Source organism: Aeromonas sp. ASNIH1 (assembly GCF_002934285.1).
In the GTDB taxonomy this organism is placed as follows: domain Bacteria; phylum Pseudomonadota; class Gammaproteobacteria; order Enterobacterales; family Aeromonadaceae; genus Aeromonas; species Aeromonas caviae.
In genome coordinates, this window is record NZ_CP026228.1 from 4,282,381 (window position 1) to 4,340,051 (window position 57,671).

General features: G+C 63.8%; 40 protein-coding genes, 1 tRNA gene and 2 pseudogenes (1 of these 43 running past the window's edge). 26 read left to right on the plus strand and 17 right to left on the minus strand.

The features are described from left to right. The 3 genes from C2U37_RS20750 to uvrB all read right to left on the minus strand — a co-directional run. Positions 1–205: the 5' end (the start) of a DedA family protein gene (locus C2U37_RS20750; RefSeq protein WP_010674909.1), read on the minus strand. 458 nt of this gene lie to the left of the window's left edge; only the first 205 of its 663 coding nucleotides appear in the window; it begins with the start codon at positions 203–205; the stop codon falls past the left edge of the window. Positions 206–352: 147 nt separating this feature from the next. Beyond that, the gene (locus C2U37_RS20755; RefSeq protein WP_041215068.1) at positions 353–610 is read right to left on the minus strand and encodes a DUF1232 domain-containing protein; all 258 of its coding nucleotides are present in this window, start codon (positions 608–610) and stop codon (positions 353–355) included. Continuing rightward, positions 607–2,619, minus strand: coding sequence for an excinuclease ABC subunit UvrB (gene uvrB / locus C2U37_RS20760; protein WP_052814371.1), 2,013 nt, complete (start codon positions 2,617–2,619; stop codon positions 607–609). The genes C2U37_RS20755 and uvrB overlap by 4 nt, the downstream gene beginning before the upstream one ends. Before the next feature lie 132 nt (positions 2,620–2,751). Here uvrB and C2U37_RS20765 point away from each other — a divergent pair. From C2U37_RS20765 to C2U37_RS20795, 6 genes and pseudogenes are all read left to right on the plus strand, one after another. Continuing rightward, positions 2,752–2,827 (plus strand) — tRNA-Asn (locus C2U37_RS20765). A gap of 772 nt (positions 2,828–3,599) precedes the next feature. Beyond that, positions 3,600–5,285, plus strand: coding sequence for an aspartate:alanine antiporter (locus C2U37_RS20775; protein WP_104452981.1), 1,686 nt, complete (start codon positions 3,600–3,602; stop codon positions 5,283–5,285). Between the two features lie 177 nt (positions 5,286–5,462). Then, the gene (locus C2U37_RS20780; RefSeq protein WP_104452982.1) at positions 5,463–6,995 is read left to right on the plus strand and encodes a lytic transglycosylase F; all 1,533 of its coding nucleotides are present in this window, start codon (positions 5,463–5,465) and stop codon (positions 6,993–6,995) included. Positions 6,996–7,165: 170 nt separating this feature from the next. Continuing rightward, positions 7,166–8,131 carry a tripartite tricarboxylate transporter substrate binding protein gene (locus C2U37_RS20785; protein ID WP_104452983.1) on the plus strand — a complete coding sequence of 322 codons (966 nt, stop codon included), beginning with the start codon at positions 7,166–7,168 and terminating at the stop codon, positions 8,129–8,131. A 42-nt stretch (positions 8,132–8,173) separates the two neighbouring features. Next, on the plus strand, positions 8,174–8,635 hold the full coding sequence (locus C2U37_RS20790; protein WP_039041030.1) for a tripartite tricarboxylate transporter TctB family protein: 462 nt from the start codon (positions 8,174–8,176) through the stop codon (positions 8,633–8,635). A gap of 9 nt (positions 8,636–8,644) precedes the next feature. Next, positions 8,645–10,145, plus strand: a pseudogene (locus C2U37_RS20795) (tripartite tricarboxylate transporter permease). A gap of 61 nt (positions 10,146–10,206) precedes the next feature. Here C2U37_RS20795 and C2U37_RS20800 read toward each other — a convergent pair. The 4 genes and pseudogenes from C2U37_RS20800 to C2U37_RS20815 all read right to left on the minus strand — a co-directional run bounded on the left by C2U37_RS20800 (position 10,207) and on the right by C2U37_RS20815 (position 15,435). After that, positions 10,207–10,872, minus strand: a complete 666-nt coding sequence (locus C2U37_RS20800) for a response regulator (protein WP_042016544.1) — start codon at positions 10,870–10,872, stop codon at positions 10,207–10,209. Continuing rightward, positions 10,873–12,455, minus strand: a pseudogene (locus C2U37_RS20805) (ATP-binding protein). Then, entirely contained in the window at positions 12,452–13,663 is a 1,212-nt protein-coding gene (locus C2U37_RS20810; RefSeq protein WP_103260240.1) for an ROK family transcriptional regulator, read from the minus strand. Before C2U37_RS20810 ends, C2U37_RS20805 begins: the two are co-directional and overlap by 4 nt. 104 nt (positions 13,664–13,767) lie before the next feature. After that, complete coding sequence (locus tag C2U37_RS20815; RefSeq protein ID WP_104452984.1) at positions 13,768–15,435, minus strand: methyl-accepting chemotaxis protein; 1,668 nt, start codon at positions 15,433–15,435, stop codon at positions 13,768–13,770. Between the two features lie 128 nt (positions 15,436–15,563). On the opposite strand from C2U37_RS20815, the gene C2U37_RS20820 reads away from it, so the two are divergent. The 4 genes from C2U37_RS20820 (at position 15,564) to glpC (ending at position 20,580) form a co-directional block, all read left to right on the plus strand. Continuing rightward, on the plus strand, positions 15,564–16,019 hold the full coding sequence (locus C2U37_RS20820) for a YchJ family protein (RefSeq protein WP_080989954.1): 456 nt from the start codon (positions 15,564–15,566) through the stop codon (positions 16,017–16,019). Positions 16,020–16,240: 221 nt separating this feature from the next. Further along, the gene (glpA, locus tag C2U37_RS20825; protein ID WP_104452985.1) at positions 16,241–17,920 is read left to right on the plus strand and encodes an anaerobic glycerol-3-phosphate dehydrogenase subunit A; all 1,680 of its coding nucleotides are present in this window, start codon (positions 16,241–16,243) and stop codon (positions 17,918–17,920) included. Continuing rightward, entirely contained in the window at positions 17,910–19,187 is a 1,278-nt protein-coding gene (gene glpB, locus C2U37_RS20830) for a glycerol-3-phosphate dehydrogenase subunit GlpB (RefSeq protein WP_104452986.1), read from the plus strand. The genes glpA and glpB overlap by 11 nt, the downstream gene beginning before the upstream one ends. Positions 19,188–19,377: 190 nt before the next feature. Next, entirely contained in the window at positions 19,378–20,580 is a 1,203-nt protein-coding gene (gene glpC / locus C2U37_RS20835; RefSeq protein ID WP_010674925.1) for an anaerobic glycerol-3-phosphate dehydrogenase subunit GlpC, read from the plus strand. Between the two features lie 318 nt (positions 20,581–20,898). On the opposite strand, the gene C2U37_RS25395 is transcribed toward glpC, so the two are convergent. Genes C2U37_RS25395 through C2U37_RS20850 form a run of 3 tightly spaced genes read right to left on the minus strand, consistent with a single transcriptional unit; the run spans position 20,899 to position 27,385 of the window. Next, complete coding sequence (locus C2U37_RS25395; RefSeq protein ID WP_406568516.1) at positions 20,899–22,824, minus strand: type I secretion C-terminal target domain-containing protein; 1,926 nt, start codon at positions 22,822–22,824, stop codon at positions 20,899–20,901. Next, entirely contained in the window at positions 22,716–26,051 is a 3,336-nt protein-coding gene (locus tag C2U37_RS25400) for a hypothetical protein (RefSeq protein WP_442778408.1), read from the minus strand. The genes C2U37_RS25395 and C2U37_RS25400 overlap by 109 nt, the downstream gene beginning before the upstream one ends. Next, positions 26,048–27,385 (minus strand): IS4-like element ISAeme15 family transposase, encoded by a 1,338-nt coding sequence (locus C2U37_RS20850; RefSeq protein ID WP_104452987.1) that lies wholly within the window; start codon positions 27,383–27,385, stop codon positions 26,048–26,050. Before C2U37_RS20850 ends, C2U37_RS25400 begins: the two co-directional genes overlap by 4 nt. Before the next feature lie 761 nt (positions 27,386–28,146). On the opposite strand from C2U37_RS20850, the gene nrfA reads away from it, so the two are divergent. From nrfA to C2U37_RS20905, 11 genes are all read left to right on the plus strand, one after another. Then, positions 28,147–29,592: an ammonia-forming nitrite reductase cytochrome c552 subunit gene (gene nrfA, locus C2U37_RS20855; protein WP_104453292.1), complete on the plus strand. Its 1,446-nt coding sequence runs from the start codon at positions 28,147–28,149 to the stop codon at positions 29,590–29,592. A 51-nt stretch (positions 29,593–29,643) separates the two neighbouring features. Continuing rightward, positions 29,644–30,237: a cytochrome c nitrite reductase pentaheme subunit gene (gene nrfB, locus C2U37_RS20860; protein ID WP_041211523.1), complete on the plus strand. Its 594-nt coding sequence runs from the start codon at positions 29,644–29,646 to the stop codon at positions 30,235–30,237. Then, a complete protein-coding gene (locus C2U37_RS20865) occupies positions 30,234–30,914 on the plus strand; it encodes a 4Fe-4S dicluster domain-containing protein (protein ID WP_039041283.1) in 681 nt (226 codons plus the stop codon). The genes nrfB and C2U37_RS20865 overlap by 4 nt, the downstream gene beginning before the upstream one ends. Positions 30,915–31,001: 87 nt before the next feature. Beyond that, entirely contained in the window at positions 31,002–31,955 is a 954-nt protein-coding gene (gene nrfD, locus C2U37_RS20870; protein WP_123059448.1) for a cytochrome c nitrite reductase subunit NrfD, read from the plus strand. Between the two features lie 162 nt (positions 31,956–32,117). After that, positions 32,118–34,079, plus strand: coding sequence for a heme lyase NrfEFG subunit NrfE (gene nrfE / locus C2U37_RS20875; RefSeq protein WP_104452989.1), 1,962 nt, complete (start codon positions 32,118–32,120; stop codon positions 34,077–34,079). Then, complete coding sequence (locus C2U37_RS20880; RefSeq protein ID WP_104452990.1) at positions 34,076–34,675, plus strand: DsbE family thiol:disulfide interchange protein; 600 nt, start codon at positions 34,076–34,078, stop codon at positions 34,673–34,675. The genes nrfE and C2U37_RS20880 overlap by 4 nt, the downstream gene beginning before the upstream one ends. After that, positions 34,672–35,862 carry a heme lyase NrfEFG subunit NrfF gene (nrfF, locus tag C2U37_RS20885; protein WP_104452991.1) on the plus strand — a complete coding sequence of 397 codons (1,191 nt, stop codon included), beginning with the start codon at positions 34,672–34,674 and terminating at the stop codon, positions 35,860–35,862. Before C2U37_RS20880 ends, nrfF begins: the two co-directional genes overlap by 4 nt. A 350-nt stretch (positions 35,863–36,212) precedes the next feature. Continuing rightward, complete coding sequence (locus C2U37_RS20890) at positions 36,213–37,133, plus strand: serine hydrolase (RefSeq protein WP_029314613.1); 921 nt, start codon at positions 36,213–36,215, stop codon at positions 37,131–37,133. A 161-nt stretch (positions 37,134–37,294) separates the two neighbouring features. Next, positions 37,295–37,435, plus strand: a complete 141-nt coding sequence (locus C2U37_RS20895) for a DUF2256 domain-containing protein (RefSeq protein WP_080770115.1) — start codon at positions 37,295–37,297, stop codon at positions 37,433–37,435. Next, entirely contained in the window at positions 37,435–38,955 is a 1,521-nt protein-coding gene (locus C2U37_RS20900) for a cryptochrome/photolyase family protein (protein WP_104452992.1), read from the plus strand. Before C2U37_RS20895 ends, C2U37_RS20900 begins: the two co-directional genes overlap by 1 nt. A gap of 153 nt (positions 38,956–39,108) precedes the next feature. After that, entirely contained in the window at positions 39,109–40,362 is a 1,254-nt protein-coding gene (locus tag C2U37_RS20905) for a D-amino acid dehydrogenase (RefSeq protein WP_104452993.1), read from the plus strand. A 62-nt stretch (positions 40,363–40,424) separates the two neighbouring features. Here the strand turns inward: C2U37_RS20905 and C2U37_RS20910 are convergent, their stop codons facing one another. Continuing rightward, on the minus strand, positions 40,425–41,123 hold the full coding sequence (locus tag C2U37_RS20910) for a TetR/AcrR family transcriptional regulator (RefSeq protein ID WP_185975438.1): 699 nt from the start codon (positions 41,121–41,123) through the stop codon (positions 40,425–40,427). A gap of 183 nt (positions 41,124–41,306) precedes the next feature. Here C2U37_RS20910 and C2U37_RS20915 point away from each other — a divergent pair, with 183 nt between their 5' ends. Then, positions 41,307–43,238: an amidohydrolase gene (locus C2U37_RS20915; protein WP_104452994.1), complete on the plus strand. Its 1,932-nt coding sequence runs from the start codon at positions 41,307–41,309 to the stop codon at positions 43,236–43,238. A gap of 30 nt (positions 43,239–43,268) precedes the next feature. Here C2U37_RS20915 and C2U37_RS20920 read toward each other — a convergent pair whose 3' ends face one another. Further along, positions 43,269–44,402 (minus strand): HPP family protein, encoded by a 1,134-nt coding sequence (locus C2U37_RS20920; RefSeq protein WP_104452995.1) that lies wholly within the window; start codon positions 44,400–44,402, stop codon positions 43,269–43,271. 177 nt (positions 44,403–44,579) lie between these two features. Here C2U37_RS20920 and C2U37_RS20925 point away from each other — a divergent pair, with 177 nt between their 5' ends. Further along, a complete protein-coding gene (locus C2U37_RS20925; RefSeq protein ID WP_104452996.1) occupies positions 44,580–45,692 on the plus strand; it encodes a glycosyltransferase family 9 protein in 1,113 nt (370 codons plus the stop codon). A gap of 93 nt (positions 45,693–45,785) precedes the next feature. Here the strand turns inward: C2U37_RS20925 and metE are convergent, their stop codons facing one another. Next, on the minus strand, positions 45,786–48,050 hold the full coding sequence (gene metE, locus C2U37_RS20930) for a 5-methyltetrahydropteroyltriglutamate--homocysteine S-methyltransferase (RefSeq protein ID WP_185975439.1): 2,265 nt from the start codon (positions 48,048–48,050) through the stop codon (positions 45,786–45,788). 161 nt (positions 48,051–48,211) lie between these two features. Between metE and C2U37_RS20935 the strand changes: the two genes are divergently transcribed. Further along, positions 48,212–49,147, plus strand: coding sequence for a LysR substrate-binding domain-containing protein (locus C2U37_RS20935; RefSeq protein ID WP_104452998.1), 936 nt, complete (start codon positions 48,212–48,214; stop codon positions 49,145–49,147). Between the two features lie 73 nt (positions 49,148–49,220). Here C2U37_RS20935 and C2U37_RS20940 read toward each other — a convergent pair whose 3' ends face one another. Next, positions 49,221–50,033 carry a siderophore ferric iron reductase gene (locus tag C2U37_RS20940; RefSeq protein WP_199770476.1) on the minus strand — a complete coding sequence of 271 codons (813 nt, stop codon included), beginning with the start codon at positions 50,031–50,033 and terminating at the stop codon, positions 49,221–49,223. Between the two features lie 38 nt (positions 50,034–50,071). Beyond that, on the minus strand, positions 50,072–52,216 hold the full coding sequence (locus C2U37_RS20945) for a TonB-dependent siderophore receptor (protein WP_104453000.1): 2,145 nt from the start codon (positions 52,214–52,216) through the stop codon (positions 50,072–50,074). A gap of 425 nt (positions 52,217–52,641) precedes the next feature. On the opposite strand from C2U37_RS20945, the gene C2U37_RS20950 reads away from it, so the two are divergent. Beyond that, complete coding sequence (locus C2U37_RS20950; RefSeq protein ID WP_104453001.1) at positions 52,642–54,165, plus strand: GGDEF domain-containing protein; 1,524 nt, start codon at positions 52,642–52,644, stop codon at positions 54,163–54,165. Further along, positions 54,155–55,723 carry an EAL domain-containing protein gene (locus C2U37_RS20955; RefSeq protein WP_158656293.1) on the plus strand — a complete coding sequence of 523 codons (1,569 nt, stop codon included), beginning with the start codon at positions 54,155–54,157 and terminating at the stop codon, positions 55,721–55,723. Before C2U37_RS20950 ends, C2U37_RS20955 begins: the two co-directional genes overlap by 11 nt. On the opposite strand, the gene C2U37_RS20960 is transcribed toward C2U37_RS20955, so the two are convergent. Beyond that, positions 55,720–56,619 carry an AraC family transcriptional regulator gene (locus tag C2U37_RS20960; protein WP_104453294.1) on the minus strand — a complete coding sequence of 300 codons (900 nt, stop codon included), beginning with the start codon at positions 56,617–56,619 and terminating at the stop codon, positions 55,720–55,722. The two genes, C2U37_RS20955 and C2U37_RS20960, sit on opposite strands and share 4 nt — an antisense overlap. Positions 56,620–56,735: 116 nt before the next feature. Beyond that, positions 56,736–57,635 carry a LysR family transcriptional regulator gene (locus tag C2U37_RS20965; protein WP_042016607.1) on the minus strand — a complete coding sequence of 300 codons (900 nt, stop codon included), beginning with the start codon at positions 57,633–57,635 and terminating at the stop codon, positions 56,736–56,738. Positions 57,636–57,671: the final 36 nt, after the last annotated feature.

Genomic DNA, 57,671 nt, shown 5'->3' on the forward strand with positions numbered 1-57,671 from the left:
CGTCCAACACGCTGCCCACGGTGAGGGCACCTGCAGCAAACAACAGGGAGTCCCCCGGCAGGAAGGGAGTCACCACCAGCCCGGTTTCACAGAAGATGATGAGAAACAGGATGGCGTATACCCAGACGCCATAGTTCTCGAACAGCTCTTTCAGATGCACGTCAACGTGCAGAATAAAGTCGATGGCAAAGAGGATCAGATCCATTTTTTGGTACCCATGAAGTGAACGGCGTGGAGTCTACGCCAATGAGACCTGGCTCACAATCTCCCCATGGTCCCCTTTTTCGAATCCCATGAAGGGAGTCATTCAGTCCCCCCTTCTTTTCCCCTCTCCCTGAACGTAGGCTTCTGCTCACTCGGCCTTGTCCAGAGCGGCCAGCACCTCGCCGGGCAAGCATTTCTCCCAGCCCCACAAGAGGAGCAGCAACAAGGTAGCGTCGTCGAGCCAGCCAAGGAGAGGCACCACATCGGGGACAACGTCCACCGGGCTGATGCCATAGAGCAGAATAAGGATCACCAGCCCCTTCGCCCACCAGGGCGTGCCTGGGTGGCGAAAGCCTTGATAGAGGCGGCGCAAACGCCGCCAGATGAGCCAGCGTCTGGTGCTCATGACTCGATCAGCTCGCCGCGCAGCCGCTGGATCTGATCCCGCAGCGCCGCCGCCTGTTCGAACTCCAGATCCCGCGCATGCTGGAACATCTGCTCTTCCATCCGCTTGATCTCCTTGCTGATCTCGCTGGCAGAGCGGGCATGGTACTCCCCTTGCGGTTCGGCAGCCTTGCGACTCCCCTTGCCCGCCTTGCCCGCCGTGCGGCTGCCCCCCATGTCCATCACATCGCCGATGGCCTTGTTGAGCCCCTTCGGCACGATGCCGTGTTCCAGGTTGTGGGCGTGTTGCAGGGCGCGGCGCCGCTCGGTCTCTTCGATCGCAACCTTCATGGAGTTGGTGATGGTATCCCCGTAAAGGATCACCTTGCCGTTGAGGTTGCGCGCTGCCCGGCCGATGGTCTGGATGAGGGAGCGGGTGGAACGCAGGAAGCCCTCTTTATCCGCATCCAGAATGGCCACCAGGGAGACTTCCGGCATGTCGAGTCCTTCGCGCAGCAGGTTGATGCCCACCAAGACGTCGAACTTGCCAAGGCGCAGGTCGCGGATGATTTCCACCCGCTCCACGGTATCAATATCCGAGTGCAGATAGCGCACCCGTACCTCGTGATCTGCCAGGTATTCGGTCAAGTCCTCCGCCATCCGCTTGGTCAGTGTCGTGACCAGCACCCGCTCCTCCACCGCCACCCGCTTGCGGATCTCGGAGAGCAGATCGTCCACCTGGGTGCTGACCGGCCGCACTTCCACCTCAGGATCGAGCAGGCCGGTGGGACGCACCACCTGCTGCACCACGTCACCGCCTGACTTCTCCAGCTCGTAGGGGCCGGGGGTCGCCGAGACGAACACCGTCTGGGGCATCAGCGCCTCGAACTCGTCGAACTTGAGGGGCCGGTTGTCCAGCGCCGAGGGAAGGCGGAAGCCGTACTCCACCAGGGTCTCCTTGCGGGATCTGTCCCCTTTGAACATGGCGCCGATCTGCGGCACCGTGACGTGGGATTCGTCGATGATGAGCAGGCCGTCCCCCGGCAGGTAGTCAAACAGGGTGGGCGGCGGCTCACCCGGTGCGCGGCCGGAGAGGTAGCGGCTGTAGTTCTCTATACCGGAGCAGTAACCCAGCTCCTGCATCATCTCCATGTCGAACTGGGTGCGTTGGCTGATGCGCTGCTCCTCCACCAGCTTGTTGAGGTTCATCAGCTGCTCGCGCCGCCCCTTGAGCTCCTCCTTGATGTGCTCGATGGCACCCAGAATGGTCTCCCGCGGGGTGGCGTAGTGGGTCTTGGGGTAGATGGTGTAACGCACCACCGTCTGCTCGATGGCGCCGGTCAAGGGATCGAACAGGGAGAGGCGTTCTACCTCTTCATCAAACAGCTCCACCCGCAGGGCCAGCTTGTCCGATTCGGCGGGGTAGATGTCGATCACCTCCCCCCGCACCCGGAAGGTGCCGCGCTGGAAGGCCATGTCGTTGCGGGTGTACTGCAGTTCGGCGAGGCGGCGCAGGATATCCCGCTGATTGATCACGTCCCCCACTTTGAGGTGCAGCATCATGCTGAGGTAGGCCTGGGGATCCCCCAGACCATAGATGGCCGATACCGAGGCGACGATCACCACGTCGCGCCGCTCCAGCAGCGCCTTGGTGGCTGACAGCCGCATCTGCTCGATGTGATCGTTGATGGAGGCATCCTTCTCGATGAAGGTGTCCGTGGTCGGCACATAGGCTTCGGGCTGGTAGTAATCGTAATAAGAGACGAAATACTCCACCGCGTTGTCGGGGAAGAACTCCTTCATCTCCCCATAGAGCTGGGCCGCCAGGGTCTTGTTGGGGGCCAGGATCATGGTGGGCCGATTAAGAGTCGCGATGACGTTGGCCATGGTAAAGGTCTTGCCCGAACCGGTCACCCCGAGCAGGGTCTGGTGGGCCAGTCCCGACTCGATGCCATCGAGCAGCTGGGCGATGGCCCTCGGCTGATCCCCGGCGGGTTGAAACTGGCTGGCCAACTGGAATAACTTGCTCATGACGACTCCCGGCAAAAAACGGCAAGGGAGCAGTGTACCCCGAGTTGAAGGAGCTGGGTATCCGCTCACCCTCCCTGATGGCTATTGACCCTGAAATACGACCTCTGTATGATGCACCTCCTTGCCTGATGTTCCCCCGTAGTTCAGTCGGTAGAACGGCGGACTGTTAATCCGTATGTCACTGGTTCAAGTCCAGTCGGGGGAGCCAATTCCTCACCATCTCGGTGCAAGTTATCCACTTTAGTGCTTTCCTCTTCCAATTTTAATGCACAAGCCCTCCCCTGCGGCCTGACTCCCTTTTGATCTCCCGTTACTGACCAGCAGCGTTTTGTTCTGCTGCGTATAACTATTTGATTTTTATAGAAACAATTTATTGCAGGTATTTTTTGAACAGTCCTTGCAGCCCAGTATTGGCGCGGCTTTCAGCCTGATCGCCAAGTTTCATAAACAGGGTTATCCACAGTTTCTGTGGGTAACTTGACCAAAGCCACGGTTCATCTGGGCTGGCAGCCATTGTCCCCGGTTTGCGATGGCTGCCCCCGCTCTTCCCCATTTTCTGCTGTTTTTCCCTTCCCCCCTAAATGGGATGAATCGACTCGCGGTGCTGCCTGTGGGGGATTTTTTTTCGCTATGCCGCGTCCTGCGGGTCAGCCCTCGCCGGATGAGTCATGAGTCTCTTTTGTTACCCTTCAATTTCCTCAGTGGAAAATGCTGAAAAACATGCCCGTTTGCTCCCCATGCAGCAGGTAATAAATTGTCCACAGGAGCGTCATCCCCTCTCTGCTCGACAGCATATTTCACTCATTGACAGCGGGCCTTGCAGCGTAAAATAGAGGTGTTTTCCCCAGCCCCCCCCTCGCATCCCTATCTTCATCGAAGAGACCAGCACTTAACTGGCTGTTAATCCGCTTTGGCGCTTCTTTCTTGATACAGGATCCGGCACAATATCGGCCTCACTTTTATCCTCGGTTTTTCCGGGCATGACCATAGATTTCGTGACACTGCTACATCAAAGCGACTCCCTGCTGCTGTTCGTGGTACTAGCCTTCGGGCTGCTGCTGGGCAAGGTACGCATCGGCAACTTCCAGATAGGCAACACCATAGGCGTGCTCTTCACCGCCCTGCTGTTTGGCCAGATGGGATTCCAGTTTTCCACCTCCACTGAAAACGTCGGCTTCATGCTGTTCATCTTCTGTGTGGGAATTGAAGCGGGGCCGCACTTTTTCAGCGTCTTCCTTCGCGACGGCATCCACTACATCACCCTGACCCTGGTGATCCTGCTGTCGGCCCTGCTGCTGACCGTGGGGCTCGCCAAGTTCTTTAATCTGGGGCCCGGCATGGCCGCCGGCATTCTGGCAGGTTCCCTCACCTCCACGCCGGCCCTGGTGGGGGCGCAGGACGCCCTGCGAAGCGGATTGCTCAACCTGCCCCACCAGACCGACATGCAGTCGGTGCTGGACAACATGGGCATCGGCTACGCCCTGACCTACCTGGTGGGGCTGGTGGGGCTGATGCTGGTGGTGCGCTACCTCCCCTCCCTGGCCAGGCTGGATCTCAATACCGAAGCGCAGAAGATTGCGCGCGAGCGGGGGCTGTCCGACAGCGAGAGCCGCAAGACCTATCTGCCCATCATCCGCGCCTATCGGGTCGGCCCAGAGCTCGCCGCCTGGATCGGGGGGCGTACCCTGCGGGAGACCGGCATCTATCCCCACACCGGCTGCTATGTGGAGCGCATTCGCCGCAACGGCATCCTGGCGAGCCCCGACGGTGATGCCGTCATTCAGGAAGGGGACGAGATAGCTCTGGTGGGCTACCCCGAGAACCACGAGAAGCTCGACGTCAACTACCGCAACGGCAAAGAGGTGTTCGATCGCAACCTGCTTGACCTCCAGATCGTCACCGAAGAGATCGTGGTGAAGAACGATGCCGTGGTGGGTCGCCACCTGGTGGAGCTCAACCTCACCGAGAAGGGGTGCTTCCTGAACCGGGTGGTGCGCTCCCAGATCGAGATGCCGTTCGATCGCAATATCATGCTGCAAAAGGGTGACGTGCTGCAGATCAGCGGCGAGAAGCAGCGGGTCAAGCTGCTGGCCAACAAGATCGGCTTCATCAGCATCCACAGCCAGACCACGGATCTGGTGGCCTTTGCCACCTTCTTCGTGCTGGGGCTGCTCATCGGCTCCGTCTCCCTGGTGTTCGGCCAGATAGAGTTCGGCCTCGGCAATGCCGTCGGCCTGCTGCTGGCGGGGATCCTGATGGGCTACCTGCGGGCCAACCACCCCACGGTGGGCTATGTGCCGCCGGGGGCCCTGCGCCTTGCCAAGGATCTCGGGCTCGCTGTCTTCATGGTGAGTACCGGCCTCAAGGCGGGGGGCGGCATCCTTGATCACCTGAGCGAAGTGGGGATGGTGGTGCTCTTCTCCGGCATGCTGGTGACCACCTTGCCGGTGCTGGTAGGCTACCTGTTCGGTGTCTGGGTGCTCAAAATGAACCCAGCCCTGCTGCTCGGCGCCATCACGGGCGCACGTACCTGCGCCCCGGCCATGGACGTGGTGAACGAAGCGGCCAACAGCTCCATCCCGGCGCTCGGCTATGCCGGCACCTATGCGGTGGCCAACGTCATGCTGACCCTGGCGGGCTCCTTCATCATCGGCTTCTGGTTCTAGCCAAACGGGCCCGCAACACGCAGAAAAAGAGGAGCCTCGGGGCTCCTTTTTTCATGGGCGGGCACTCCTGGATGGAATAGTGGAAATCGTGCTATGGGGCCATCTCTATCAAACCCAATAAGCTAAATCACCCACAAGGCGCCACTTACACTCAATAAAACGAGCGAGGTGTAAGTGATGAAACGCGCATGGATGGTCGTGATCTGGTGGTTCTGCTCCCTGACGCCAGCCTGGGGGGCCGAATCCGGCAAGCAGGTGGCCCCCGAGGCAGAGACGGAGAAAAGCGCCCTGAGCTTTGAGGGGGACGAGCTTGCCAGACCCAGGCTGGGGGATCTCGACGTCATGCTGGAGCAGCGCACCATCCGAGTGCTCACCACCTACAACAAGACGGGATTTTTCATCACCAAGGGCGTGCAGCGGGGCGTCACCTACGATGCCTTCATGCAGGTGGAGCAGCGCCTCAACGAACAGTTGCGCAAGCAAAAGGCGATCAAACGCCACCTCAAGGTGCACTTCGTCTTCATTCCCGTGGCCCGGGAAGCCCTGCTGACCTCCCTCATCGAAGGCAAAGGCGACATCGCCGCCGCCAATCTCACCATCACGGACAAGCGCAAGAAGCAGGGTATCGCCTTCACCGATCCCCTGCTTGAAAACGTGCGGGAGCTGCTCGTCTCCGGCCCCCTCTCCCCCAAGGTGGAAAGCGCCGCCGATCTCGGGGGCCAGCGCGTCTTCGTGCGCCCCTCCTCCAGCTACTACGAGAGCCTGCTCGCCTACAACCAGGCCCGCAAGTCGGCAGGAGAGCCCCTCATCGACCTCCAGCCCGCCTCGGAGGTGCTCGAAGATGAAGATCTGGTGGAGATGGTCAATGCGGGCCTGCTCCCCTTCATCGTCATGGACGAGCACAAGGCCCGCTTCTGGCAAAAGATTTTCCCCGGGATCACCATTCACGACGCCCCCGTGTTCCGGGAAGGGGGCGTCATCGCCTGGGCGGTGCGCAAGGAGAGCCCCCAGTTGCTCGCCATGCTCAACGAGCAGATCAAGGCGCTGCGTGGCAAGGCGACGGGGGACGAGATCCTGGCCCGTTATCTCAAGCAGAACAAGTTCGTCAAAAGCGCCGCCGCCGAGGCGGAGCGCAAGAAATTCCTGCAGGTGGTCGAGCTGTTCCGTGAATATGGCGAACGCTATGACATGGACTGGCTGCTGATGGCGGCCCAGGGCTACCAGGAGTCCGCCCTCAACCACCAGGCCCGCAGCCATGTGGGCGCCATCGGCATCATGCAGATCATGCCCGCCACCGGCAAGGGGCTGAAAGTCGGCGACATCCGCAAGCTCGAGCCCAATATTCACGGCGGCGTCAAATACATGCGCTGGATGATCGATCACTACTATGCGGACGAGCCCATGACCGCCCTCGACAAGGCCCTCTTCTCGTTCGCCTCCTACAATGCCGGCCCCGCCCGGGTGGCGCGGCTCCGCGCCGAGGCCAGAAAACGGGGGCTGGATCCCAACGTCTGGTTTCACAACGTCGAGTACGTGGCAGCAGAGAAAATCGGCCCCGAGACGGTCACCTATGTGGGCAACATCTACAAGTACTACATCGCCTACAAGCTGGTGATGGAGCAGGTTGTCCTGCGCCAGCAGGCGAGCGATGCCCTGAAACAGGAGGCGAAGGAGGACGTCAGCACATCGGCGGCGAAACCGACCCAGTGATCCTTGCCGGACGAGGCGCCCATGGCGCCTCGTCTCTGTGCACATCCTCTTCGGCCCATGACCAGAATGAACACAATGGTCACAACAGCCTTAATAGCCATTACGGTCAGATTGTTTTCCAGCCAGACATGATTAATTAACCTTCTTGCAACAATCACAAGGAGAGCACCATGTTGCAAGGAACCCTCAAACGCACCCTGATCGGTAGCCTGCTCGCACTGAGCGTCGGCGCCCACGCCCAGATCAACGAAGTCCATTTCCTGATCCCGGGCGGCGCCGGCGGCGGCTGGGACAACACGGCCCGTGGCACCGGCGAGGCTCTGACCAAGTCCGGCCTCATCAACACCGCTTCCTACCAGAACATCTCGGCCGGCGGCGGCGCCAAGGCCATCGCCCACCTGATCGAGACCTCGGCACAGTCCGACAAGACGCTGCTGGTCAACTCCACCCCCATCATCGTCAAGTCCCTCTCCAAGGAGCTGCCGCAATCCTTCCGGGATCTCACCCCGGTCGCCGCCATCATCGCCGACTATCAGGCGCTGGCGGTCCCCCTGGACTCCCCCTATCAGAACTGGGCCCAGTTGCTGGCCGCCTATGAAGCCAATCCCGCCAAGGTGAAGATTGCCGGCGGCTCCGCCCGCGGCAGTCTGGATCACCTGGTGGCCGCCATGACCTTCAAGAATGCGGGGGCCGATGCCGGCAAGCTGCGCTACGTGGCCTATGACGCCGGCGGCAGCGCCATGGCGGCGGTGCTGGCGGGGGAAACCCAGGTGCTCTCCACCGGCTTTGGCGAGGCGATGGAGGCGGTCAAGTCCGGCCAGATGCGGATCCTCGGCGTCACCGCCCCCGAGCGGATGCCGGACGCCAGCCAGGTGCCCACCTTCTCCGAGCAGGGCAACCCCACCGTGTTTGCGAACTGGCGCGGCTACTTCGCCTCCCCCGACGTCAGCCCCGAGCAGTCCGCCGAGTTCGCCGCTCTGCTCAAGCAGATGTACGACAAGCCGGAGTGGGAAGCGGTGCGCGCGCGCAACAGCTGGATCAACCAGTATCAGGCCGGTCCCGAGTTCACTGCCTTCCTCAACAGCCAGGAGCAGCAGATCGGCGGCCTGATGCGCGAGCTCGGCTTCATCAAATAACCCTCAGCCTGTGGCGGGCCAGACCCGCCCATCGGAGTCATCATGCCACTGACCAAGGAAAGGTTCGGGGGGCTGCTGTTTTTGCTGCTCTCCCTCGCCTACGGCTATCACGCCACCCAGATCCCCGGCTACCCGGGGGACGAATATGAACCCTTTACCGCCAGCACCCTGCCCTATGCCCTGGCAGGTGTCGGGGTCCTGCTCTCCCTGATCCTGATCTGTTCCCCGGGAGGAGAGCGACTGGGCAAGGAGTCCGGCAACTGGCGGCTGGTGTTCGCCCTGCTGGGGCTGATGCTGGTTTATGGCCTAGCCCTTGGCTGGCTCGGCTTCCTCGTCGCCACCATCTTGTTCCTCATCGGCGGCATCCGGCTGATGGGCGAGCAGAGCCTCGCCTTCGCCTGCAAGGTGAGCATACCTTTCACCCTCATGTTCTGGGCCCTGCTGACCAAGGGGCTCAATGTCTATCTCGAGCCGGGTCGGCTGTTCACCCAGTTGCTGGGATAAGGAGAACCCATGTTAGACGGAATCCTGCAAGGGCTCGGCACCGCCATGATGCCCATCAACCTCTTCATGGTGGTGGTCGGCTGCTTCGTCGGCACCTTCATCGGCATGCTGCCGGGGCTGGGCCCGGTCACCGCCATCGCCCTGATGATCCCCATCACCTACGGGCTGGATCCGGCTTCCGGCATCATCCTGATGGCCGGGGTCTATTACGGCTCCATGTTCGGCGGCTCCACCGCCTCCATCCTGATCAACACCCCGGGCTGCTCCGCCAGCATGATCACCGCCATCGACGGCTATCCGCTGGCCTGCAAGGGGCAGGCGGGCAAGGCGCTGGCCATCGCCGCCTACGCCTCCTTCGTCGGCGGCGCCCCTGCTCGCCAAGGTCTCCCTCGCCTTCCAGTCGGCGGACTACTTCGCCCTCATGGTGCTCGGGCTCTCCGCGGTGACGGCTTTCGCCGGCAAGGGCCAAGTGCTCAAGGCGCTGATCATGGCGCTGTTTGGCATCATGATCTCCACCGTCGGCATCGACCGCAGCGTCGGGGTGGACAGATTCACCTTCGGTCTCCCGGACTTGCGCGATGGTTTCTCCTTCCTGCTGCTGGCCATGGCCACCTTCGCCCTGGCAGAGATCCTGATGACGGTGCTGCGCCCGGGCAAGGACACCAGCCAGGAGGAGGCGAGCAAGATGCAGCAGCTCGGCTCCCTCAAGCTGAGCCGGGACGAGGTAAAGGAGATAGCGCCCCCCATAGCCCGCTCCTCTGTGCTGGGCTTTCTCATCGGCGTGCTGCCGGGGGCCGGTGCCACCATCGCCTCCTTCATGGCCTATGGGGCCGAGCGCAACTTCGCCCGCAAGGGCAAACGGGACGAGTTTGGCAAGGGCAGTCTGACCGGCATAGCCGCGCCGGAAGCGGCCAACAACGCCGCCTCCAGCGGGGCCTTCGTGCCGCTGCTGACCCTGGGGATCCCGGGCTCCGGCACCACGGCCCTGATGCTGGGGGCCCTCATCGCCTACGGCATCCAGCCCGGCCCGCGCCTCTTCATGGAGCACCCTGACGTCTTCTGGTCGGTGATCATCTCCATGTATCTGGGCAACGTGGTGCTGCTGATCCTCAACCTGCCGCTCATTCCCTACCTGGCCAAGATCCTGCAAGTGCCGCGCCCCGTGCTCATCCCCATGGTGCTGCTGTTCTCGCTGATCGGGGTCTATCTGGTCTCCTTCAACACCATGGACATCTATGTGATGGTGCTGGTGGCCCTGGTGGCCATCGGGCTGCGCCTGCTTGACTTCCCCATGGCCCCCATGCTGCTCGGCTTCATCCTGGGGGGAATGCTGGAGGACAACCTGCGCCGGGCCCTGGTGATCAACGACGGCTCCCTGAGTTTCCTGTGGGAGCGCCCCATCACCCTGGGCTTCACCCTGGTCACCCTGGTGATGCTGCTGCTGCCGCTCTGGCAGTGGTGGCAGGCCCGTCGCACGCCGGTAGCGACCCTGCAATCCGACCCGACCTGATCCCAGCCATCACGAAAAGAGCGCCAAAAGGCGCTCTTTTTCTTGAGTTGGAACCGGCCACTCAGCGCTGACGGTAGCGCCGCTCCGGCCGCCCGACGGTGCCATATTCGAGCTCGGGGCTCGCCAGTTGCTGCCCCACCAGAAATTCCAGATAGCGGCGCGCCGTGGTCCGGCTCACCCCGACCCGGCTGCCTATCTCCTCGGCGCTGGCCCCCTCCTGATGGAGGGCCGCCAGCACCCTTTGCAGGGTGAGGGCGTCTATCCCCTTGGGCAGGCCGCCCGCCGCCACCTGTTGCAACGGGGAGCCAAGGAGCGCATCCACCGCCTGCTGATCGATGTCCGCCAGCGCCGCAAGCGCGGCGCGGCTCTGGCAATATTTGTCGAGCGTATCGCGCAGTCGCTCGAACACCACGGGTTTCAAGATGAAATCCACCACCCCGAGGCGCATCGCCTCCTGCAGTGCCGCGGCCTCACGGGCGGCGGTGAGCAGGATGACGTCGAGGTGGGCCCCGCGCTGGCGCAACTCCCGCAGCAGGGAGAAGCCCTCCCCGTCCGGCAGCCAGACATCCAGCAACACCAGATCGGGTTTGAGGATCTCTATCTGCTCTCTGGCATCGAACAGGGTGAGCGCCACCCCCAGCACCTCGAAACCGGCGAGGCGCTGCACGAAGCGACGGTGGATCTCGGCAATGGCCGGATCATCCTCGACGATCAGGATCTTGATCACTCATACCTCCTTGGGTATGTAACAGACGACACAACTTCCCTGCGCCGTGGCTTCGATGGTGATGGTCCCCTGCAGGGCATCCAGTGTCTTGCGCACCAGGGCCAGACCTATGCCGTGGCCGGGTTCGGCCTTGCTGCTGACCCGCGCTCGAACAAGGTGTCCGCCAAAGCGGGATCGACGCCGCCGGCCCCATCCTCCACCTCCAGAATGAGATCCTGGCCGAGATCGCTCAAAGAGACCCGGATCGGCTGGTAGGGGGCGCCATGGCCGCGGGTCGCCTCGAAGGCGTTGTCGATGAGGTTGCCAAGCAGGGTCACCAGTTGGGAGCCGCTGACCCGGGCGGGGATGTCGTGCAGGCGGGAATCCGGATCCACCTCCAGCACCAGTCCCAGTTCATGGGCTCTGTGGTACTTGCCAAGCAGCAGGCCCGCCACCTTGGGCTTGGCGATGGCCCCCATCAAAAAGCTCAGGAGGGTCTGCTCGGTGGCCGCCTCCCGGCCGATGAAGGCGAGCGCCTCCCGGGTGGCACCCAGCTCAATGAGACCAGCTATGGTGCCGAGCTGGTTGTTGTGTTCGTGGGTCTGCACCCGCAGCAGATCGCTGTAGGCCTGCACCTGGGAGAGCTGGGCACTGAGCTCGGCCAACTCGTCCTTGCGCCGAAAGCTCGACACGGCGCCGATCAGCCGACCCTCCTGCACCAGAGGCAGCCGGTTGACGATGAGGGACTGACCGTTGAGCACTATCTCCTCGTCAAACTGGGGGGTCTGCTCTTGCAGGATGGAGAGCATGCGGCTGCCGGGCAGCAAGCGGGTGACGGGCTGGCCTATGGCGGCCTGCGCAGCCCGCTCATCGAGGCGCAGCAGCCGGATGCCGTTGGGGTTGAGGGAGGTGAGCCTGCCTTGCTCGTCGATGGTGAGTATCCCCTCGCGCACCGTGCGCAGGGTGCAGTCGAGCTCCGCATAGAGGCGGCCGATCTGCTCGGGCTCAAACCCCAGCAGGGCCCGCTTGTAGCGTTTGGCCAGCCAGGCCGCGGCGACGCTGTTGAGCAGCACTATGAGCAGTGTCATTGCGAGGCCAAAGCGCAGGAAGCCCTGCAGGTCCGCCTCTATGTCCCGCACCAGATAACCGACAGAGACCACGCCGATGACCCTGCCCATCTCATCCCGGATGGGCCCCTTGCCGCGCACCGAGACCCCGAGGGACCCTTGAGCGCGGGAGATGTAAAACTCCCCCCGTAGGGCGCGTCCGGGATCGTCCCCCATCATGGGTTTGCCTATCCTGTCCGCATTGGGGTGCACCAGGCGGGTGGCCTGCCTGTCCCCGATGACGATGTAGCTGGCACCGACCTCGGCCCGCATCCGCTCCACCAGCACGTTGAGGCGGGTGCTATCGGCTCGCTTCACCCCGGCGATGACGCCGGGCTCACGGGCCACCAGCCGCGCCACGTCCAGGGCCTGATCCCCCACCTCCCGGTAGCGCTGCTCGGCGACGTAGTAGTAGCTGGCCCCGCTCAGCAACACCAGTTGCAACAGACTGACCAGACAGAGAATGAGCAGGAAGCGTCCTTGCAACCCGAGCCTCATGCCTCCTTGTCGCCTCGCAACAAGTCGAGCAGCAGACTGCCATCGCGCAAGGCCTTGTGCACCTGCACCGAGGTGGGTTTGGTGGGATCTTCGTAAAAGTGGGTGGATTCGATCTGCAGGCGCACCAGGTATTCCGCCGGCAACTGGCTTGCCAGGGACTGGTGCAGCATGGGGAAGAGCAGTCGATCGGCCCGGGTGATCTCCCCCCCGAGCAGCAGCTTGCCCGGGTTGAGCAAGCAGATGAGGTTCGCCAGTACCCGGGAGAGGCGGCCCGCCGCCTGGTGCAGGATGTCCTGACACAGGCTGTTGCCCGCCAACGCCAGCTCGCACAGCTCGCGGATGGTGACGCTTTCGGGCAGATCGAACTCCTGCATCCGTTCGCGCAGCTCCCGATATTGCGCCTCCAGCGCCTGATTGGTCACCAGGGTGCAGGCGCAACCGAAGCCACCGCAGTAGCAGCGCTGGCCATAAGGTTCGAGCTGCAGGTGGCTGAGATCCCCGAGCAGAGCCGACTCGCTCTCGATGAGCTGGCCATTGACCACCATGCCGACCCCGATGTCGTTGTGCACGAACACCAGCACCGCATCCGAGCAGTTCCTGGCGGCGCCCCACTCCCGCTCGGCCTGGATCCAGGTGCGCACGTCACCGCTCACCAGCACGGGTACCGAGAAGGCCTCCTGCAGGGTGGGACCGAGGGGCCAGTTGCGCAGATCGTAATAGGGAAAATGCTTAACCATGCCGGAGTGGCGCTCCACCTGACCGGGCAGGCAGAGGGCGATGCAGGCCAGACGCAGCGCCTTCTTGGGCAAAAAGCCCTCGATGGCCCGCACCAGGCTGGCCAGCAGCTCGGCACGCTCAGTCTCGTTGAAGACATGGCGATGGCGCGCCAAGGAGTGACCCGCGAGATCAAACAGGGCCATGTCCACATAGCCGCGCCCCAGGCGCATGGAGAGAAACTGGAAGCGGCGCTCGTTGATGCGCAGCAGGGTCTGGCGACGGCCACGCCCCACCGAGCTCTCGCCGCAGGTGACCACCAGGCCGCCGTCCAGCAGCTCGCGGGTGATCTTGGTGATGCTGGCAGGCGACAGGCCGGTCAGACGGGACAGATCGGTACGGGACAGCTCCTTGTGCTCCTCCAGGCTGGCATAGACCAGGCCGTAGTTGAGCTGACGGATCAAATCGATACTGCCTTTCACGATCTCATTCATAGGGTTGGGGCTAACGAAAGGAACGAATGGCGCGATTTTCACACATTCTGCGCCGATCCCCAAATTTGCCGTCTGGAAATCCTGTCCAGACGGCAAAAATGTGATTAGTAACGGAAGCGGGAGACGAGTTGGCGCAATTTGTCACCCGTGCCTGCCAGGGCGCGGGTGGTGGTGCTGGACTCCCCGGACGCCTCGGTCAGCTCGCTGACGATCTGCTGGATGGCCACCAGGTTCTTGTTGATCTCCTCGGAGACCGCGTGCTGCTCCTCGGCGGCCGTGGCGATCTGGATGTTCATGTCGTTGATGGTACCGACCGCCGCCACCATGCTGTCCAGGGAGCTGGCGATGTGGCTCGCCTCCTGCACCGTCTCCTGGCTGCGTGCCTCGCTGGCCTGCATCACCTCCACCGCCTGCTTCACCCCGCCCTGCAGGCGCTGGAGCATCTCGTTGATCTCCTTGGTGCTCTGCTGGGTTCGGCCCGCGAGGGATCGCACCTCGTCCGCCACCACCGCAAAGCCGCGCCCCTGCTCGCCCGCCCGGGCCGCCTCGATGGCGGCGTTGAGGGCCAGCAGGTTGGTCTGATCGGCGATGCCGCGAATGACCTCCACCACGGAGCCTATCTTGCCGGTCTCATGGGCGAGCTGTTCGATGACCCCGGCTGCCACATGCACTTCGTCCACCAACCGGTTGATGCTGCCGATGGCGCTGTTCACCACGCCGCGGGCCGCATCGGACTCGCGGGCCGCATCGCTGGTGGCGCTGGCTGCGTTGGAGGCGCTCGCCGCCACCTCCTGGGCGGTGGAGCTCATCTCGGTCACCGCAGTCACCACCTGATCCGTCTCCTTGCCGTGGCCCTGCATCTGCCTGTCCGCATGCTCGCTCAAGCTATGCAGCCGATCCACGGCCCCCAGCAACTGGTGACTGGTCTCCCCCACCTGGCTCACCACCGACTGGATCCGCTCGACGAAGCGGTTGAAGGCGGCGGCCAGCTGCCCCACCTCGTCCTTGCTCTGCACCTTGAGGCGCTGGGTCAGATCCCCGTCCCCGTCGGCGATGTCATTGAGTGCGGCGACCGCATCCGCCAGCGGGCGGGTGACCCGGTTGCCGATCACCACGGTGGCCACCAGGGTCACCCCCAGGATCACCAGGATGAACAGCACCCCGGTTTTCAGGGAGCCATACATGGTCTCCTCCCGCTCGCTGCGCAGGGTGGCCAGCTCATTGTCGATGTCGTCGATGTAGAAGCCCGTGCCCACGACCCACTGATATTTGTCGAGCACCAGGTTGAAGGAGAGCTTGGGGGCATCCCGCCCGATAGAGGGCTTGTTGGTCCAGTACTCCGAGAAGCCATCTCCTTCCCGCGCCGACTTGATGATCCCCTGAATGAGGAAGGCACCCTTGGTATCCTTGTCCTGCCAGCGGTTCTTCCCCTCCATCTCGGGCCGGGTCGGCAGCAGCACGGTATTGCCCTGATAGTCATAGACGAAGAAGTAGCCGTCGCTGCCATAGCGCAGCGGCCGCAATATCTCCTTCACCTGCTGGCGCACTTCGGGGCTGTCAGGCTTGCCGTAGCTGCCCTCGATGGCCGTCTTGGCCAGCATCAGATAACTGCTGAGCAGCGCCTTGCGCTCCTTGATTGCCCTCTCCCGCGCCACCACCAGATCCGATTCCAGATCGCTCCTGGCCACCAGGTAGTTGCTGAGATTGACCACCAGGGCCATCAGCAGCACGGGGATGGCCCCCAGTAACAGGATCTTCTGCTTAAGTGTCATTGTGTCACCCTTTGTGCTGTGTTCATTGCTGCATGATGTCTGCCTAAACGGCATGGGAGGCTGGCCGAAAGGGAAGTGCGTTCGCTACAATCCCGCCACCTTTCATTATCGACCAGATGAGCTGACTCATGAACCTATGTCCTTGCGGTTCCTCTCTTTTTCTTGCCAAGTGCTGCGGTGTACTCCACGCAGGTCAGCCCGCCGCCACCCCGGAGCAGCTGATGCGATCCCGCTACAGCGCCTTCGTGCTGGGATTGGGAGAATATCTGGTACACAGCTGGCACCCGGACTATCTGAACGGGCTGACCGCGGCCGACCTCTCATCGACCGACACCCGCTGGGATGGCCTCGAGATCCTCACCAGCCAGGGCGGCCCCGATGACACCCTCGGCATGGTGGAATTCAAAGCCTGGTTCCTGGAGGGGGACGAACGTCACTGCCTCCATGAGCGCTCCCGCTTCGTGCGCCATCAGGGGCGCTGGGTCTACACCGACGGCGAGCAGGATCCGGCGCCGCTGCGGGTCGGGCGAAACGACCCCTGCCCCTGTGGCAGCGGCAAGAAGTTCAAGAAGTGCTGCGGCTGAGGTTTCCCCCACGCCGCCCTCAGGCCAGCCCCCGGGCTGGCCTTCTCCCCTCCCGTCATGCTTTCCCCTGCCTGCCTCGACGGTGACGTGAGGTTCATCACATTTCGCTCATCACCTCACACTTAATGAGCGATTACGAACATTAATTTGGCCCATATCAAACATTTTACGTCGTGGAGGCGCCACACTGGCCTCATCTGGAAGAGATGAGACGGGCACGAATGAAAAGAATCACCACACAAGTCGTCATCATAGGGGGGGGCGCCACCGGCGCCGGCATCATGCGCGATTGCGCGCTGCGCGGCATCGACTGCATCCTACTTGAGCGGGACGACATCGCCGCCGGCACCACGGGCCGCAACCATGGCCTGCTCCACTCCGGCGCCCGCTACTCGGTGACGGATCAGGAGTCCGCCCGCGAATGCATTCAGGAGAACCGCATCCTCAAGCGGATCGCCAGCCACTGCGTCGAGGACACCGGCGGCCTCTTCATCACCCTGCCGGAAGATGACATCCATTTTCAAAATACCTTCATGGACGCCTGCGCCCTGGCAGGCATCGACGCCCGCCAGCTGGATCCCGCCGAGGCGCTGCGCCTTGAACCCAACGTCAACCCGGCGCTGATCGGTGCCATCCAGGTGCCGGACGGCACGGTCGATCCCTTCCGTCTGGCTGCCGCCAACGTGCTGGACGCGAAAGAGCACGGCGCCCGCATCTTCACCCACAGCAAGGTGCTGGGGCTGCTCCGCAACCAAGACAGAGTGCACGGGGTCAAGGCCATCAACACCCGCACCGGCGAAGCGTTCGAGGTGGAGTGCCAGGAGGTGATCAACGCCGCCGGCATCTGGGGCCAGCAGATCTGCGAGTATGCCGACCTCGACATCCGCATGTTCCCCGCCAAGGGTTCCCTGCTCATCATGGATTACCGCCTCAACCAGCTGGTGCTCAACCGCTGCCGCAAACCGGCGGACGCGGACATTCTGGTGCCGGGCGATACCATCTCCCTCATCGGCACCACGTCGAGTCGCATCGATTACCACAAGATTGACCAGCTCACCGTCGAGCCCGAGGAGGTGGAGGTGCTGCTGCGCGAGGGGATAAAACTGGCCCCCATCATGGCCCGCACCCGATTGCTGCGCGCCTACGCTGGCGTGCGCCCGTTGGTGGCGGTGGATGGCGACGAGTCCGGTCGCAACATCAGCCGTGGCATTGTGCTGCTGGATCACGCCGAGCGTGACGGCCTCAAGGGGTTCAACACCATCACAGGCGGCAAGCTGATGACCTACCGGCTGATGGCCGAATGGGCCACCGACTTGCTTGCCAAAAAGCTTGGCAACAGCAAGCCCTGCCGCACCGCCGAGCTGAGCCTGCCCGGCTCGCGGGATCCGGAGAAGGTCTCCGCCCCCGGCCTCTCGGTGCCCGCCGAAGGCTCGGCCCAGTACCGCCACGGCGAGCGGGTCATCGCCTTTTTCCGCGACAACCCCAAGGCCAACGCCCTCATCTGCGAGTGCGAGATGGTGACCGCGGGCGAGATTGAATACGCCCTGCGGGAGCTCGACGTGGACAACCTGGTGGACTTGCGCCGCCGCACTCGTCTGGGCATGGGCCCCTGTCAGGGGGAGCTGTGCGCCTATCGCGCCGCCGGCCTGATGCAGGAGTACGGCAAGGCGGACGGTCGTCAGGCCTGCGTCATGCTGCGCCAGTTCCTGGAGGAGCGCTACAAGGGCACCCGGCCGGTGCTGTGGGGCGATGCCCTGCGGGAAGCGGAATTTACCTACTGGATCTACGAAGGGCTGTTCGGCCTTGGCGAGTGGACGGCCCCCCACCTGGTGAGCGAGCCCCCCTTCCCGCTCGATGCCAGCACCGCCAATTCCACCAAGGAGCGCAGCCATGAAATTTGACAGCATCGTGATCGGCGGCGGCATGGCGGGCCTCTCGGCGGCCCTGCGCCTGGCCGAGGCCGGCCAGAAGACCCTGCTGATGGCCTCCGGCCAGAGCGCCCTGCACTTCTCCTCCGGCTCGGTGGATCTGCTGGAGAGCGAGGGAGATCCCCGCGCCGCCCTGCCCGCCTTTATGGCGGCCCATCCGGATCACCCCTACAGCAAAGTAGGCATACAGAATATCGAGGGGAGTCTGGCCGATCTGCAACGCCACTGCGCAGAAGAGGGGCTGCCCCTGATGCGCCAGGAGCACAACCACCATCGCCTGACCCCCATCGGCACCCTGAAATCCACCTGGATCTCCCCCGACACTTGTGCCTGCGTGACTGATGCCCCCGCTCCCGACGCCATCCTGCTCGCCACCCTGGAAGGGTTTCGCGATTTTCACCCGGCGCTCGCGGCGGCGAATCTCGCGACCCACGCCCGCTTTGCCCACAGCCGCATCCTGACCGGGGAAATTCGCCTGCCCCAGCTCGCCCAGTTCAGCCGCAATCCCCACGAGTTTCGCTCCGCCGACATCGCCCGCCTGTTCGACAAGCAGGGGCCTGGCCAGCAGGACCTGCTGGCGGATCTGGCCCGCGAGATCAGCCGCGTGATGCAGGGATGCGGCGTGCCCGGCTGTCGCCATATCGTGCTGCCCGCCTGCCTGTCGCTGGGGCTGGTCGGCCCGCGTCTGAGCGAGCTGGAACGGCGCACCGGCTGCACCATCAAGGAGGTGGCCACCATGCCGCCATCCCTCATCGGCATGCGGATGCAGGAGGCCCTCAAGCGCCGCTTCATGGCCCTTGGCGGCACCTTCCTCACCAGCGAGCGGGTGCTGGGCGCTCGCTATGACGGCGACAAGGTGATCGGGGTGCACAGCCAGCACGGGGAGGATCAGCTGTTCGAGGCGGACCACTTCGTGCTCGCCTCCGGCAGCTTCTTCAGCCGAGGACTGGAGTCGCGCCTCGGGGGCATTCGTGAACCCATCTTCGATGCCGACGTACTGAGCCTTGCCGAGCGCGACGCCTGGGCCGGCCGCCGCCTGTTCGACCACCACCCCTTCATGGGCTTCGGGGTCAAGACCGACGAGCGGCTGCGGGTGCTGCGCGGCGGCAGGCCCCTCACCAACCTTTACGGCGCCGGCAGCGTGCTCGCGCACTATGACCCCATTAAAGAAGGTTCCGGCTCCGGCGTGGCCGTTGCCACCGGCTGGCAAGCCGCTGGCCATATTCTGGCGGAGGGCTGAGATGAATCACATATTCCCACCCCAACGACACGGCGTGCTGGCCCACGACGATGCCCAATCCAAGGAGGGCTCTGGCTCAGGTGTCGCGATCGCCACCGGCTGGCAGGTCGCCGGTCACATTTTGAGTTCAGCCCAATGATGATTTCGCCCCATATCCCGTGCCTTCACACCCAACGGGAGGAGAACTGACATGCTACTGGATCATGCCAACCAGACTTTCGATCAGTGCATCAAATGCACCGTCTGTACCGCCTACTGCCCGGTGGCCAAGGCCAACCCGGCCTACCCCGGCCCCAAGCAGGCGGGCCCGGATGGGGAGCGGCTGCGCATCAAGAGCCCGGAGCTCTTTGACAGCGCCCTCAAATACTGCACCAACTGCAAGCGCTGTGAAGTAGCCTGCCCGAGCGGGGTGCGCATCGGCGACATCATCGCCAAGGCCAAGCACCAGTACAGCGGCTTCAAGCCGGGGATCCGCGAGTTCGTGCTCTCCCACACGGATCTGATGGGCAGCATGTCCACCCTGATGGCCCCGGTGGTCAACTTCACCACCGGCCTCAAGCCGATGAAGCAGGTGCTGGACAAGGCGCTGGGGGTCTCATCCCACCGGGACCTGCCCAAATATTCACAAGGCACCTTCCGCGGCTGGTACAAGAAGCAGAAAACGACTCAGGCCCGCTTTGCGCGCCAGATCGCCTACTTCCACGGCTGTTATGTGAACTACAACCATCCGCAGCTTGGCAAGGAGCTGGTGCAGGTGCTCAACGCCATGAACATCGGCGTCCAATTGCTTGCGCGGGAGAAGTGCTGCGGCGTGCCGCTGATTGCCAACGGCTTCATGGACAAGGCCAGGCAACAGGCGGCCTTCAACATCCAGCAGCTGGAGAACACCCTGCTCGGCAACGAGATGCCGCTCTTGGCCACCTCCTCCACCTGCGGCTTCACCCTGCGGGACGAATATCCCCACCTGCTGGAGCAGGACAACCACAAGGTGCGGGATCGCATCTCCCTGGTGACCCGCTTCCTGTGGAACGAGTTCGATCGGGGCAACAAACCGGCCATGAAGCCCCTCAATCTGCACATCGCCTACCACACCCCCTGCCACCTGGAGAAGATGGGGGGGGTCATCTACACCCTCGAACTGCTGCGGGCCATCCCCGGCGTCAAGGTGACGGTGCTGGACTCCCAGTGCTGCGGCATCGCCGGCACCTACGGCTTCAAGTCGGAAAACTACGACACCAGCCAGGCCATCGGTCAGGGGCTGTTCGATCAGATAAACCGGCTCAAACCCGATCTGGTCATCACCGACTGCGAGACCTGCAAGTGGCAGATCGAGATGAGCACGGCGTTTCGCTGCGAACACCCGGTGCACCTGCTGGCACGGGCGCTGGCCTGACCGCCATCCCCCCGGTCCGCCCATCATCACGGGCACCGGCTTGGAGGCGACACGCCCCGGTCAATGCCTGCGCCCCCTCTGGCCGGCATTGACCGGGATCGGCGCGGCAAGGCCCTGACGCCGCCCGGGTAGCCCCGATGGGAGGCTTGGGCGGCGAACCATTTTGGTTGTTTGAACCGCTAGCACAGTGAAAAGCAGCAACAACACCCACTCTGTTAAAAACCACATCCCATTGCCACCACCATAAAACATCAAGCCAGCATATTCAGCCAAAAAAAAGAGCCGGCATTCGCCGGCTCTTTGCATCATCTCACCCCATCAGGGGTGCTGGATGATCAGGCTGTGCTGATCCAGCATGGATTGCAGGATGTCGTGAGAGGAGGAGCCGCTCAGGTTCCAGCCACTCAGATCCACGTCCTTCAGGGTGATCTGCTGGGTGACATTGCCATCCCCCGCCGGGGAGACCGACAGGCTCACGTCACTCAGGCCATTGCCGGTGCTGGTCACCGATGCCTGGAGATGACCCAGCAGGCCATCCACGCTGTTGTCGGTCACCCCCTTGAGCAGGTCCGCCAGATCGATCCTGTCCCCCTCCTGGGGACGGAAGTCGGTGATGGTGTCTATCGCCGGAGAGGCCGTCGTCCCCTCGTCACCACTGCCCCACACGAAGAGATCGCTGCCGGCGCCACCGGTCAGGATGTCGTTGCCCTGACCGCCCCGCAGCACATCATCTCCCATGCCGCCCAGGAGGCGATCATTGCCGGAGGAGCCGAACAGCCAGTCCCCCTGATCCGAGCCCAGCAGATCGTGACCGCTCTGGCTGTGGATGGTGATGGTCTCCGTGGCCGAGCTCAGGGTGCTGCCACCCAGGCTGGATTCGGCACTCAGGGTGAGGGCATGATCCCCCGCCGGCAGATCCTTGAGGTAGATGGGCACGGACTGGTCCATCGGCAGCAACCAGTCGTTGCCATCCGCGTGGCCGACGCTCTGGCCGTGCTCGTCCACCACCTGGGCGCTGCCGAGGTTCTGGATCCGCACCGACAGCTCACCCGGGGCCGGATTGACCACGCTGGCGCTGAGGTTGAGCGGCACCCAGGCCCCTTGCAACGCAAGGATATCGTGGGTGCCGACCCCCAGTTGGGGATCGTCCGGCTCGGCCGTCACCTGGATGGCAATCTGGGCGCTGTCGGTCAGGACGCCACCGGCACCGGTATTGCCCTGATCCGAGGTGGTGATGCTCAGGTTGTCCAGACCCCAGAAGTCCCTGGCTGGCTCGTAGTGCAGGTTGCCTGCCAGCAGGCCGTTGAGATCATCGAGCGACCCGACCAGGGTCACCACGCTGGTCCCCGCCCCCTGCACCGAGACGGCGCCTGCCGCCCCCAGCAGGGTCAGCACACCGTGCTCCACCCGCAGCACCATGGAGATGGGGGCGCTGCCCGCATCCACGTCCTTCACGCTGATCCCGGTGAGCGACAGGGAGCCATCCTCTTTCACCTGCAATGAGCCCGGCACCTGAGTGACAGGGGCATCGTTGACCGGCTCGACCTCGATGGGCAGCACGTCGGTATCGCTCAGGGGACCACCGCTGCCGGTGTTGCCAAGATCATTGGTCACCATGGTCAGGGCATCCTGGCCATTGAAGTCCTGCTCGCCCTGATAGGTCACGCCCCCTGCGAGCAAGGCATTGATGGCATCCTGGGAACCGCTCAGCACCAGGGTGTTGCTGCCGCTGCCGCTCACCGTCACGCCACTGCCCGCCGCCAGTTCCAGGGTACCGTGCAGCACGGAGAGGGGGCTGTTGCCCGCATCCACATCGCTCACCTGCAGCCCGTGAATGGTGAAGGGCTGATCTTCCTGCGCCACCTGGGGCGTCGTTGGCAGCTGGTTGACGGGGGCATCGTTGACCGGTTGTACCAGGATGGGCAGCACATCGGTGTCACTCAGGGCGCCACCGCTGCCGGTATTGCCCCTATCGTCCGTCACCATGGTCAAGGCGTCATTGCCATGGAAGTCCGGGTCGCCCTGATAGGTGACGCCGCCCGAGAGCAGGGCATTGAGATCCGCCAGCGTGCCGGTCAGCACCACATCGCCGGTACCGTTGCCGGTCAGGGTCACGCCGCTCCCGGCCGGCAGGGTCAGGGTGCCGTGCTCCACCGAGAGGCGCACTTCCATGATGCCGTTGCCCGCATCCACGTCCTTGACCTGCAGACCCTGGATGACGAACGGCTCGTCCTCCTGTGCCACCTGGGGATCATCGGGCAGCACGTGACGGGGGCGTCGTTTACCGGGCTCACATCGAGATGGATGGTGCCGTTCACTTCGGGGCCGAGGGCGCCGTTGTCCAGGCTCTGGGCCGTCACCTTGATCGCCATGGCGCCGTTGGCGTCGTTGGTCACGAGCTCCACCGCGTCGAGCTTGCCGCCGTCCGTGGTGACCTGCCAGCGGCCAACGCCGAGATCCACTACGGTGCCGCTCACCCCGCTCGGCAGGCGGATTTCTGCCCCGTCCGGCACCCCTTCCAGGGTGACGCGCACCTGCTCGGGCCCGTTCTCGTGCACATTGCCAGCATTGCCGCCGGTGGCCTGGGTATCCCGGGTCTCCACCCCCAGGTTCAGGGTGATCACATCCCCTTCGGTGCCGCTCGCCTGCTCCTGCATGTCAGTGATGACCGCATCCCCCACCGGATTGACGGTGACGGTGAAGCCCGCACTGGTTTCAAGGGGCAGGGTCAGCCCCTTGTCCAGGGTGAAGGCGCTCAGGGTCAGATCCACGGTGCCGCTGAAGTCCGCAGGCGGGATCAGGGTCAGCTTGGAGAAGTCGGTGCCCACAGGCACCTGCCACACCCCACCGCCGATGTTGACCGCCGGGGCGGACAGGGTGAAGCCATCCGGCACCCCCTTGATCTGCAGCCCGACGATCTGCTCGGAGCCATCGTTGTCGATGAGGCTGGCCCCCAGCCCCCCCAGGCTCACGCTGCCATCTTCCTGGCCCGTGACGTTCTGGACCGTGAGGTTGGCCGGATCGTTCACCGGCAGCACCTCGAAGCTCACGTTGCCGCTCCAGCTCCCCCGATCCTTGCCCGTGGTGGCGGTATCGAGAATATCCACCGTCACCGCCAGCGGCACCTTACCGCTGAAGTGTTCTTTGGGCACGAACACCAGATCCTTCAGATCCGCCGGGTCGTTCACCGTGAGGGTGGAGACCGGCTGGCCGTTCTTGTCGAGGAAGTGACCATATTGGGGATCCACGGTCACGACCACCTGCTCCACGGTCTCGAAACCGCCATCGGCCACCGAGGGGCTGATGTCGGCGAGCTTGACCGAGAGATCGAGATGAATGTCGGTGTCTTCCAGGTTGTCAGGCTGGCCGTCGCCGTTTACGTCCTTCACGTTCAGTTGCAGCTCCGGCAGGCCGTCCGCCCCGCCGTTGATGTCCACCTCCGGGGTGATGGAGAGAGTGACATCCTTCTCCACCATTTTGGTGTCACCGCTCACGGTGTCGGTGTTGACCAGGCGCACATTGAAGTGCAGGCCGTCACCGGCATAGTCTTGCGGCAGGGTCAGGGTCAGGCGGTCGAGATCATAGAGGCCACCCGGCAACTTGATGAGGTACTCGCCGTTGACGAAGTCATAGGTGAGCCCCTGTACGTTGACGCCCGGAGGAAGACCAGTGATGACGATGCTGAGCTCGTCGTCCCCGCTGTCCGCCGTGCCCAGGGTCACCATCTGCTTGAGCTGGCTGCCGAAGTTGACGCCGTGATCCTCCACCCCGGTGATGGGGGTACTGTTATCAAAATCGACATCGGCGGCCACCTGACCCGAGTGGGTCGCGCCATGGAAGTCGGCGCTGGCGGTGATCTCCCGATAGGCCGGGGCGCTCACATCCCCCTCGTTGTTGTCACCAAGGTCGACCACCCTGGCGCTCACCTTGAAGGTGACGGTGCCGGTGAAGCCATCCGGCGAGCGCAGGGCATAACTGCCGAGGGCGTCGTGGGGCACCGTCCAGTTGCCCTTGCCATCGTTGATGCCGCCCACCACCACGAAGCCGGGGGGCAGATCGCTGATCACCAGGTAGTCGATAACCTCATCGCTGCTGGGGTCCAGATCCTCGAACACGAAGACGCCGTCCAGCGGGATGTCGTGCCCGTCCGGGCTCTCCAGCTGACCGGTCTGCACCAGGTTGCCATCGGGCTCCACCACCGCCTGGATATCCACATGCAGGGTGCCGTCGATCACCTTCTGGGCAGTGGCGCTGGAGTCCACATCCACTTGTGTCACCGTGACATGGCTCTGGAGGGTGGTGTCCCTGTCGCTGTCCTCGGGCCCTTTCACCAGCAGCTGGCCACCGCCGAGCAGGCTTTGCAGCTCGGCGTCGCTCAAGTCCACAGCGCCGCCGCTCACGGTCAGCTGGGTCTCGACCCCACCCACGCGGATCCAGACTTCATACCCGGGTTCGATACCGGAAAGGCTGAGGTGGGTCACCTTCTCGGCGCCGTCGGTCTGGTCAGGCTGCCAGTCGAGGACGGTGAACTGATCCTCCAGGCCATGGCTGGTCTTGGCATAGTCGGTGGCGTCGATGGCCGGCTCCACCTTGATGGTGAGGGGCACGTCGAAGCTCTTGTGATCGCCGTCGTTCTCGGTCACCACCACGTGTCCGACCAGGTGCAGATCGGCGGTGCTGTTGAGGGGCGGCTGGATCTGCAGGTTGCCGAGGCTGGTCACATCCACCTGGTAGAGGGGATTGCCCTTGCCATCGAGCCCGGCGAAGGTGAGGGTCAGCTCCTTGCCATTGCCGTCGAATACCCTGGCCCCTTCCGGCAGCCCTTCCAGCACCAGGTTCAGGGTTTCCGAGTGATCGAGCGGGGTATCCGTCCACTCCCCCGAGGTGAGCTTGAAGTCCAGCGGTGCCCGGCCATCCTCCTGGATGGTGATGCTGTAGCCGTTGCCATCCTGGGTCCAGTCGGTGGTATTGAGATCGAAATGGGGTTCATCCACTACCCCCACCAGATCCACGTGCAGGCTCTGGCTGCCGGTCTCCTTCTCGTTCACCACGGTGTGGGTCTGGCCGCTGGCATCGGTCAGGATGGCGGTGTCCTTCACCACCCCCTTGATGGTGAGATCGAAATCGACGTTGCTGTTTTTGGGCGGCAGCAGCTTGAGGTCATTGATGCGGTCATAGGGCACCTCGTAGTAGCCGTTGGCATCCAGAGTGACCGCCACCCCGCCCAGCAGCAGGGTGGCACCGGCGGGCAGGCCGCTGATGCGCACGAACAGCTGCTCGGAGCCATCCGTGGTGTCTCCCAGATGGGCGAGCCCAATCTTGCTGCCCAGATCGATCAGGGTATCTTCCTTGCCCTGGATCTCGCGCACCGTCAGCTTGGCGTCGTCCGCCAGCGGGTTCACGTTGACAATCACCTCCAGCGGATCGCCGAGGGCCGTCTCCTTGCCGGTCACCACCGCAATGCTGTTCACTTAAGCGGAGCCGCATTGCGATTTACCGGAAAACGGGTCTTTGATATCTTCACCGCCCTGGGTCTCGATGGCCTGGGGCGTTTTTCTATGAACATGACGCCTATGCAGCCCCGCAACTCCGCCAACCTCCGTGGCGTATGGGCTGGCGATAACGCGCCCGCCATCACTGCCATCTGGTTCGCGATGAACTGACAGGCAAACTTAAAGCTCACCTCATTGGGCGCTCGCTGATGGGCTACGGCGGCCTGGCTGGCCTCCCGCCTGACCAGATTGTATCCAAGCAGCAATCCCCACAGCTCCTGATAGACCAAGTTCACTTTCTTGCTTCTCAGCGTGATGGCGTTGTGCTGCATCGCGCTTTTGATATCCCGGTATCCCAGCTCGATTTCCCAGCGCTCGTGGTACAGGGTCGCCACCTGAGCTGCACTGAATCGCGCCACGGGCAGGGAGGTAAAGACCGTTTTCTCCTTGCCTGCCACCTCATAGGTCACTGCGCGAACTTGCCAGTGTGTCGGCAACGCCGGGTTTTTCTTGCGAGCCTGAGGCGAGACCGTCATTTGCAACAGACGGTCACCGTCGCCATAGCGCTCAAGTTCCGTGTATACCAGCCCCTTGCGTTCCGGGATGAGCCAGTGACGGTCGGTGTCTTCGGCCTGAATACGCAGCAACAGGTCGGCACCGAAGAAGCCTTTATCCAGCAGGGTCACTGACTTGTCCGGCAATGAGTGAATGAACTCGCTGGCCAGGGGGATTTCCCCTTTGCGGTACGGGCTGATGGCCGCGTTGGCAATGACATGCGAGCGGACATTCATGAGCGTGACCAACCGCAGCATCGGGTAGAGTGTCTGCCGGTTGGTTGAGGTGTTACCCGAGCCGAAATGTGCTCTGAGTTCAGGCATATCCTGGGTTCGGAACAGGGCCCCATCGATGGCAAAGACCTGTAAACCGTGCCAATGGTCTTCAGGATAACGTTCCCGCCCCCACACATCGGCGCACTGTTTGAACAGCCACTCGAGCGGCTGTTTGCCGAGTCGCTGACGGGCCTGAGACAGGGCACTGTCCGCGAGCAAGGCATCATTGGCCAACCCTTCTGCACAGATGTTGAGGCGCCGAGCGACCTCGGAGATGGGCTCATTGCGGAAAAAGGCCATCCCCACGACGAGCCACAAGACCATATCAGAAGGTAAGCGGCGTCGGCGGATAGTGGCCTTTTCAGACAAGGCGGCAGCGGCAGTAATCCATTCGTCGGGAATATGGTCGGCAAAAATGGCCAGCCGAGCCAGCATGTCGCCAGATGCCTCAACAACATCGTTCAGATCGTTTGCAATAGACATAAAAAATCCGGAACTAGTGATTGGTTCCGGATTGTCCTACAGCAGAAGGATCGGTCAATGGATCCTTAACTGATCAGCATTGCCGTGACAGGCGGCTATTTTACCGTCAATAACCCCCTATAACCCTTCGTCATTTTCGAAAATATCGAAATTAAATGCCGCCAACCGTCCTATTAAATTCAATAAGACGCTATCAAGCCGCGAATATGCTGGAATAAAGCCCTTATTTTCCCTTTCATGAAAACAGATGGCTCTCTTGGCACCCATTTCTACGACAGCTTCTGTCACAAAGTCCCTTGACAGGGACCATGGTGATGGAAAACCGAAGCCTCCCCCTCACCCCTTCGCAAGCTTAATATTGAATTTAAATTCAATATCAACAGTTTATTCTCTCTCTGCATGCGGTGTATCTCTCCGCCGCCTCTCGCCCAGCCCTCCTCGCCAACATGATGAACATCGATTTTACCTATTTTCATCAAAAGAGAACGGGTGGAAATAACCCTCGGATGAGGTTCAATAATTCCACCTGGATCGCACTTTTGGCATCCCTCCCCCCCCTCAATTGATCTAGCGCAACTCCCACGGGGATAAATAATTATCCATTTTACCCATTTGGTATTATCCCCCCGAGCAATTGCATAAACACCGATTTATATGCAGCCATAACAATGGATCGGCCTGCCATGCCCGTCGATGATGAGCACAGATGTCCACACCAAGATGGAACGGTCAGGCCCGACATGGACTTTTATCTGGGAGTGATGACCGTGGGTTCATATGACAAGCTATTTCGACCAGGGCTGGCAGCCCTGCTGCTGACCGCCCTGCTGGGCGCTGGCAGTCTGGCACAGGCGGCCGACGAGGCACAAAGCAAGGGCAAGATCGAGGCGCGCAGCGAGCTGTTCGCCAAGGATCACACCGATCAGTTCACCAGCTGGAAAGGCACCAGCGAGAGCCGCGAGCGCACCGACGCCCTGGCGGAAGATCCGCAGATGGTGGTGCTCTGGGCCGGCTACCCCTTCTCCAAGGATTACAACAAGCCGCGCGGCCACTTCTATGCGCTGACCGACGTGCGGGAAACCCTGCGTACCGGCGCCCCCAAGACTGCCGAAGACGGTCCGCTGCCCATGGCCTGCTGGAGCTGCAAAGGCCCGGACGTGGCCCGCGTCATCGACGAGAAGGGTGAGGATGGCTACTTCAAGGGCATGTGGGCAAAAGGCGGACCGGAGATCGTCAACACCATCGGCTGCGCCGACTGCCACGACACCGCCTCGAAAGAGTTCAAGGAAGGGAAACCCGCCCTACACCTCTCCCGTCCCTATGCCGACCGGGCCATGACCGCCATCGGCAAGCCGTTCAAGGAGCAGGGACGCTTCGATCAGCAGTCTCAGGTGTGCGGCCAGTGCCACGTGGAGTACTACTTCAGCGGCCCCACCAAGGCGGTGAAATTCCCCTGGGACAAGGGTACGACTGTTGAGCAGATGGAAGAGTATTACGACGAGATTGGCTTTGCCGACTGGACCCATGCCCTCTCCAAGACCCCCATGCTCAAAGCCCAGCATCCGGAGTACGAGACCTGGCGCGCCGGCATTCACGGCCAGAACAACGTCGCCTGCGTCGACTGCCACATGCCCAAGGTGCAGAACGAGCAAGGCAAGGTCTACACCGACCACAAGGTAGGCAACCCCTTCGATCGCTTCGACCAGACCTGCCGCAACTGCCACACCCAGAGCAAGGAGATGCTGCAAGGGGTGGTCAAGCAGCGCAAGGACGCCGTCACCGAAATCAAGCTCAAAGTCGAGAAGCAGCTGGTGCACGCCCACTTTGAAGCCAAGGCCGCCTGGGATGCCGGTGCCACCGAGGCCGAGATGAAGGACATTCTGCAGGATATCCGTCACGCCCAATGGCGCTGGGACTTCTCCATCGCCTCCCACGGGGTGCAGATGCACGCCCCGGAAGTGGCGCTGCGCATGCTGGGAACCGCCCTGGACAAGGCCGCCGACGCCCGCACCAAGCTGGCACGCCTGCTGGCCGCCAAGGGGATCAGCCACGAGATCGCCATTCCTGACATCTCCAGCAAGGAGAAGGCCCAGGCCGCTCTTGGGATGGACATGAAGCAGATGAACAGCGACAAGGCCCAGTTCCTCAAGACCACAGTCCCCGCCTGGGATGCCGAGGCCAAAGCGGCCGGACGGCTCGCACAATGACGAGGCATGCGGGCCCGCAGTGTCGGGCCCGCAGCCGGATGGAGGCTTCCTATGGGTGATTTAACAATGGATTTCTTACGACTGATGCTGATGGCAGCCATGCTGCTGACCAGCCTGCAGGGCCAGGCGGCCGATGCGGCAACCGCCCCGGCACCGACTACACATGAAGTGGAATTTCTGCGCAGTGCCGACAAGGCCTGCACCGACTGCCACAAGGAGCAGGTCGAAGGCATGCACGGCAAGCACGGCCAGGCGACCAACCCCAACAACCTGGCGCCGGTAACCTGCACCAACTGCCACGGTCAACCCTCCCCCCAACACCGGGAAGGGGTCAAGGACGTGATGCGCTTTAGCGACAGCTTCAATGACAAACAGAGTACCGAGCGCTACCCCATCGCCGAGCAGAACGGGGTCTGCATGAGCTGTCACGAGCCCAAAGTGCTGCGCGAGGCGCTCTGGGCCCACGACGTGCACGCCACCAAGCTCACCTGCACCAGCTGCCACCAGCTGCACCCGGCCAAGGAGCCCATGGTGGCTATTCCGGAGAAGTCTCGCATCAAGCTCTGCGTCGACTGCCACAGCAAGCAGCATGAGGCCGTCAAGGCGGCCAAGGCGAACACCACCTCGGGCAAGGAGGTACCATGAGCTGCTCTCGCCGTCACTTCATGGCGGGGATGAGCGCGGGGGCCCTCATCATGATGACAGGGCCGACTCGCTCCCTTGCTACCCCCCTCGCCCACAGCCAGACCATCGACGGGGTCCGCTTTGGCATGCTCCACGACGAGACGGCCTGCATCGGCTGTACCGCCTGCATGGATGCCTGCCGGGAGGTGAATCAGGTGCCAGAGGGGGTCTCGCGCCTCGAGATCATCCGCTCCGGCCCCATCGGCACCTTCCCCGATGCCGAGTACCACTTCTTTCGCAAGTCCTGCCAGCACTGCGACAACGCCCCCTGCGTGCACGTCTGCCCCACCGGTGCCTCCCATATCCGCAAGGAGGATGGCATCGTCGACGTCAACCCGGATCTCTGCGTTGGCTGCATGTACTGTCTGGCTGCCTGCCCCTATCAGGTGCGCTTTATCAACCCTGTGACCAAGGTGGCCGACAAGTGCGACTTTTGCCGCAAGACCAACCTGGCGGCGGGCAAGGAGCCGGCGTGCGTGGAATCCTGCCCCACCAAGGCGCTGGTGTTCGGCAATCTGGATGACCCGGACAGCCCCATCGCCAAACGGCTGGTAAAGGAGACCACCTATCGCTACAAGCAGGCACTCGGCACTTCGCCCAAGATGTACCGCGTGCCCAAAGGGGAGATAAAGTCATGACGATGCAAGAGGCATTTCACTTCCCTTCCCTTGTGTGGGGATTTGTCCGATCGCCATCTACCGCAGTAACAGAAGGAGGAATGGATCATGTTGCATGATGCATTTCACTTCCCCTCGCTGGTGTGGGACTGGCCCATAGCCATCTACCTGTTCCTGCTCGGCATCTCCGCCGGGGCCACCACCCTCTCGGTGCTGCTGCGCCGCAAGGGAGCCGGCAGCGAGAGCGGCATCATCAAGGCGACTGCCATTCTGGCGCCGGTGAGCGTGGTGCTGGGGTTACTGATCCTCATCTTCCACCTGGCCCGCCCCTGGACCTTCTGGAAGCTGATGTTCCACTACCAGTTCGACTCCGTGATGTCGATGGGGGTCATGCTGTTCCAGGTCTACATGGCGGTGCTGTTCGCCTGGCTGGCAGTGGTGTTTCGGGCCGAGATCGAGACCTTGCGCAGTCACCTGCTGCAAGAGAAGTTCGCCTTTGTGGATAATCTCATCGCTTGGCTTGCCCGCATCGAGCGGCTGCTGGCGCCGCTCTTGCTGCTGCTTGCCGTGCTCTTGGGGGCCTACACCGGCTTTCTGCTCTCCGCGCTCAAGACCTATCCGCTGTTGAACAACCCGGTGCTGCCGGTGCTGTTCCTCATCTCCGGCGTCAGCTCCGGCATCGCCTCCACCATCTTGCTGGCGGTCACCCTGTTCAAGGAGAACCATCACAGCCAGGGAGTGAGCTTTGTCCACCGCTTCGAGCGGCCGGTGCTGGCGGTGGAGGTGTTGCTGCTGGTCTGCTTCTTTACCGGCCTCTACTTCGGTGGCGGCCAGAAGGAGGCAGCCATGTGGGCCGCCATCGGCAGCGGCTTCTGGGCTCAGGTGTTCTGGCTCGGGGTGGTGGGCATCGGCATGCTGCTGCCCCAGTTGCTGGCCCTGCTGGCCCCCGCGCCGCTGCGGGCCAGAAACGGCTATCTGGTGCTGGTCTGCAGCCTGACCCTGGTGGGGATCCTGCTGCTGCGCTACTTCGTGCTCTATGCCGGCCAGATGACGGTAGTTTAAAGGTATGATCACCAGCGCCAGCCACCCTCGGGTGACTGGCGCTTATTTGTTGCAATGAGTTGTTGCGATTGATTGTTGCCAGAAATGTGGATGTTATCCCCCAGCGCCGGTACGGTGCAGACGCTGCGGCATAACATAGACGAATGATTGACTGGAGGTTGTGTGCTGGCGGAGCTCGGCTATCTCTCACTGTTGCTGGCGACCGGGCTCGCCCTGCTGCAAGGGCTGCTGCCCTGGCTGGGGCTGCGGCTCGCCTCACGCCCGCTGCTGGGCTGCGCAAAGCCGCTGGCCATCCTGGTCGCGCTCCTGTTGGTGGCCGCCCTGCTGCTGCTCGCCAGCTGTTTTGGCCAGGATGACTTCACCCTGGTCTATGTGGCCCAGCACGCCAACAGCGCCCTGCCCCTTGGCTTCAAGCTGGCGGCCGTGTGGGGAGGCCACGAGGGCTCCATGCTCTTTTTCGTCTTTGCGCTGGGGCTGTGGGGCGCGCTGGTGGCCCTTTGCTCCAAACGGGTCGATCCGCTGATCACAACCCGGGTACTGGCCATCATGGGGCTGATCGTCGGGCTGTTCGGCCTCTATACCCTGATCTTCTCCAGCCCGTTTGACCGCCAGTTCCCGGGGCCGCTGGAGGGGCGCGATCTCAACCCCATGCTGCAGGACATCGGCCTCATCATCCACCCGCCCCTGCTCTATCTCGGTTATGTCGGTTTTGCGGTCAACTTCGCCTTCGCCATGGCGGCGCTGCACTCGGGTCGGCTCGATGGCGCCGTGGCCCACTGGAGCCGCCCCTGGGCGCTCGGCTCCTGGGTCTTTCTCACCGCCGGCATCGTGCTGGGCTCCTGGTGGGCCTATTACGAGCTCGGCTGGGGCGGCTGGTGGTTCTGGGATCCGGTGGAAAATGCCTCCCTCTTGCCCTGGCTGCTCGGCACCGCCCTGCTGCACGCCCTGGTGGTGTGCGAGAAGCGCGGCGCTTACGGCCACGCCGTGTTGCTGCTCTCCATCTTTACCTTTTCGCTGAGCCTGCTCGGTACCTTCGTGGTGCGCTCCGGGGTGCTCACCTCGGTACACGCCTTTGCGGTGGACCCCAGCCGCGGCCTCACCCTCTTGTTGCTGCTCGGTTTGCTATTGACCTGCGCCCTCACCCTTTTTGCCCTGCGGGCGGACATTCGCGCTCCCTATGCCCGCTTTGGCTTGCTGTCAAAAGAGGGGCTGCTCGGCGCCGCCATCCTGCTGCTTTGCGTGGCCTGCGCCAGCGTGCTGCTCGGCACCTTCTACCCCATGGTGTTCCAGTCGCTCCATCTGGGCTCGCTCTCGGTGGGCGCCCCCTATTTCAATACCATCTTCGTGCCGCTGGCCCTCTGCCTGATGGCGCTGATGACCCAGCTGCCGCGCCTGCGCTGGCAACATCTGGCAGCCCAGCGCCGCATCACGGTGCTGCTCCCATGCCTGTTCGGCCTGCTGGGGGGCACCTTGCTGAGCCTCGCCTATCCCGAACCGCTGCGGGCAAGCTGGCTGGGGCTTGCGGCCAACGTGCTGAGCCTCTGGCTGATGGCCAGCCTGCTGCTCCCGCTCTTGCAACCGATCGCCCTGCGCGAGCTCACCCTCAATCGGTTCGGCAGCCTGCTGGCCCACCTCGGGGTGGCAGTGTGCGCCCTCGGCATTGCGCAGGTGAGTCACCACAGTCAGGAGGGGGGCGCGGTACTCGCCGCAGGCCAACCCTATCGGCTCGGCGCCTTCGCGTTTCGCTACGAGGGGAGCGAGCCGCTCATCGGCCCCAACTACACCGCCGAGCGCATCACGCTTAGCGTGCACAAGGACGGTAAAGAGGTTGCGCGGCTGACCCCGGAGCGGCGTCACTACAGCGTGCGCACCATGAACATGAACGAACCCGGGATCAAATGGGGAATGCTCGGCGATCTCTACGTGGTGCTTGGCGAGAAGATGGGACCCGGCGCCTATGCCATGCGGCTGCACCATAAGCCGCTGGTGCGCTGGATCTGGCTCGGCGGCCTGTTGATGATGACGGGCGGCGCCCTGCGTCTGCTCGCCCGCCGACCGCTGCTGGCTAGCCATCCTGCGTCAGCGACCGCCCCCTACCCTCGGCTTGAACAGGAGTCCTTATGAACGCCCGTTTGCGCCTGTTCGTGCCGCTCGTGCTCACCCTGGGGCTCGGCGCCCTGCTCTGGCTCGGCCTTGGCAACAACCCCTACAGCCAGGATGAGGCCGTCGCAGGGCGCACTCTGCCAGCCTGGCAGAGTGACGATCTGTTTGGCGGCGTCCCCATCCACACCGCGGCGCTCAAGGGGGAGCCCTTCGTGCTCAACGTCTGGGCCAGCTGGTGCCCCAACTGCCGCACCGAACATCCGCTGCTGGGTGATCTGGCCAGCGCCGTGCCCCTCTATGGCCTCAACTACCGGGACAAGGGAGATGCCGCCCGCGCCTGGCTCACCGAGGCGGGCAACCCCTATCGCGCCGTGCTGGCCGACCCCGACGGCCGACTCGCGCTGGAGCTCGGCGTCTACGGCACGCCGGAAACCTATCTCTTCGCCAGTGACGGCACCCTGCTGACCCGCCACACGGGTGAGCTCACCCGGGAAGTCTGGCAACGCCAGTTTGCCCCCCAGCTTGCAAAGGCCCGCAGCAACATCGCTAGCCAGCCCGAAGTGGAAAGAGAAGCGGAGAGAGAAGTAGAGAGACAAGTGCAGGAGAGCAAACCATGAGCCGCCTCGGCCACGCCCTGATAGCGCCACTCTTGCTGGCCTTGAGCCTTGGGGCCCTTGCCAGCGGGGTCGACACCTATGAGTTTCGCCACCCCGAGCGGCAGACCCGCGCTCAGGAGCTGGCCCGCGCCCTGCGCTGCCCCCAGTGTCAGAACCAGAACCTGGTGGAGTCCAACTCCCCCATCGCCCGGGATCTGCGGCTCGAGGTCTACCGCTGGGTGGACGAGGGGCAGTCTGATGAGCAGGTGATCGCCCGCATGACGGAGCGCTTCGGCGATTTCGTGCGCTACGATCCCCCCTTCAAGCGCAGCACGGCGCTGCTGTGGGGCGGCCCCGCCCTCTTGCTGTTGCTGGCACTCAATCGCCTGCGCAGGAGCCTGCATCGCCGGCAACCGGCGCGGGTGCCGCTTGTCGGCGACAGAGCCGAGGGGGTGCTCGCCCACGACCCCAGGGCCGAACTGAACCGGCTGATCATGGCCGAGCAGCAGGCGGGGCTTGCCCCCCACAGCCGCCTCTACCGGGAGCTGGAGCTGGCCCGCCTCGCCAACGCCACCCCAACCGCCGAGCAGGCCCTGCGCGAGCGGCTGGCCAAGGACCGCACCGCCCGTCCGCTGCCCTGGCTGCGCTCCTGGATGCTGTTTGGGGCCTTGCTGCTGGCGCTGATGGCCGGTATTTATGCCGGCACCGGCCGCTATCAGGCGTGGCAGGCGTATCAGGCGCGCCCCGATCCGCTGGCGGGATTGAGCCCGCGGGATCTGCAGGACAAGGAGCTGGGCGCCCTGCACCAGCGTCTGCAAGCCAACCCCGCCGATCTCGACGGCTGGGCGGCGCTCGGCCAGCTCTATCTCTATCGGGACGAGTACGACAATGCCCTGCTCGCCTACCAGCGCCTCGCCCTGCAAGAAGGGGGCGCCAGCGCGGCGACCCAGGCCGCCCAGGCCACCGTGCTCTACTACCAGGCGGGCCAGCAGCTCACCCCGGAGGCGCAGCGTCTGCTTGATAGCGCGCTCAAGCAGGACAAGGGTGAGGTGAGCGCCCTGATGCTGCTCGCCTCCGATCACTTCCTGCACGGCCGCTACTCCCAGGCCATCGCCCTCTGGCAGCAGTTGCTGGACGAGGAGCGCCCACGCATCAACCGGGTCGCGCTGATCAAGGCCATTCAGACCGCGCGAATGATGGGAGGATGACGCGGGGCAAAACGGCGATAATGCAGCGGACCATCTTCCCTGCCGGGCGCCGTTTTTATCGCCATGGTCGCCATTAACGACCCCTTCATCATCCCAAGGCGCCGAAAGGTGCAAAAAGAGTCGTCATCCCGCCCCTCGCCAGCATATAGTGCGCCCCCGTGGTGGCGTGTCTGCCATGGCCTGGCAGGCCTCTATGACTCCCTTTTGCGGGCCCAATAGCCCCGATGCGGGGGATTTCAAGGTGCGCTGGCCCATAAAATGGAAATATCCGGCCACCAGACGTTGTGAAGCGTCAATTACCGTCATATAACTTAGCCAAATGTCCCTGTGAGTCGTAGTAGAGTCAAATCATGAACCTTCGTCCTTTTCTTCCCTTGCTGCTCGGCGCCTTCCTCCTTCCCGCCAGCATGGAAAGCGCCCATGCCAACCCGTTTTCTGCGACCTCTTCTTCCACCAACAGCCTGCTCGAACCCCGCAGCAACCTGCCGCTGAGATCCGATGCCTACGTGGTCGTCAACCCGAAAACCGGCGAGACACTGGCAGAGCGCAACGCCAACCGGGTGATGTCCATCGCCTCCATCACCAAGCTGATGACAGCGCTGGTGGTACTGGATGGCAATCAGCGCCTCAACGAGACCCTCACCGTCACCATGGATGACGTGGACAGACTCAAGGGCACGGGGTCGCGCCTCGCGGTGGGCTCGCGCCTGAGCCGCGCCGACATGCTGCACATCGCACTGATGTCCTCTGAAAACCGCGCCGCCTCCGCCTTGGGACGGCACTACCCGGGTGGCCGCAAAGCCTTTATCGAGGCAATGAATGCCAAGGCCCGCATGCTCGGCATGTGGAGCACCCATTTCGCCGACAGCACCGGGCTCAACCCCCGCAACGTCTCCACCGCACACGATCTCGCCAAACTGGCTGCTGCCGCATCCACCTACCCGCTGATCCGCCAGTACACCGCCTCCGAGCAGCGTCTGGTACGCAACGGCAAGCGCCAGCTGCACTACCTCAACTCCAACCGCCTGGTACGGGAAGGAAGCTGGCCCATTCTGGTCTCCAAGACCGGTTATATCCGCGAGGCGGGGCGCTGCCTGGTGATGGGAACCCGGGTCAACAACGAGCCCGTGGTCATGGTGCTGCTTCACGCCAACACCACGGATGAACGGGTCGCCGATGCCAGAAAGATCAAGAGCTGGCTGGAAACCTCGGGCCGCATGACCCTGACGGCGCAGTCCACTCCCCAGCCCAGGCTCTTCAGCAGCCAGTAACGGCTACGAGAACAAGGGCCCCCGAACCGGCAGGTGCGGGGGCCTTTTTCATGAGTGGCAATCACCGCCTGCTGCCTCTTTCTGCTCCCCCAGTGATCCCGACCGTATGGTGCTTCGTTAAGGAGGCAGAGAGAAACCAAGGGCATCAACAGGGCCACCACATGCACCTCAAACCCCATCTACCCGAGAAGATCTGTCCCGTCTGCCAGCGTCTTTTTGCCTGGCGGCGCAAGTGGGCCCGCTGCTGGCAGGAAGTGCGCTATTGCAGCGAACGCTGCCGTCGTCGAAAGGAGCACCCCTGATGGAGCTGCGCCTCATTCTCGGAGATCAACTGAACGCAGGTCATAGCTGGTTTCGCACGCCGGATCCCGCTGTCTGCTACCTGATGGCGGAGCTGCGCCAGGAGACGGACTACTGCCGCCACCATCGCCAGAAGGTGCTCGCCTTCTTTGCCGCCATGCGCGCCTTCGCCGCCGCCCTCACCCAGGCGGGCCACCGGGTCTGCTACCTGACTCTCGATGAGAGCGCCCCCTGGCCCGATTTGCCGAGCTTGCTGGCGGCCCAGCTCGAAGCGCATCAGGCCGAGCGCTTCGCCTGGCAGAGCCCGGACGAGTGGCGCCTTGCAAGCCAGCTGACCCAGTGGGCCTCAGGCCTTGCCATCCCGACCGCTGAGGTGGACAGCGAACATTTTCTCACCCCCCGCGATGGCTGGCGACGCTACCCCCACAGCCGGATGGAGTTCTTCTACCGCGCCCTGCGAAAGCAGTACCGGGTGTTGCTCGATGAGCGCGGCCAGCCCCTTGGGGGGCGCTGGAACTTCGATGCCGAGAATCGCGCCAAATTGCCGGCGAGCCAACCCATCCCGGCGCCCCTCACCTTTGCCAACGAGGTGAGCGACATCGATGCCATGCTGACCCGCCACGGCGTCGCCACCATTGGCAGTGCCGATGCCGACGCCCTGCCCTGGCCCGTCACCCGGCGCCAGAGCCGCGCACTGCTTGAACACTTCCTTGCACACTGTCTGCCCCACTTCGGCCGCTATCAGGACGCCCTGAGCGAGCGGGGCTGGAGCCTGTTCCACAGCCGCTTGTCGTTTTCCATGAACAGCAAGATGCTCCATCCCCTCGAGGTGATCCGCGCTGCGCAAGCTCACTGGCAGGCCAATCAGGCCACCATTTCCCTGGCGCAGGTGGAGGGGTTCATCCGCCAGATCCTCGGCTGGCGCGAGTTTGTCCGCGCCCTCTACTGGGAAAAGATGCCCGAGTATCGGCGCACCAACTTTCTCGGGGCCGAGCAACCCCTGCCCGGTTTTTTCTGGAATGGAGAAACCAGCATGGCCTGCGTGCGTCACGCCATTCGACAGTCTCTGGAGCACGCCTATGCCCACCATATCCAGCGGCTGATGGTGACCGGCAACTTCGCCCTGCTGGCGGGGATCCACCCTGACGAGGTGGATACCTGGTATCTGGGCATCTATGTGGACGCCATCGAGTGGGTGGAGCTGCCCAACACCCGCGGCATGAGCCAGTTTGCCGATGGCGGCCTGATGGGCAGCAAGCCCTACGCCAGCAGCGGCGCCTATCTCGAGCGGATGGGCCACTACTGCAAGGGGTGTCACTATCAGGTGAAGGCCCGCAGCGGGCCGGACAGCTGCCCCTTCAACAGCCTCTATTGGCACTTTCTCTGGCGCAACCGGGACAAACTTGGCAACAACCCTCGCCTCGCCCTGCCTTATGCCAACTGGGATGGCCAAACCACAGAACAGCAGCAAGCCATCCTGACGACGGCAGAGCATCATCTGCTCCACCTGGAGCGGCTCTGAATCGACCGGATTTCATGCCAGAAAGTGAGCAAATGACAACATTGAGAGCCAGTTAACAAAATGTGAATAGCGATAACCACCAATGACATCGACACCAGTTGAATATCCTGTGGCGGCTGATTAAGGTGGAGGCCCCAGTCAAGGAGAGACAAGATGGACATAGTGGTACTCGGTGGTGGCGTGGTCGGTGTGACCAGCGCCTGGTATCTGGCCAAGGCCGGTCACAAAGTGACCCTGCTGGAGCGGCGTGACGGGGTGGCCCTTGAAACCAGCCATGCCAACGCGGGTCAGATCTCCCCGGGTTATGCTTCCCCCTGGGCTGCCCCCGGCATTCCCCTCAAGGCCGCCAAATGGCTGCTGCAAAAGCACGCCCCCTTCACGGTGCGGCCCACCTCGGACCCCTTCCAGCTGCGCTGGATGCTGAAGATGTTCGCCAACTGCACGCCGGCGGCCTATGCGGTCAACAAGGGGCGCATGGTACGGCTGGCCGAATACAGCCGCGACTGCATGAAGCAGTTGCGGGGCGAGCTGGCGCTCGACTACGAAGGGCGCCAGCTCGGCACCCTGCAACTGTTTCGCAGTCAGGCCCAGCTCGATGCCAGCCAGCGCGATATCGCCGTGCTCGAGGAGTACGGCGTCCCCTATCAGTCTCTGAATGCCGACGGCTGCGAGGAGGTCGAGCCCGCCCTGGCAAGGGTGCGTGGCAAGGTGGTGGGGGGCCTGCGCCTGCCGGGAGATGAAACCGGTGACTGTTTCCGCTTCACCCAGGCCCTGGCGGACGAGGCGCGCAAGCTCGGGGTGAGCTTCGTCTTCAACTGCGCCATCGACGAGGTCGAGATCGCAAAGGGATGCGCCGTGGCGGTCCGTGCCGGCGAGCAGCGCTTCCAGGCCGACGCCATCGTCTGTGCCCTCGGCAGTTATGGCACCGGCTTCCTGCGCCCCCTCGGAATTGAGCTCCCCGTCTACCCGGTCAAGGGGTACTCCCTCACCCTGCCGATGACGAATGCCGAGGGTGCCCCGCGCAGCACTGTGCTGGACGAGACCTACAAGGTCGCCATCACCCGCTTCGACGAACGGATCCGGGTGGGCGGCATGGCCGAACTCTCGGGCTTCAACCTGGCGCTCAACCCCAGACGCCACGATACCCTGGCCATGGTGGTGCGGGATCTCTTCCCCCAGGGGGGAAATCTGGAGCAGGCCACCTTCTGGACCGGGCTGCGCCCCATGACGCCGGACGGCACGCCCCTGGTGGGCCCAAGCCCCATTCCCGGGCTCTGGCTCAATACCGGCCACGGTACCCTGGGCTGGACCATGGCGGCCGGATCGGGCCAGTTGCTCAGCGATCTCATCTCGGGCAATACCCCGGATATCAGCGACGAGGGGCTCACCCTGGCCCGCTACGGCTGACCCGCCGCGCCCAGGACAAGAGAGGGAGTGCCTGGCACTCCCTCTCTTTATTCGCCTCCCTTCTATTCGCTCCTCTTCGCAGAGGTCTGGCAACCCGGCGCCAGCCCCGGCATCGACTGCCAGACCCGGGCGGGATCCGCCTCCTCGATGGCCGCCATCATCAGCTGCTCGCTCCAGCGTCTATGAAGTTGCCACAGCGCGCTGCCCGCCTCCCCCTGCCCCTTGGTGCACTGCTTGGCCACGTCCGCAGTCCGATAGAAGTAGCGCACCAGGGTGGTGAGCTCGGGCTCGGGCCAGCGACAGCCAAAGTGGCGCAGCCGCTCGGACCAGAACGCAATCTGGCGCACCTCGTGCTCCTGCTCGACCCCGTGCAGGGCGGGGATGAGATCCATCGCCTGCCACAGCGCCCCATACCCGACGAAGCGCTCATCCAGCACCTCCAGCGCCTGATCCAGCAGCAGCAGGGTCTGGGGCCAGCTGTCGGCCTGCTCGCGGATGCGCTCCTGCGCCTCGCACACCGCCGCCAGCCAGTCCATGGCCAGCCGGCAGATAATGGCCTCCTTGTTGGGGTAGAGATGGTAGAGCGACTTGATGCCCACCCCGGCGCGGGCGGCGATGGCATTGGTGTTGAGGGCCGCAAACCCCTGCTCCTGCAACAGGGCCAAGGTGGCCAGCTCGATGCGGCTCGCCACCTCCTGGCTGCGCAGTTGCCTGGGTTGGCGCCGCATGCAAAGTTCGGCCGGCAGCACGTGTTGTGACATTCTCTTCCCCCGATGCGGTGTCCGCCCCCAAGGGGCAACTGGTGTTCATAACTACATGATGAGACAAGGTAAACACAAGTCAAAAAAAGTGCAGTAATCGCTGGCATTTTTCAGAGTAGCTGCAATAACCATAGGTGCTCATATCTGCAGTAAGAACTGCAATTAACCCAAGGAGAGCGCGCTATGGATAGCAAACACCCCAATCTCAGGCTGGGCACCATCGCCCTGCTGCTAGGTGGCCTGCTCGGCTGCCAGCAAGACAACAGTGAGCCACCGCCCGGCAACACCCTCTATCTCAACGGCAAGATCCACACCCAGGATGGGCAACGCAGCCAGGCCGAGGCCATGGTGGTGCAAGGGGGCAAGTTCACTTACGTGGGCACTCGCGAAGGGGCCGAGGCCTTGAAAAACAGTGCGACCCAGGTGGTGGATCTGCAAGGCAAAATGGTGCTGCCGGGCCTGCACGACAACCACATCCACCTGCTCGGCACCGTGGCGCTGGACATGTGCGATCTGGACGGCCAGAGCGTCAACCTGGATCAGCTGGCGGCCAAGATCGGCGAGTGCCTGCCCCGCTACGCCCCGGCTCCCGGGGAGTGGCTGGTGGTCAACCAGTGGTCGCCCTATGACGGCAACACCCCCACCGCCACCCATGCCACCCTGCTGGCGGCCCTGGATGCGGCGGCGCCGAACAACCCCGTGATGCTGGCCGGGGTCGACGGCCATGCCGGCGGCTACAACTCCCAGGCGCTGGCGCAGGCACAGGACGAAGAGGGCAATGTGGTCGGCTTCAATGCCACCACCCTGGCTCCAGGCGGCGTGTTCGAGGCCTTCATCCCCTATGTGGATCTCGCAACCGGCGTGGTCCGGGACGCGGCCCGCAGCGCCATTGCGGTCCCCGACACCGGGGTGCTGAGCGCGGAGGGTGAACAGGCTGCGGCCCAGTATGACAAGATACTCCCCGCCATCTCCGAGCTGATGGCGTCCCGCGGCATCACGGGGGTGCAGGATGCCTGCGCCAACGACTTCATCCGGGGTCGGCTGCGCAAGATGCAGGACCAGGATCTGCTGCACATGCGCGTCACCGCCGCCACCTGCTTCAACCAGGATGACTACAGCGGCAAGCTGGACATCGACGGGCACCTGGCCAAGGCGAACCAGGTGCGCGACGCCTTCGCAGGCAACCCCCTCATCAAGGCCGATGCGGTCAAGATCTTCCTCGACGGCGTGCTGGAGGGGGATCCCTTCACCAGCCCCCCCTTCCTGCCCAATGCCGGCATGCTGGAGAACTACCACAGTCCCCATCTGGCCCTGGATCCCGCCAGCGGCGAGGTGAGCATCACTGCGGACAGCGAGGATGCGGGCAGCAACGGCATAGTCAACTACAAGGAGGCGGATCTGACGCGCTACGTCACGGCACTGGATGGGGCCGGGTTTGGCATCCACATGCACAGCATCGGCGATCGCAGCACCCGGGTGGCCCTCAATGCCCTGGAGGCGGCCCGCGCCAGCAACGGGAACAGCGGCATCCCCCACACCCTGGCTCACCTGCAGGTGGTGCATCCGGACGATCAGAAACGCCTCGGCGAGCTTGGCCTCTACCTCACCTTCACCTATGCCTGGACCACGCCCCAGCTTGCCTACGACATGCTGGTCAGCCCCTTCATCCAGCCAACCAAGGCAGGGCAGTCCCTGAGCGAAGCCATCTACGACCCCATGGGCTATCTCCATGACGCCCTCTACCCGGTCGAGCGTTCGCGCCAGGCCGGCGCCGTGCTGGTGGCGGGCAGCGACGCCCCGGTGGACAGCCGGGACCCACGCCCGTTCGCGAACATGGCCGCCGGCATAGTGAAGGCGGCCGGCAGCGGCGACGACTTCCGGGCCAGTCAGCGCACCTCCCTTGCCGAGATGCTGGCCGCCTACACCATCAACGGCGCCAGGGCGGTCCGTCAGGGCGACATCACCGGCTCCATCGAGGCGGGCAAGTCGGCGGACTTCATCGTGCTGGACAGGGACCTGTTCGCCCTGGTCAAGGCCGGCACCCCGGAGCAGATCGCCGATGCTCGGGTCGAGCAGACGGTCTTCATGGGGCAGACCGTCTATCCCAGACCCTGAATGACACGGGCCCCGCAAGGGGCCCGTTTCTTATGGCTCATTCTTATGGCTCACAGGGGGCACCTCCTCCGCCAGCCCCGGCTGCAAAGCCAGGGTGAACAGGGCCGCCACCATGTCGGACTGGGTGATGATGCCCACCAGCTGCTCCCCCTCCACCACCGGCATGTGGTGCAGCCCCCCGTCGGAGAAGGCCTCCACCAGATCGTAGAGAGGCTGGTAGCGCCGCGCCGTCTGCACCTCCCGGGTCATCAGATCCGCGACCTGCTGCTGCTCAAGGGCCTCCTTCGCCCTCGGCTGGTGACCCGCCCGGTCGATCATCAGGTCGTGCAGGGTGATGATGCCGACCAGCCTCTCCCCCTCATCCACCACCGGCAGCGCCTTGATCTGGTGGTGGGAGAGCAGATGCCACGCTTCCATGGCGAGCGCCTGTGGCGTCGTCACGACGAGATCCCGCGACATCACATCCTGGCAACGCACCGTCCCCACTCGCTCGCGCAGGGCGTGAAGCTGGGCCTCCTGCAGCAGCTCCTGCAGATCCTGGCGGCTGATGTCCAGCAGCTCCCCGTGTTTTTCCAGGGCAAAGTCGATGTCCTGGGTGGCGAGCCGGGCGCTCGGCTGGGGATCCGCCGTCTGGTGGCGATTGGGCGCCGCCTTGCCGCCATGGGGATAACGACGCCCCAGGGCGCGGTTGTAGAGCAAGCCCAGACTCAGCAGCAACAGGGAGTTGAGCAGCACCGGCAGCAGCACGTAGCCGACCCCGAGCGCCCGGATCCCCTCGCCGCCGATGACGGCGGTCAGGGCCACGGCGCCGCCGGGCGGGTGCAGGCTGCGGGTGAGGAACATGGCGGCGATGGCCAGCATCACCGCCAGGGCCGAGGCGATAGCCATGTCCGGCACCAGGCTCGCACTCAATACCCCCATCAGGGCCGACACCCCGTTGCCCACAAGGATGGACCAGGGCTGGGCCAGGGGGCTGGCCGGGGCGGCAAACAGCAGCACGGCGGAGGCCCCCATGGGGGCGATGAGCCAGTGCACCTCGAGCCCCAACCCCCAGCGGCACAGCAAGGCGGTGCCGAGCAAGCCGATGAGGGCGCCAAGGGCGCCGTAACAACTCTCTTTGACGCTGGTATTGGTCGATACCGGCAAAAAATCCCTGAACTGCATGGTGCTCCCGCGGACGATAACATTTATTTCAAATGCGCAATTCTAGCCACTTTCCCCCGTCCCGCACCAGCCCCCCGCTCCGCCATGGCCATCATCCGCACGCGTTTTCCCTTCTTAACATTGTCTTAAGAGTCCGCTGGCACCCTTTACGCCATCCCAACACTGGAGCCCAACGGTATGACTCACCTCAACGATGCCCTGCGCCGCTTCGACGGCCAACGCCGGGTCTGGACGGCGGGACTGGAGCGAACCCTGCTCGGCTGGCTTGCCAGTCGCAGCGCATTGCCGCCCTCTTCGCAGGCACCCCGCCGGATCCTGGTCATTCGCAGCACCAACCGCATCGGCAACAACCTCTTCCTGCTGCCCTTCCTGCACCAGCTTCATCGCGCCCATCCCCACGCCGAGCTGGAGCTGGTGTGCAGCCCCACCGCCCTGCTCCCCTTCCTGGCCGATCTGCCCCTGCGGCACATTCATCAGATCCGGTTGCAGGGCAGACACCTGCCGGGCGCCCTCTCGGCACTCTCGCGTCTGCGCCGCCAACACTACGACAGGGTCTACGTCCCCTTCGCCTCCAGTACGGATCACTTCATCGCCGCCTGGGTACAGGCCCGTGAGAAATGCGGCTTCGACGATGGCCACGGGGATCTCATCTTCCCGCGTCCGCGGGCTGCGGACAGTGAGTGCCACTACGCCCACCAGCCCCTGCAACTGCTCGGCATACCGGGCAATCCGGCCGAACCCATTCCCCTTGGCAGCCTGTTGCAGGGGCCAAGCCCGGCCTTGAGTGCGCTGCGACGAGCCCATCCTGGCCGTCCCCTGATCGGCTTTTTCACCGGCGCCCGCAAGGGCAAGGGGCTCTCCCAGCCCCAGTGGCAGCGGTTGCTTGGGGATCTGCGCCGTCACAGCCCGGATGCCCTGCTGATCCAGCTCGCGGATCCCGCCGCCCCCGAGCACCTGCTCGGGGACGTGCACGTTTCCCTTGGCAACATGGGGGAGCTGGCCCGCTTCACGGGCGGCCTCTCCCTCTTCGTCAGCGCCGACACCGGTCCCCTGCACCTGGCTGCCGCCAGCGGTGTGTCCTGTCTTGGCCTCTTTACCCAGACCGACCCCGCCCGCTACGGGTGCCTGGGTGCCCAGCACCTCAATCTGGTGATCGAGGATCGCAATGCCATCCCCCTCGACCAACAGTGGCTGGCCGAGGCGCTCGCAAGCGCCCCTCACCCGGTGACGATGTCGGTTTCCCCCACCCGCTACCTGCCCGCCCCCCGGTCCGCCCTGATCCCTCTCTAGGGAGCGGCCATGCAAAAAAGAGGGAAGGCTGTCGCCTTCCCTCTCTCGTCTTGGTGACACTCACCGGGCGCTCGTCCGGGTGAATGGAAGCCCTCAGGCCAGCTCGGCGCGCAGCGCCCGGGTCGCATCGACCATCACCTTCAGGGCAGCGGTGGTCTCTTCCCAGCCGCGGGTCTTGAGGCCGCAGTCCGGGTTCACCCAGAGCCGGTCTGCCGGGATTTGTTGCGCAGCCTTGCGGATGAGGTCTTCAATCCAGCCCTGGCTCGGTACGTTCGGCGAGTGGATGTCGTAGACGCCCGGACCGATCTCGTTGGGGTAGTTGAAGCGCTCGAACGCTTCGAGCAACTGCATCTGGCTGCGGCTCGTCTCGATGGTGATCACATCCGCGTCCAGCGCCGCCACCGACTCGATGATGAGGTTGAAGTCGCTGTAACACATGTGGGTGTGGATCTGGGTGCTGTCCACCACCGGGCTTGCACTCAGGCGGAAGGCGCGCACCGCCCAGTCGAGATAGGCCTGGTGATCCTGCTTGCGCAGGGGCAGCCCTTCGCGGATCGCCGGCTCGTCGATCTGGATGATCTTGATGCCGGCGGCTTCCAAGTCAGCCACCTCGTCGCGAATGGCCAGGCCAATCTGCAGGGCGGACTGCTCGCGGCTCACGTCTTCCCGCGGGAAGGACCAGCAGAGAATGGTCACGGGGCCGGTCAGCATGCCCTTCACCGGCTTGTCGGTCAGGCTCTGGGCAAACTTCGTCCACTCAAGGGTCATGGGGGTGGGGCGGTCGATGTCACGGGTGATCACCGGCGGCTTGACGCAGCGGGAGCCATAGCTCTGTACCCAGCCAAAGCGGGTGATGGCAAAGCCGTCCAGCAGCTCCCCGAAATACTCCACCATGTCGTTGCGCTCCGCTTCACCGTGCACCAGCACGTCCAGCCCGATGGCCTCCTGGCGCTCGATGGCGTCCTTGATCTGGGCCTGGATGCCCGCCTCGTAGGCCTGGTCATCGATGCGCCCGGCACGCCAATCCTGGCGCAGCACCCGGATTTCAGAGGTCTGCGGGAAGGAGCCGATGGTGGTGGTGGGCAGGAGCGGCAGCTTCAGATCCGAGCGCTGCGCGTCGGCACGCACCGGGTAGGCGCTCTGGCGATCGAAGTCACTGTTGGTCAGGCTGGCGAGTCGTGACTGCACCGCCTTCTTGTGAACCCGGCTGTCGGACACCCTATCCACGATGGGCTGGCTGTAAGCCTCGATCTTGTCCAGGGCGCCACCGTCCAGGTAGTCGGACAGCAGCCCCAGCTCATAGCACTTTTGCAGGGCGAAGGCGAACCAGCTGCGGGTCTGGGGATCCAGCTCGTGCTCCAGGGTCAAATCCACCGGGCTGTGCAGCAAGGAACAGGAGGAGGCCACCCAGAGGCGCTCGCCAAGCTTTTCTTTCAAGGCCTTGAGGGTCGGCGCCAGCTTGGCCAGGTTGGCACGCCAGACGTTGCGGCCGTTGATGACACCCGCCGAGAGTACCCACTGGGCCGGCAGGTGCGGGACCAGGGTCTCGAGCTGCTCGGGGGCAGCCACCAGATCCAGGTGCAGGCCGTCCACCTTCAGACTGGTGATGATGTCCCGCTGATGGGCCACGGACCCGAAGTAGGTGGTGAGCAGCAGCTTGCAGGGGCCGCTCAGGCGCTCATATGCCTTGAGGTAGGCCAGGCGCCACTCGTCCGGCAGGTCCAGCGCCAGGGCCGGCTCGTCGATTTGTACCCACTCCACCCCCTGGGCCGCCAGTTTGGCCAGGATCTCCTGGTAGACGATCAGCAGGCGATCCAGCAGTTCGAGGCGGGAGAAGCCGCTCTCTTTCTCCTTGCCAAGCCACAGGTAGGAGACGGGGCCCAGCAACACCGCCTTGACCGGCAGCCCCAGTGCCTTGGCCTCTTCCACCTCGTCAAAGAGCTGGCTCCAGCCCAGCTTGAAGCGCTGGTCACGGTAAAATTCCGGCACCAGGTAGTGGTAGTTGGTGTTGAACCACTTGGTCATCTCGGCAGCGGTCGCCGCCGGACCGGTCGGCGCACGGCCACGGGCCACCCGGAACAAGGTGTCGAGGTCGGTGTCGCCGTGGCGGTGACGGGCAGGCACGGCGTCTACCAGCAGGCTGGTACCCAGCACCTGATCGTACCAGGCAAAATCCCCCACCGGCAGCAGGTTGACCCCGGCGGTACGCTGGGCCTGCCAGTGGCGCTCACGCAGGCTCTTGCCCACGGCGACCAGCTCGGCCTGGGTGGTGTCGCCACGCCAGTAGGATTCGAGGGCAAATTTCAGTTCGCGCTTGGCGCCGATACGGGGAAAGCCCAGGGTGTGTGCGAAGGTCATAGGTTCCATTCCTTATGCTCGTTTATCTGATGAGGATCTGGATTGTTTGGCCATCCAGATGTTTACACATCCAAAATGACAAGATAAGGTGGCCTTGGCTATTGAATCCTCTTCAACTGGCTCTCAAGAATTTCTCAACTGACGCACAAAGGAGCAGTGCCATGGTCGCGCCCACCCCATCCAGCCCCCCTCAGAGCAGCAATCTGGGCATCGATCTCAAACACCTGAAGACCATCAGCGCCCTGGCCGAGCAAGGGTCCCTGGCCGGGGCCGCGCTCAGCCTCAACCTCACCCAGTCCGCCCTCTCCCACCAGCTCAAGGAGCTGGAGACCCGCCTCAATCTGGAGCTGTTTCTTCGAAAAAGCCGCCCTCTGGTGCTGACGGCGGCAGGCCAGCATCTGCTGGCCCTGGCCCGTCAGGTGCTGCCCGCCCTGGCCCAGACCGAGCGCCAGCTGGTCGCCCTGCACAGCGGCGAGGCGGGCAGGCTGCATCTGGCCCTCGATTGCCACAGCTGCATCCAGTGGCTGCTCCCGCTGTTGCCGGACTTTCGCCGCCAGTGGCCCGGCGTGGATCTGGAGGTGGAGTCGGTGCCGGGTTTCGATGCCATCAGTGCCCTGCTTGGCGGCCAGCTCGACCTGCTGCTCACCTCGGATGTGCAGGCCCGCGGAGATCTTCACTTCGAGCCGCTGTTCGCCTTCGATCTCACCCTGGTGATGGCGCCGGATCACCCCCTCTGCCAGCAGCGGCGCATCGCACCGGACGATCTGCGACCGGAGGTGCTGCTGGTCTACCCGGTGGAGCGGGCGCGCATGGACGTGTTCAGCCGTTTCCTGCAACCGGCCGGGGTGGAGCCCGCCCGTTGCAAACCGGTGGACAACACCTCGGTCATGCTGCAGATGGCCGCCGCCGGGCTCGGACTCGCCGCCCTGCCCCGCTGGGCCAGCGAGGAGTTCGTGCGCCAGGGCCTGCTTGAGGCGCGCCCTCTCGGGGAGGGAATTCGCCGCCACATGTATGGCGCCGTGCGCGCCGCCGACAAAGATCAGGCCTGCCTGCAGAGCCTGTTCGAGCGCATCCGCACCCGGATGGCGGCCCAGTAAGCCGGACACAAAAAAGCCGCCAGGATCAGGCGGCTTTCATCACGGGTTGCCCGCGAAGACGAAGAGTCGGGCATCAGCACTCGTCACCCCTCGCCCCACCCAGCCTTCGCGGGCAGTTGCCACAAAGCTCCCCATCCCGGCGCTTGTAGTGCAGGCAGCAGCGCTGGCGCACATAGCCCGGGAAGGCCTCGTCCCGGGGCAGCCCCGCCTCGCGCCAACCCGCCAGATGTGCCGACGGCAGGCCACAGGATTCAAGCCAGAGGGGGGCATGGGCCCTCACCTCCTCCAGACTCACTTCCCCGAAGAAATCGGGCACCCGCACCAGGGCCGCCAGCAGATCGTCAGCCAGGAGCGGGCGCACGAAACCGGGGCGTAGCCGCTGCGCCGTCCCAAGGAGGGTGAACAGCCCCTGCCAGTGCGCCTGGAGTCGCTCTCCTGCCGTCTTGATCAACACGCCGGCCTCCCCTCTGATCATGGGCTCGGCCGGCAGGGTAAAGCCCGACACCACGCCGGCCTCATGCCCCTGTCCCAGCCTGTCGAGGGCAGGCACGGCCCGATGGCGGTAGACGGCCACCATGGCGAGATAGATGGATTGCCAGCAGAGCATGCCCCAGCTGCGGGTGAGCCAGTAGGCGGGTCCCGCCTCCGGGTGTGCCTGCTGCCAGTGCGCATGGAGGGCTGCGGCCACCTCGGCCGACGTCGCCCCGGTGGCATCCGTCAGTGGCGTGCACACGTCACCGGCCGCCACCAGGTTCCCCTTGAGGGACGGGATCAGGCTGGCCGCCGCCGCGAACAGGGCCTGGTGATCCGAGACGAGGGCGCGTTCCGCGTCCGCTTTCTCCCGGCCAAGGCCGCGCGGCACACCGCGCGCCCTCTCCTCGCCCATTCGTTGAAAGGGCCCCGGGCGCGTGCCGGGGCGCAAGGTCAGAATGCGTATTTGAGTCGCGCCTCCACGCTTCGTTCGGCCCCGAACCAGCAGTTGTTCTGGTCGTAGCAGGAGTAGTAGGTCTTGTTGAACAGGTTGCTGGCGCCAAGCGATACCCCTACCCCTTTCAGGCTTGCGCTGAGGGCGGCGAGATCGTAGGAGGCGGACATATCCATCAGGAGGTAGTCCGGTACCTTGTCGGTGTTGGCGGCATCCATCTCGGCCTCCCCCACGTAGCGCAGGCCGGCGCCCACTCGCATCCCCTCGAGGTTGCCGCCGGGGTAGTAGTTGCTCCACAGCGACGCCATCTGTCTGGGGACCCAGACCGGCGTCTTGCCCTGCAACGTGGTGGTATCGCGCGTGATCTCCATGTCCATCAGGGTGTAGTTGAGGGCCAGATCCAGCTGGCTGGTGAGATCGGCTCTCCCCTCAAGCTCGATGCCCCTGGAGACCGTCTCCCCGGTCTGCAGCTTGGGCCCGTAGACATTGTCCGGATCCGTCACCAGGGCATTCTTCTTGGTGATGTGGAACGCCGACAGCGTCGCCGTCTTGCTCATGTCGTCGGAGAGGAACTTGACGCCCCCTTCCCACTGATGACCGGTCGCCGGTTTGAACGCCTGACCCTGCTTGTCCGCCCCCGGCACCGGCTCGAAACTCTCGGCATAGCTCGCATAGGGGGAGAAGCCGCCATCCAGCTCATAGAGCGCGCCGACGCGGAAGGAGAGGTTGTCCTGATCGATGTGGGCCAGGGACTGGCTGTCCGCCCCCTGATAGAGGGTCCGGCTGTCGGTGTCCATCCGGTAGCGGTCGTAGCGGGCGCCGCCGATGGCCACCAGCCGATCGAGGCGCACCTGATCCTGCAGATAGACGCCGGTCTGGGACTGACGGATCACCTTTTTATCCTGGTAGTTGAAAGTGAGTGCCTCTGGGACTATCTGGCTATGGTTCGGGTTGAAAATGTCGATGCTGGGCGCCGAGTAGTCGAGGGTATCCCGGTAGAGGACATGGGCATCCAGGTACTGGTAGTCGACCCCGAGCAGCAGGTTGTGCTGGGCAGAGCCCGTCTGTACCTTGCCCGCCAGCTGGTTGTCGATGACAACGCCGCGAGAGTCTTCATCGGTGAGATAGGCGTTGCGGGCCAGGGTGCGGTTGTCCGCCGCCAGGGCCGCGTTGTAGGTGTTGCGCTGATAGGCAGACGCATCCATGTAGCGGGCATTTTGCAACACCTGCCAGCGCTCGTTGAAGTCGTGGCTCAGCTTGTAGCCCAGCAGGGTCACATCCCGGTTGTACTCGTTCCAGTTCTCGTCGCCAAGGAAGGTGTCGCTGCCAAGCTGCCCCAGGGGATTGGATTTGGCCGAGCCGCTGGCGGGCACAGTGGTGTAGATGCCGGCCTCGGGATCCTTCTGGTAGTAAAGGTTGAGGTTCAGCAGGGTGCGCTCGCCGAGCTGCCAGTCCAGGGACGGCGCAAAGACGTAGCGCTCCTCCTTCGAGGTCACCGCCTGGCCATCCTTCTCCCGGGCCAGTCCCACCAGCCGATAGGCGAGCTGCTCGTTGATGGCACCGGTGCTGTCGAGGGTCATCTCCTTGAGAGTGCCCGTGCCGGTCGCCACGCTCACGTTGTGCTTGCTCTCCCGCTGGGGGCGCTTGGCGATGAGGTTGACCATGCCGCCGGGGGGCATGCTGCCATAGAGCACCGATGTCGGCCCCTTGAACACCTCCAGCTGCTCGATGGCCACCGGATCGATCTGGGGTTGCAGGTTCCAGTCGTTGTACTGGAGCAGCAGGCCGTCATAGAAGTTCTGGTAGTTGTCAAAGCCACGGATGTTGAACAGATCCAGCCGATTGACCGCCCCGCCCCGCAGCTCGGTGTTGACGCCGGGCACGTAGCGCAGCGCCTCGCTCACCGAACTGACGCCGCGCAGCGACAGGGTCTCCCCATCCACCACCGAGATGGCCTGGGGCGTCTCGATGGGGTCGAGCCGGGTCTTGGTCGCGGTGTTGCGATAGGTCTGGCCGAGCACGGTCAGGGTCTCGTCGGCGGTGGCCGTATCCTGGCTGTCGGGCGCGGTGGCCTGTACAGAGCCTGCAAGCAGGGTGGAGATGGTCACGGCGACCAGGGTCAAAGGGGGGTGAACAAGCTGCATCTGATCCTCGATTACTTACTGCATGTGAATAGTAACAAATATCATTTGCATTTTATTGTTCTATTTTGCCCCGATATTAACAATTTGGGGCATGTTGGCGGGGAAGCGGGGAAAGCGAGGGTGGCAGGCACGCCATCTGCTATCGGAGGCAACATGGCAACGCCGTCGAGGCTCTCAGGGAGGCCCATCATGGCCGCCTGATGAAGGACACCGCCTTCACTTGCATCGTCAATCGGCAAGTAACCATCACATATTCAGAACATGGCGGCATTTTTACCCCCATATTCACACTCATCTGACAAGTATGGTCGTGTGCGCCCTGCCCTTGTTGATCCTGGTCAATCGCTATTGATAAATGAGACGATAGCATGCCCACCCTTTTATCAGCCCTGATTGAGACAATCTGAAGCCATCAGCACACGCCTATGCATGAGACCGCCTACCAAAACCTGCACTGCGATACCCAGCTCAACGTCACCTTCGGAGTCATCGTCCTGACCCTGCTCATCGCCCTGATGGCCGTCAGTGTCAGCATCCGGACCTCTGCCGAGCGCAAGTACCACAAGGTGGCGGCCATGTTCGTGCACAACATGGCGACCCAGTCCATCGAGCCACAGTTCAAATCACTGGAGCATGTCCTCAACGAAACGGGCAGTGTCATCGATGAATCAGGCCTGGATGCCTTCCTCAATGAGGGCAACACGCCCCTTGGCCTCTCCCTGATGCAAACGTTGGCACTCACCCCCTATGTGAAGAGCATCCTGCTCGCCGATCCGCAGGGGCGCTTCAATTCCATTCCCCATCTGCCGGTCGAGGAGCACGTTGATGCCAGGAAGCGCCCCTGGTTTCTCTCCGCCGCCGTGCGAACCCTCTTCGTGCACTACACCGATCACTACACCAGCCAATTCGACGACAAGAGCCGCAGCGTCTCCGTCTCCCGCCCCCTGCTCGACAAGGAGGGGTTCTTCCTCGGCACCCTGGCCATGAACGTGGATCTCGAGCAGATGAGCTATCCCCTGCGTCAGCTCATGAGCCCTCTCAAGGGGGAGTTCTACCTGGTCGATCGGGCGGGCGACATCCTGCTGCATTCGGATGTGGGGAACCTGTTTCGCCATCGCGTGGACCGCCGGCTCATCGAGCAGATGACCAACGGCGCCGACCACCTCTTCGATGCAAAGCGCCAGACCCACCTCTACTACTACTCCTTCTCCAACCCGGACTGGTTCGTCATCTATGCCGTCAGCGATGCCAGGTTCAAGGAGGTAAGCAGCAGCGAGTCCCACCAGCTCCAGATCACCCTGGTGGGCTGCATGCTGATCTGCCTGCTCTGCTGGTGGTCCTTGCGTCATGTGCTCAGCAAGATGATTTTCGAGATCATCGCCCTGATGCGCGCCGGACGCATCCACCAAGGCAAACCGGGGGATCAGTTGCGCCAGGAGATCCAGAGCGGCCATCGCCAGATGCTGGAAGCCGTGGAGGCGTCCAACACCGATGCCCTCACGGGTCTGTGCAATCGCCGCTGCTTTGACAAGGCACTCGACGACCAGCTGATCGCCGGCCGCCCTTTCTGCCTGGGGTTGATCGATCTGGACAACTTCAAATCCATCAATGACACCCACGGCCACCCGGTCGGTGACGACGTCCTGCGGGCGGTTGCCCGGGAAGGGCGGCAGATTGCAGGCCAGGAGGCCACCCTCTACCGCTACGGCGGCGAGGAGCTGGCCATCATCATTCCCGGGGATGACAGCACCAGAGCACTGACGATGCTCGAGCAGTGGCGCACCCAGGTGGCACAGCGACCATGGCGCGAACCGGACCTGGTGGTGACCTTCTCTGCCGGGCTGGGACTGTGGCGACAGGAGTCCACCGAGCAACTGCTGACGCGGGTCGATCAGGCGCTCTATCAGGCCAAGGATGCCGGCAAGAATCGGGTGCACCATGCCGACTGATCCCCTGGCACAGCGTCTGCGTCTGGCCATCGTGCTCGGGCTCCTCTTGCTGGTCGGCCTCACCGCCCTCAACCTCCTGCAGGCGGCCAGCGGCCTTCGCAAGGACAACGCGCGCAGCCTGAACCATGCCCGGGCCATGATAGAGAGCGCCATCAACGACAGTCAGTCCCTGGTCGAGGCCGCCCGCCCCCTCGCCATGGGCCGCTGTCAGGATGAGCAACTGGCCCTGCGCGACCTCATCACCGCCTCCCCCTATGCACGGGCACTCTATGTGCTGGAGGGACAGCAACTGCGCTGTACCACCCTGCACAGGCCCATCCTCACCCGGGATATTCCCCGTGGCCCGGCGGGCAACCAGACGCTGATCCTCGCCAGACACAGCCCCATCACCGGGCAGACCGCCATCCTCTACCGTCAGCCATCCGGCGATCGTACCCTGCTGGTGGAGCTGGACGGCTTCCACATCTTCGGCGCCTTGCAGGCCGTGATGGGGGAGGACAACCTCTTCTTCCTCCTCGGGGACCAGGCCCTCGATGGCCACGGCAGGACCCTGCCCGCAGCCCGCCTGCTGGAAGGGGGACAGCGTCTGCAACAGAGCGAGCCCACCGCTCATCCCTATCGCCTGGTGGCGCTCAACGGTTACAAGGAAGTGCTGGCGTTTGCCTGGGCGTACAACCAGGAGAACCTGCTTGCCGCCCCTGTGCTGGCGCTGTTGCTGGGGCTGCTCACCTTCTATCTGAGGGGGCGCAGCGGCTCCCCCCGCAGCGAGCTTGCCAGAGCCATGGCGGCCCGGGAGTTCATCCCCCATCTGCAACCCGTGATGGACAGGCAGGGGCGCCTGCGCGGTTGTGAAGTGCTGATGCGCTGGCGTCATCCCACACAAGGGATGATTGCCCCCAACCACTTCATCCCCCTCGCGGAGGAGTGCGGCTACATAGTGCCGATGACCCGCCAGTTGATGGCCCAGACCCGGGATTATCTGGTCGGGGTGGCCGACAGGCTGCCCCCCGGCTTTCACGTCGCCGTCAATGTCTGCGCCCAGCACTTCAAAAACCAGGACATCGTCGCCGAGTGCCGCGACTTTCTTCGCGCTTTCCTGGGCCAGGATCTGCGCCTGGTGCTCGAGGTGACGGAGCGGGAGATGGTGGATGCGGACGAGCAGACCCGCGCCATCTTCGATGCCCTGGACGAGCTGGGCGTGCTCATCGCCATCGATGACTTTGGCACCGGCCACTCCAGCCTTTGCTATCTGCAGATGTTCCATGTGGACATCATCAAAATCGATCGCAGCTTTATCAAGGGAATGAAAGAGGAAGGCCCCTCCCGCCATATCGTCGAAAACATCCTGGATCTCGCCCATCGCATGGGGCTGGCTCTGGTCGCCGAGGGGGTGGAGACCCAGGAGCAGGTCGAAATGGCACGCCACTATGGCATCGACTACCTGCAGGGCTTCTACTTCGCCAAGCCGCTGCCACCGGCCCAGTTCACTGATCTCCTGGCCAGCGCCACACGCCCGGAGCCATCCCGGCGCCATGCCGGGATGAGCCTCCTTCCCTAACGGGGGGCGACGGGCAGCCAGTACTCCATGGTGGCGTCGGGCTGCTGGCCGTCAAAGCCGGGGGCATAGCGCTCCAGTTCGAAACCGTCCAGCCCCCGGTATACCGACTCCGGCAGCCAGTGCAGGATGAACCAGTGCAGGCTCTCCCCCAGCTGGGCAATGGGTCCTTTGTGGGTGAGCACGGCATACTCCTGAGCCGGCACGTTGAGACTCGACAGGCCGGGGGGCGTAGGCGCCGTCGTGGCCACTCCGGCCCAGTAAGGCAGCCGCTCCCCTGCCCCCGACACATCCACCACCCCCAGCCATTCCCTCGACAGGTCCAGCGCCCCCGTCGCGCGCAGCGCTCGCCAGATGGCGGGCACCGTCTGCTGAAAATCCGGTGAGGCATCGAACAACCCCCGGATCGTGCCCCTGACCCCCAACAAGGTGAACGCCGGCAGGCTCTCTATGCGCACCTGCACCAGGTTGGGAGAGGCAGAGCGGGGGACCGCCGCCCGCACCAGAGGCGTGCGCAGCCCCAGCCGCAGGCCCCGCTTGCGATACGCCAGCGGCGAGCAGCCAAATTGCTGCTTGAAGGCGCGGCTGAAACTCACTTCCGAGCCAAACCCGTGATCCAGCGCCACATCCAGCACCCGCAGCCGGGTGGAGAGCAGCGCCTCCGCCGCCATGCTCAGCTTCAGCTCGCGCACATAGTGAGCCACCGTCTGACCCGTCTCATGCAGGAATACCCGTTGCAACTGCCAGCGGGACCAGCAGCTCTGCCGGGCCAGCGCCTCCAGGGAGAGCGGCTGATCCAGATTGGCATGGATGTAGTCGAGCACTCGCTCGATGCGGGTGAGGTGGGCGCGCGCCTCGGGTGCCGGCTCACGGAGTGGGTGGGGAGAAGTCGGTGTCATGATGCGCTTGAGACCACGCCAGCAGAGGGCGCTCTGGCCCGGGAGGGCCACATTAAACAGGGGTGTCGCGCCGACCGCAAGGCCGGCGCACCGCCTGGCTATTCATCCCGCCCCGCTCAGGGTAGACGGCTCTGGCCATGCTCGGCAAAGTGGCTGCGAAGGGCGCTGATCACCCGCCGCACCTTCTCCGGGATCTCCCGCTGGGGGGTGATGGCATGGATCTCCATGGGAGGGGCCAAAAAGCCCGGCAGCAGCACGAGCAACCGACCGGTGGCGAGATCTTCTTCTATTTCACCTTCCGGTTGCAGCGAAATCCCCTGCCCTGCCAGGGTGAACTGGCGCAGGGGCAAGACGTTGTTGCACAGCACCCTGGGCTTGGGCTTGATCTTGTGGGCCTCCCCCTTCTCGTCCAGCAGCAGTATCCCGCCCCCCAGCATGTCCGAGGCCAGCCAGTCGTGGGCCAGCAGATCTGCCGGGCTGCGCGGCGTGCCCTTGCGTGCCAGATAGGCGGGCGAGGCACACAGCAGCATCCGGGTCTGACCCAGCCTGCGCGCCACCAGGGTGGAATCTTCAAGCGTGCCGACCCGCAGCGCCACGTCGATGCGATCCTTGATGAGATCCCGCTTCTCGTCGTCGGCAATGATCTGGATGCCCAGGCCCGGGTGCGCCTGCAGCAGCGGCGAGAGCGCCCGCGCCAGGGGCTGGCCGGCCATCCCCACCGGCGCGGTGATCCGCACTTCTCCGAGCAGGCTGTCGCGCACCTCCGAGAGGCGCAGCTCGGTGTCGTTCAGGGTCTGCTGCAACGACTGGCAACCCTGCCACACCACCTCCCCCGCTTCGGTCAGGCTGAGGCGGCGGGTGGAGCGGTGCAGCAGGGGCAGGCCGAGCTGGCTCTCCAGTTGACTGATATGCTGGCTGACGGCGGACGGGGTCATGCCGAGGGCCTTGGCGGCGCCGGTCATGCTGCCCGCCTCCACCACGGCGGCGAAGATGGCGTAGCGTCTGAGCTGATCCATTATGAATCCCTGCTTACAAGTGAATGCAATTTTAAG

Bases quoted from the DNA above. Each gene is read 5' to 3' on its own strand.
- C2U37_RS20755 (WP_041215068.1), bottom strand. From the start codon at position 610: ATGAGCACCAGACGCTGGCTCATCTGGCGGCGTTTGCGCCGCCTCTAT.
- uvrB (WP_052814371.1), bottom strand. From the start codon at position 2,619: ATGAGCAAGTTATTCCAGTTGGCCAGCCAGTTTCAACCCGCCGGGGAT.
- C2U37_RS20775 (WP_104452981.1), top strand. From the start codon at position 3,600: ATGACCATAGATTTCGTGACACTGCTACATCAAAGCGACTCCCTGCTG.
- C2U37_RS20780 (WP_104452982.1), top strand. From the start codon at position 5,463: ATGAAACGCGCATGGATGGTCGTGATCTGGTGGTTCTGCTCCCTGACG.
- C2U37_RS20785 (WP_104452983.1), top strand. From the start codon at position 7,166: ATGTTGCAAGGAACCCTCAAACGCACCCTGATCGGTAGCCTGCTCGCA.
- C2U37_RS20790 (WP_039041030.1), top strand. From the start codon at position 8,174: ATGCCACTGACCAAGGAAAGGTTCGGGGGGCTGCTGTTTTTGCTGCTC.
- C2U37_RS20810 (WP_103260240.1), bottom strand. From the start codon at position 13,663: ATGAATGAGATCGTGAAAGGCAGTATCGATTTGATCCGTCAGCTCAAC.
- C2U37_RS20815 (WP_104452984.1), bottom strand. From the start codon at position 15,435: ATGACACTTAAGCAGAAGATCCTGTTACTGGGGGCCATCCCCGTGCTG.
- C2U37_RS20820 (WP_080989954.1), top strand. From the start codon at position 15,564: ATGAACCTATGTCCTTGCGGTTCCTCTCTTTTTCTTGCCAAGTGCTGC.
- glpA (WP_104452985.1), top strand. From the start codon at position 16,241: ATGAAAAGAATCACCACACAAGTCGTCATCATAGGGGGGGGCGCCACC.
- glpB (WP_104452986.1), top strand. From the start codon at position 17,910: ATGAAATTTGACAGCATCGTGATCGGCGGCGGCATGGCGGGCCTCTCG.
- glpC (WP_010674925.1), top strand. From the start codon at position 19,378: ATGCTACTGGATCATGCCAACCAGACTTTCGATCAGTGCATCAAATGC.
- C2U37_RS20850 (WP_104452987.1), bottom strand. From the start codon at position 27,385: ATGTCTATTGCAAACGATCTGAACGATGTTGTTGAGGCATCTGGCGAC.
- nrfA (WP_104453292.1), top strand. From the start codon at position 28,147: ATGACCGTGGGTTCATATGACAAGCTATTTCGACCAGGGCTGGCAGCC.
- nrfB (WP_041211523.1), top strand. From the start codon at position 29,644: ATGGGTGATTTAACAATGGATTTCTTACGACTGATGCTGATGGCAGCC.
- C2U37_RS20865 (WP_039041283.1), top strand. From the start codon at position 30,234: ATGAGCTGCTCTCGCCGTCACTTCATGGCGGGGATGAGCGCGGGGGCC.
- nrfD (WP_123059448.1), top strand. From the start codon at position 31,002: ATGTTGCATGATGCATTTCACTTCCCCTCGCTGGTGTGGGACTGGCCC.
- C2U37_RS20880 (WP_104452990.1), top strand. From the start codon at position 34,076: ATGAACGCCCGTTTGCGCCTGTTCGTGCCGCTCGTGCTCACCCTGGGG.
- nrfF (WP_104452991.1), top strand. From the start codon at position 34,672: ATGAGCCGCCTCGGCCACGCCCTGATAGCGCCACTCTTGCTGGCCTTG.
- C2U37_RS20890 (WP_029314613.1), top strand. From the start codon at position 36,213: ATGAACCTTCGTCCTTTTCTTCCCTTGCTGCTCGGCGCCTTCCTCCTT.
- C2U37_RS20895 (WP_080770115.1), top strand. From the start codon at position 37,295: ATGCACCTCAAACCCCATCTACCCGAGAAGATCTGTCCCGTCTGCCAG.
- C2U37_RS20900 (WP_104452992.1), top strand. From the start codon at position 37,435: ATGGAGCTGCGCCTCATTCTCGGAGATCAACTGAACGCAGGTCATAGC.
- C2U37_RS20905 (WP_104452993.1), top strand. From the start codon at position 39,109: ATGGACATAGTGGTACTCGGTGGTGGCGTGGTCGGTGTGACCAGCGCC.
- C2U37_RS20910 (WP_185975438.1), bottom strand. From the start codon at position 41,123: ATGTCACAACACGTGCTGCCGGCCGAACTTTGCATGCGGCGCCAACCC.
- C2U37_RS20915 (WP_104452994.1), top strand. From the start codon at position 41,307: ATGGATAGCAAACACCCCAATCTCAGGCTGGGCACCATCGCCCTGCTG.
- C2U37_RS20920 (WP_104452995.1), bottom strand. From the start codon at position 44,402: ATGCAGTTCAGGGATTTTTTGCCGGTATCGACCAATACCAGCGTCAAA.
- C2U37_RS20925 (WP_104452996.1), top strand. From the start codon at position 44,580: ATGACTCACCTCAACGATGCCCTGCGCCGCTTCGACGGCCAACGCCGG.
- metE (WP_185975439.1), bottom strand. From the start codon at position 48,050: ATGACCTTCGCACACACCCTGGGCTTTCCCCGTATCGGCGCCAAGCGC.
- C2U37_RS20935 (WP_104452998.1), top strand. From the start codon at position 48,212: ATGGTCGCGCCCACCCCATCCAGCCCCCCTCAGAGCAGCAATCTGGGC.
- C2U37_RS20940 (WP_199770476.1), bottom strand. From the start codon at position 50,033: ATGGGCGAGGAGAGGGCGCGCGGTGTGCCGCGCGGCCTTGGCCGGGAG.
- C2U37_RS20945 (WP_104453000.1), bottom strand. From the start codon at position 52,216: ATGCAGCTTGTTCACCCCCCTTTGACCCTGGTCGCCGTGACCATCTCC.
- C2U37_RS20950 (WP_104453001.1), top strand. From the start codon at position 52,642: ATGCATGAGACCGCCTACCAAAACCTGCACTGCGATACCCAGCTCAAC.
- C2U37_RS20955 (WP_158656293.1), top strand. From the start codon at position 54,155: ATGCCGACTGATCCCCTGGCACAGCGTCTGCGTCTGGCCATCGTGCTC.
- C2U37_RS20960 (WP_104453294.1), bottom strand. From the start codon at position 56,619: ATGACACCGACTTCTCCCCACCCACTCCGTGAGCCGGCACCCGAGGCG.
- C2U37_RS20965 (WP_042016607.1), bottom strand. From the start codon at position 57,635: ATGGATCAGCTCAGACGCTACGCCATCTTCGCCGCCGTGGTGGAGGCG.